General features: G+C 71.2%; 47 protein-coding genes (2 of these 47 running past the window's edge). 13 read left to right on the top strand and 34 right to left on the bottom strand.

Going from position 1 to position 57,270, the window contains the following annotated elements:
• Both KUM49_RS00250 and KUM49_RS00255 read left to right on the top strand, forming a co-directional pair.
• A protein-coding gene (locus KUM49_RS00250) for a ferritin-like domain-containing protein (RefSeq protein WP_217234573.1) crosses the window boundary here: on the top strand, window positions 1-202 show its final stretch. 266 nt of this gene lie to the left of the window's left edge; only the last 202 of its 468 coding nucleotides appear in the window; its start codon lies off the left edge, out of view; it ends in the stop codon at window positions 200-202.
• A 27-nt stretch (window positions 203-229) separates the two neighbouring features.
• Complete coding sequence (locus KUM49_RS00255; RefSeq protein ID WP_217234574.1) at window positions 230-1,138, top strand: aminoglycoside phosphotransferase family protein; 909 nt, start codon at window positions 230-232, stop codon at window positions 1,136-1,138.
• A 232-nt stretch (window positions 1,139-1,370) separates the two neighbouring features.
• On the opposite strand, the gene KUM49_RS00260 is transcribed toward KUM49_RS00255, so the two are convergent.
• From KUM49_RS00260 to KUM49_RS49690, 8 genes are all read right to left on the bottom strand, one after another.
• Window positions 1,371-3,080 carry a proline--tRNA ligase gene (locus KUM49_RS00260; protein ID WP_217234575.1) on the bottom strand — a complete coding sequence of 570 codons (1,710 nt, stop codon included), beginning with the start codon at window positions 3,078-3,080 and terminating at the stop codon, window positions 1,371-1,373.
• A gap of 89 nt (window positions 3,081-3,169) precedes the next feature.
• Window positions 3,170-3,700, bottom strand: coding sequence for a GNAT family N-acetyltransferase (locus KUM49_RS00265; protein ID WP_217234576.1), 531 nt, complete (start codon window positions 3,698-3,700; stop codon window positions 3,170-3,172).
• Between the two features lie 40 nt (window positions 3,701-3,740).
• Entirely contained in the window at window positions 3,741-4,589 is an 849-nt protein-coding gene (locus tag KUM49_RS00270) for a GNAT family N-acetyltransferase (RefSeq protein WP_217234577.1), read from the bottom strand.
• A 193-nt stretch (window positions 4,590-4,782) separates the two neighbouring features.
• Complete coding sequence (gene ispG / locus KUM49_RS00275; protein WP_217234578.1) at window positions 4,783-5,940, bottom strand: flavodoxin-dependent (E)-4-hydroxy-3-methylbut-2-enyl-diphosphate synthase; 1,158 nt, start codon at window positions 5,938-5,940, stop codon at window positions 4,783-4,785.
• 169 nt (window positions 5,941-6,109) lie between these two features.
• On the bottom strand, window positions 6,110-7,402 hold the full coding sequence (locus tag KUM49_RS00280) for an RIP metalloprotease (protein WP_217234811.1): 1,293 nt from the start codon (window positions 7,400-7,402) through the stop codon (window positions 6,110-6,112).
• Between the two features lie 8 nt (window positions 7,403-7,410).
• Window positions 7,411-8,646: a 1-deoxy-D-xylulose-5-phosphate reductoisomerase gene (gene dxr / locus KUM49_RS00285; protein ID WP_217234812.1), complete on the bottom strand. Its 1,236-nt coding sequence runs from the start codon at window positions 8,644-8,646 to the stop codon at window positions 7,411-7,413.
• A gap of 295 nt (window positions 8,647-8,941) precedes the next feature.
• Entirely contained in the window at window positions 8,942-10,873 is a 1,932-nt protein-coding gene (locus KUM49_RS00290; RefSeq protein ID WP_217234579.1) for an acyl-CoA dehydrogenase family protein, read from the bottom strand.
• 112 nt (window positions 10,874-10,985) lie between these two features.
• Window positions 10,986-11,111, bottom strand: coding sequence for a hypothetical protein (locus KUM49_RS49690; protein WP_302185380.1), 126 nt, complete (start codon window positions 11,109-11,111; stop codon window positions 10,986-10,988).
• Window positions 11,112-11,391: 280 nt separating this feature from the next.
• On the opposite strand from KUM49_RS49690, the gene KUM49_RS00295 reads away from it, so the two are divergent.
• Together KUM49_RS00295 and KUM49_RS00300 are read left to right on the top strand one after the other, a co-directional pair.
• Window positions 11,392-12,411 carry a LacI family DNA-binding transcriptional regulator gene (locus KUM49_RS00295; protein WP_217234580.1) on the top strand — a complete coding sequence of 340 codons (1,020 nt, stop codon included), beginning with the start codon at window positions 11,392-11,394 and terminating at the stop codon, window positions 12,409-12,411.
• Between the two features lie 71 nt (window positions 12,412-12,482).
• Window positions 12,483-14,543, top strand: a complete 2,061-nt coding sequence (locus KUM49_RS00300; protein WP_217234581.1) for a TIM-barrel domain-containing protein — start codon at window positions 12,483-12,485, stop codon at window positions 14,541-14,543.
• Window positions 14,544-14,616: 73 nt separating this feature from the next.
• Here KUM49_RS00300 and KUM49_RS00305 read toward each other — a convergent pair whose 3' ends face one another.
• From KUM49_RS00305 to KUM49_RS00335, 7 genes are all read right to left on the bottom strand, one after another.
• Complete coding sequence (locus KUM49_RS00305; protein ID WP_217234582.1) at window positions 14,617-15,342, bottom strand: hypothetical protein; 726 nt, start codon at window positions 15,340-15,342, stop codon at window positions 14,617-14,619.
• Between the two features lie 50 nt (window positions 15,343-15,392).
• Window positions 15,393-17,603: a glycoside hydrolase N-terminal domain-containing protein gene (locus tag KUM49_RS00310; protein WP_217234583.1), complete on the bottom strand. Its 2,211-nt coding sequence runs from the start codon at window positions 17,601-17,603 to the stop codon at window positions 15,393-15,395.
• Window positions 17,600-19,567 (bottom strand): beta-galactosidase, encoded by a 1,968-nt coding sequence (locus KUM49_RS00315; RefSeq protein WP_217234584.1) that lies wholly within the window; start codon window positions 19,565-19,567, stop codon window positions 17,600-17,602. Before KUM49_RS00315 ends, KUM49_RS00310 begins: the two co-directional genes overlap by 4 nt.
• Entirely contained in the window at window positions 19,567-21,777 is a 2,211-nt protein-coding gene (locus KUM49_RS00320) for a sialidase family protein (protein ID WP_217234585.1), read from the bottom strand. The genes KUM49_RS00315 and KUM49_RS00320 overlap by 1 nt, the downstream gene beginning before the upstream one ends.
• Before the next feature lie 130 nt (window positions 21,778-21,907).
• Window positions 21,908-22,834: a carbohydrate ABC transporter permease gene (locus KUM49_RS00325; RefSeq protein ID WP_217234586.1), complete on the bottom strand. Its 927-nt coding sequence runs from the start codon at window positions 22,832-22,834 to the stop codon at window positions 21,908-21,910.
• Entirely contained in the window at window positions 22,831-23,883 is a 1,053-nt protein-coding gene (locus KUM49_RS00330) for a sugar ABC transporter permease (RefSeq protein WP_217234587.1), read from the bottom strand. Before KUM49_RS00330 ends, KUM49_RS00325 begins: the two co-directional genes overlap by 4 nt.
• The gene (locus KUM49_RS00335) at window positions 23,883-25,562 is read right to left on the bottom strand and encodes an extracellular solute-binding protein (RefSeq protein ID WP_217234588.1); all 1,680 of its coding nucleotides are present in this window, start codon (window positions 25,560-25,562) and stop codon (window positions 23,883-23,885) included. The genes KUM49_RS00330 and KUM49_RS00335 overlap by 1 nt, the downstream gene beginning before the upstream one ends.
• Window positions 25,563-25,904: 342 nt before the next feature.
• On the opposite strand from KUM49_RS00335, the gene KUM49_RS00340 reads away from it, so the two are divergent.
• Window positions 25,905-28,742: a glycoside hydrolase family 3 C-terminal domain-containing protein gene (locus tag KUM49_RS00340; protein WP_217234589.1), complete on the top strand. Its 2,838-nt coding sequence runs from the start codon at window positions 25,905-25,907 to the stop codon at window positions 28,740-28,742.
• Between the two features lie 97 nt (window positions 28,743-28,839).
• On the opposite strand, the gene KUM49_RS00345 is transcribed toward KUM49_RS00340, so the two are convergent.
• From KUM49_RS00345 to KUM49_RS00355, 3 genes are all read right to left on the bottom strand, one after another.
• Window positions 28,840-30,285 (bottom strand): aldehyde dehydrogenase family protein, encoded by a 1,446-nt coding sequence (locus KUM49_RS00345; RefSeq protein WP_217234590.1) that lies wholly within the window; start codon window positions 30,283-30,285, stop codon window positions 28,840-28,842.
• 177 nt (window positions 30,286-30,462) lie between these two features.
• Window positions 30,463-32,145, bottom strand: a complete 1,683-nt coding sequence (locus KUM49_RS00350; protein ID WP_217234591.1) for a PucR family transcriptional regulator — start codon at window positions 32,143-32,145, stop codon at window positions 30,463-30,465.
• A 118-nt stretch (window positions 32,146-32,263) separates the two neighbouring features.
• Window positions 32,264-34,393, bottom strand: a complete 2,130-nt coding sequence (locus tag KUM49_RS00355) for an ATP-binding protein (RefSeq protein ID WP_217234592.1) — start codon at window positions 34,391-34,393, stop codon at window positions 32,264-32,266.
• 246 nt (window positions 34,394-34,639) lie between these two features.
• On the opposite strand from KUM49_RS00355, the gene gabT reads away from it, so the two are divergent.
• Both gabT and KUM49_RS00365 read left to right on the top strand, forming a co-directional pair.
• Complete coding sequence (gabT, locus tag KUM49_RS00360; RefSeq protein WP_217234593.1) at window positions 34,640-35,974, top strand: 4-aminobutyrate--2-oxoglutarate transaminase; 1,335 nt, start codon at window positions 34,640-34,642, stop codon at window positions 35,972-35,974.
• A gap of 157 nt (window positions 35,975-36,131) precedes the next feature.
• On the top strand, window positions 36,132-36,968 hold the full coding sequence (locus KUM49_RS00365) for a phosphatase PAP2 family protein (protein ID WP_217234594.1): 837 nt from the start codon (window positions 36,132-36,134) through the stop codon (window positions 36,966-36,968).
• A 113-nt stretch (window positions 36,969-37,081) separates the two neighbouring features.
• Here the strand turns inward: KUM49_RS00365 and KUM49_RS00370 are convergent, their stop codons facing one another.
• The 7 genes from KUM49_RS00370 to KUM49_RS00400 form a co-directional block, all read right to left on the bottom strand.
• Window positions 37,082-37,534: a hypothetical protein gene (locus tag KUM49_RS00370; RefSeq protein WP_217234595.1), complete on the bottom strand. Its 453-nt coding sequence runs from the start codon at window positions 37,532-37,534 to the stop codon at window positions 37,082-37,084.
• Between the two features lie 121 nt (window positions 37,535-37,655).
• On the bottom strand, window positions 37,656-39,074 hold the full coding sequence (locus tag KUM49_RS00375; RefSeq protein WP_217234596.1) for an FAD-binding oxidoreductase: 1,419 nt from the start codon (window positions 39,072-39,074) through the stop codon (window positions 37,656-37,658).
• A gap of 28 nt (window positions 39,075-39,102) precedes the next feature.
• A complete protein-coding gene (locus KUM49_RS00380) occupies window positions 39,103-39,903 on the bottom strand; it encodes an ABC transporter permease (RefSeq protein WP_217234597.1) in 801 nt (266 codons plus the stop codon).
• Complete coding sequence (locus tag KUM49_RS00385; RefSeq protein ID WP_217234598.1) at window positions 39,904-40,833, bottom strand: ABC transporter permease; 930 nt, start codon at window positions 40,831-40,833, stop codon at window positions 39,904-39,906. It abuts the gene before it with no gap.
• On the bottom strand, window positions 40,833-41,996 hold the full coding sequence (locus KUM49_RS00390) for an ABC transporter ATP-binding protein (protein WP_374200114.1): 1,164 nt from the start codon (window positions 41,994-41,996) through the stop codon (window positions 40,833-40,835). Before KUM49_RS00390 ends, KUM49_RS00385 begins: the two co-directional genes overlap by 1 nt.
• A complete protein-coding gene (locus tag KUM49_RS00395; RefSeq protein ID WP_217234599.1) occupies window positions 41,993-43,240 on the bottom strand; it encodes a spermidine/putrescine ABC transporter substrate-binding protein in 1,248 nt (415 codons plus the stop codon). The genes KUM49_RS00390 and KUM49_RS00395 overlap by 4 nt, the downstream gene beginning before the upstream one ends.
• Before the next feature lie 60 nt (window positions 43,241-43,300).
• Window positions 43,301-44,836, bottom strand: a complete 1,536-nt coding sequence (locus KUM49_RS00400; RefSeq protein WP_217234600.1) for a gamma-aminobutyraldehyde dehydrogenase — start codon at window positions 44,834-44,836, stop codon at window positions 43,301-43,303.
• Between the two features lie 217 nt (window positions 44,837-45,053).
• Here KUM49_RS00400 and KUM49_RS00405 point away from each other — a divergent pair, with 217 nt between their 5' ends.
• Window positions 45,054-45,620, top strand: a complete 567-nt coding sequence (locus KUM49_RS00405; protein WP_217234601.1) for an NADAR family protein — start codon at window positions 45,054-45,056, stop codon at window positions 45,618-45,620.
• A gap of 149 nt (window positions 45,621-45,769) precedes the next feature.
• Here KUM49_RS00405 and KUM49_RS47940 read toward each other — a convergent pair whose 3' ends face one another.
• Window positions 45,770-46,597: a DUF4190 domain-containing protein gene (locus tag KUM49_RS47940; RefSeq protein ID WP_254400522.1), complete on the bottom strand. Its 828-nt coding sequence runs from the start codon at window positions 46,595-46,597 to the stop codon at window positions 45,770-45,772.
• Window positions 46,598-46,687: 90 nt separating this feature from the next.
• Here KUM49_RS47940 and KUM49_RS00415 point away from each other — a divergent pair, with 90 nt between their 5' ends.
• Both KUM49_RS00415 and KUM49_RS00420 read left to right on the top strand, forming a co-directional pair.
• On the top strand, window positions 46,688-47,812 hold the full coding sequence (locus KUM49_RS00415; protein WP_217234815.1) for an adenosine deaminase: 1,125 nt from the start codon (window positions 46,688-46,690) through the stop codon (window positions 47,810-47,812).
• A gap of 18 nt (window positions 47,813-47,830) precedes the next feature.
• Window positions 47,831-48,517 (top strand): glycerophosphodiester phosphodiesterase, encoded by a 687-nt coding sequence (locus tag KUM49_RS00420; RefSeq protein WP_217234602.1) that lies wholly within the window; start codon window positions 47,831-47,833, stop codon window positions 48,515-48,517.
• Here the strand turns inward: KUM49_RS00420 and KUM49_RS00425 are convergent.
• Window positions 48,514-49,119: an NADPH-dependent F420 reductase gene (locus tag KUM49_RS00425; RefSeq protein WP_217234603.1), complete on the bottom strand. Its 606-nt coding sequence runs from the start codon at window positions 49,117-49,119 to the stop codon at window positions 48,514-48,516. The two genes, KUM49_RS00420 and KUM49_RS00425, sit on opposite strands and share 4 nt — an antisense overlap.
• On the opposite strand from KUM49_RS00425, the gene KUM49_RS00430 reads away from it, so the two are divergent.
• Window positions 49,118-49,531, top strand: coding sequence for a helix-turn-helix domain-containing protein (locus KUM49_RS00430; protein ID WP_217234604.1), 414 nt, complete (start codon window positions 49,118-49,120; stop codon window positions 49,529-49,531). The genes KUM49_RS00425 and KUM49_RS00430 overlap by 2 nt on opposite strands.
• Here KUM49_RS00430 and KUM49_RS00435 read toward each other — a convergent pair.
• Window positions 49,513-51,171: an RNA polymerase sigma factor gene (locus tag KUM49_RS00435; RefSeq protein ID WP_217234605.1), complete on the bottom strand. Its 1,659-nt coding sequence runs from the start codon at window positions 51,169-51,171 to the stop codon at window positions 49,513-49,515. The genes KUM49_RS00430 and KUM49_RS00435 overlap by 19 nt on opposite strands.
• A gap of 294 nt (window positions 51,172-51,465) precedes the next feature.
• Here KUM49_RS00435 and KUM49_RS00440 point away from each other — a divergent pair, with 294 nt between their 5' ends.
• Entirely contained in the window at window positions 51,466-52,620 is a 1,155-nt protein-coding gene (locus KUM49_RS00440) for a serine hydrolase (protein WP_217234606.1), read from the top strand.
• Here KUM49_RS00440 and KUM49_RS00445 read toward each other — a convergent pair.
• The 6 genes from KUM49_RS00445 to KUM49_RS00470 form a co-directional block, all read right to left on the bottom strand.
• Window positions 52,610-53,146, bottom strand: coding sequence for a hypothetical protein (locus tag KUM49_RS00445; RefSeq protein WP_217234607.1), 537 nt, complete (start codon window positions 53,144-53,146; stop codon window positions 52,610-52,612). The two genes, KUM49_RS00440 and KUM49_RS00445, sit on opposite strands and share 11 nt — an antisense overlap.
• A gap of 84 nt (window positions 53,147-53,230) precedes the next feature.
• Window positions 53,231-53,716 (bottom strand): hypothetical protein, encoded by a 486-nt coding sequence (locus tag KUM49_RS00450; protein WP_217234608.1) that lies wholly within the window; start codon window positions 53,714-53,716, stop codon window positions 53,231-53,233.
• Window positions 53,700-54,191, bottom strand: coding sequence for an RNA polymerase sigma factor (locus KUM49_RS00455; RefSeq protein WP_217234609.1), 492 nt, complete (start codon window positions 54,189-54,191; stop codon window positions 53,700-53,702). The genes KUM49_RS00450 and KUM49_RS00455 overlap by 17 nt, the downstream gene beginning before the upstream one ends.
• Window positions 54,192-54,245: 54 nt before the next feature.
• Window positions 54,246-54,857 (bottom strand): class F sortase, encoded by a 612-nt coding sequence (locus KUM49_RS00460; RefSeq protein ID WP_217234610.1) that lies wholly within the window; start codon window positions 54,855-54,857, stop codon window positions 54,246-54,248.
• The gene (locus tag KUM49_RS00465) at window positions 54,854-55,234 is read right to left on the bottom strand and encodes a Tat pathway signal sequence domain protein (protein ID WP_217234611.1); all 381 of its coding nucleotides are present in this window, start codon (window positions 55,232-55,234) and stop codon (window positions 54,854-54,856) included. Before KUM49_RS00465 ends, KUM49_RS00460 begins: the two co-directional genes overlap by 4 nt.
• Before the next feature lie 226 nt (window positions 55,235-55,460).
• Window positions 55,461-56,909 (bottom strand): gamma-aminobutyraldehyde dehydrogenase, encoded by a 1,449-nt coding sequence (locus KUM49_RS00470; protein ID WP_217234612.1) that lies wholly within the window; start codon window positions 56,907-56,909, stop codon window positions 55,461-55,463.
• A 170-nt stretch (window positions 56,910-57,079) separates the two neighbouring features.
• On the opposite strand from KUM49_RS00470, the gene KUM49_RS00475 reads away from it, so the two are divergent.
• On the top strand, window positions 57,080-57,270 hold the 5' end (the start) of the coding sequence (locus tag KUM49_RS00475; RefSeq protein WP_217234613.1) for an Lrp/AsnC family transcriptional regulator. The gene runs 328 nt beyond the window's last position; the window shows 191 of its 519 coding nt (coding positions 1-191); the start codon lies at window positions 57,080-57,082; its stop codon lies beyond the right edge, outside the window.

The raw sequence follows: 57,270 nt of genomic DNA on the forward strand, positions 1-57,270 counted from the left end.
GGAGGAGCGGGTGGCCGGGGTGTACTCCGATCTGGTGCGGGCGGCCGGGGACGAGCGGCGGGGCACGGCGGCCGGGGCGCTGCGGGAGGCGGCGGTGCGGGCGGTGCGCTGGCGCGGCGGGAGCGTAGCCTTCCCTGGGCTCGCCGAGCGGGCGGCGACAAGTTCGGCAGCGGGCCCGCCGTCGGCGACGCCGACCGCTTAACGCGTACTGGAAGGAAACAACTCGCGCATGGCTTTCGAACCGCCGCACCGTCTGGTGAGGGCCCTCGGCGAGACGGCACCGGACGGTGACGACTGGTTGGAGAGGCTGCCCGAGGCGGCCCGGCGGGCCGTCGCGGTGCGCGAGTTGACCGTCGAGCGGGTGCAGCTGCCCGGTGGGCGCAGCAGCCTGGTGGTGCTGGTGCGGCGGCCGGACGGGACACCCGCCGTGCTCAAGCTGGCCCCGCCCCGGGCCCGCCCGGAGAGCGAACGCGCCGCGCTCGCGCACTGGGGCGGCCTGGGCGCCGTACAGCTCCTCGAACCTTTCGCGGCAAAGGGCGTCCTGCTTCTCGAGCGGTTGCATCCGGACGTGTCGGTGCGGTCGCTGCCGGAGGCGAAGGCGCTGCTGGAGGCCGCCGGGACGCTGCGGCGGCTGTGGGTGGAGCCCCCCGCCGACGAGGGCGCGCACGTCTTCGAGACGGTGGCCGAGCGGACCGGGCGGCAGGCCGAGGTGATGCGGGCGAGTGCCGGTGCCGACGCGGAGGTGACCGCCCTGGTGGACGCGGCGCTCGCGGCCCGTGAGGAGCTGCTGGCCGCGCCGCCCGAGGACCGGCTGCTGCACGGGACGTTCCGGCAGAGCAAGGTGCTCGCCGGTGAGCGGACGCCGTGGCTGGCCGTGGGGCCGGACCCGCTGGTCGGCGAGTGCGCCTTCGATCTGGCGCGGCTCGTCCGGGACCGGGTGGAGGACCTGATCGCCTCGCCGTCCGGGGCGGCGACGACCCGGCGCCGGGTGAAGCGGCTCGCGGAGTCCCTGGACGTCGACCAGGAACGGCTGCGGGGGTGGACACTGTTCCGGGCCGTGGAGTCGGGGGTGCGGGCGCGACGGGTCGGGCGGCCGCAGGACGCGGAGCTGCTGCTGGAGTTCGCGGGCTGGCTCTGACTCCCCTGCGGCGACATCAGGCAGGGGCCGCCGCGGCGGTCGGCGGGGAGCGCGGCGGGCACGTCGGCGCCCAGGGAACCCCGTCCGGGCAGCGGCCGCCGCCCGGCGGTATGCCGAACAGCGCTTCCACGACCCGGACTTCACGTCCCGGCACGGCCGTACGCCTCCCGCAGCCCGCTGACGCCGCGTCAGGTTCTGCGGTCGGGTACGGCCCTGACGGATGTCCCTTACCTCACGCGGTCGTCGCGGTCAGGCGGGCGATCGCCTCCTCGACCGTCAGCTCCTCGCGCTCACCGGTCCTGCGGTCCTTCAGCTCCAGCACACCCTCGGCGGACCGCCGGCCGGCCACCAGGATCTGCGGTACGCCCATCAGCTCCGAGTCCGTGAACTTCACGCCCGGGGAGACCCCGGCCCGGTCGTCCACCAGGACGCGGAGGCCGGCCGCGGCCAGCTTGTCGGAGACGTCGAGGGCGAGTTCGGTCTGCAGGGCCTTACCCGCGGCGACGACGTGCACGTCGGCCGGGGCGACCTCCGCCGGCCAGCACAGGCCCTTGTCGTCGGCGGTCTGCTCGGCGAGGGCGGCGACCGCGCGGGAGACGCCGATGCCGTAGGAGCCCATCGTCAGGCGGACCGGCTTGCCGTTCTGGCCGAGGACGTCGAGCTTGAGGGCGTCGGCGTACTTGCGGCCCAGCTGGAAGATGTGGCCGATCTCGATGGCACGGTCCAGCTTGAGGCCGGTGCCGCACGCGGGGCAGGGGTCGCCCTCCTGCACCACCACGACGTCGACGTACTCGCCGACCTCGAAGTCGCGGCCCGCGACGACGTTCTTCGCGTGCGTGTGCTCCTTGTTGGCGCCCGTGATCCACGCGGTGCCCGGGGCCACGCGCGGGTCGGCGATGTACCTGACCTTCTCCAGGCCCTGCGGGCCGACGTAGCCGCGGACCAGGTCCGGGCGGCCCACGAAGTCCGCCTCGGTGACCATCTCGACGGCGGCCGGGGCGAAGTGGGCCTCGACCTTGCCCAGGTCGACCTCGCGGTCGCCGGGGACACCGACGGCGACGATCTCGCCGTCGACCTTCACCAGGAGGTTCTTGAGCGTGGCGGAGGCCGGGACGCCGAGGGAGGCGGCGAGGGTCTCGATGGTCGGGGTGTCGGGGGTGGGGATCTCCTCGGCGGCCGGGACGCCGGAGCCGTCCACCGTCTTCAGCTCGTACGAGATCGCCTCGGTGTTCGCCGCGAAGTCGCAGTTCGGGCAGTCCGCGAAGGTGTCCTCACCGGCGCCGGCCGGGGCCAGGAACTCCTCCGACTTCGAGCCGCCCATCGCGCCCGCGGTCGCGGCACAGATGCGGTAGTCGAGGCCCAGACGCTCGAAGACCTTCTGGTAGGCCTGGCGGTGCAGGGCGTAGGACTGGGCGAGGCCCTCGTCCTCGGTGTCGAAGGAGTAGGAGTCCTTCATCAGGAACTCGCGGCCGCGCAGGATGCCGGCGCGGGGGCGGGCCTCGTCGCGGTACTTGTGCTGGATCTGGTAGAGGATGACCGGCAGGTCCTTGTAGGAGGACGCCTGGTCCTTCACGATCAGCGTGAAGATCTCCTCGTGGGTCGGGCCGAGGAGGTAGTCGCCGCCCTTGCGGTCCTGCAGTCGGAACAGTTCCGGGCCGTACTCGTCCCAGCGGCCGGTCGCGTCGTACGGCTCACGCGGCAGCAGCGCGGGGAGCAGTACCTCCTGGGCGCCGATCGCGTCCATCTCCTCGCGCACGATCCGCTCCACGTTGGCGAGGACCTTCTTGCCGAGCGGCAGCCAGCTCCAGATGCCGGCCGCCGTGCGGCGGACGTAACCGGCGCGGACGAGGAGCTTGTGGCTGAGGACCTCGGCGTCCGCCGGGTCGTCGCGCAGCGTCTTCGCCATCAACTGGGACATGCGCTGGACCGGTGCCTTGGCCATGGTTCTCGTACTCCTGCTGCTGGGGTGCCCCCTCTGGGGGAGGGTGATGGCAGGAGGTTATCCGGGCGGCCGATCCCGGTGGAAATCGGTTAACGGCGGCGCAGCGGCAGCGGGGCGCCCATCACGGCGTACGGCTTGGGGGCGCTGGGGAACAGGACCTGGCGGGCGAGGTCCTGGTAGCCGAGGGAGTGGTAGAGGCCGCGGGCCGGGCTGTCCTGGTCGATCGCGGAGAGGATCGAGCGGGGTTCGGCGGCGGTGTCGGTGATCGTGGTGATCAGGGTGCGGCCGATACCGCGGTTCTGGTGGTGCGGGTGGACGTGCAACTCGGTGATCACGAAGGAGTCGTCGAGCCAGTCGTCACAGTGCCGTGCGCGCAGGTACGGCTCCACGACCGTAGACCACCAGTGGGCGCGGTCGTTGGGCATGCCGTAGACGAACCCGACGAGGCTGCCGCCGGCGGTCGCGCCGAAGGCCCTCGCGCCCGGATAGATCATGTGGCGCAGCACGATCTGGCGGCGTACGGCGACCTCGTCGGGGCCGAGTCCGAAGGCGAGGGCCTGGACGGCCAGGGCCTCGTCTACGTGGGCTGAGAGGTCCAAGGGGCCGATGACGAGGTCCATGCGGGGAGCCTACAGGGGGGCTTCGGTTGAGGTGGGGCCGCTAGAACAGGACACTCATGAAGGCGCCGACCTCCTGGAAGCCGACCCTCCTGTACGTCCTTCGCGCCGCCGTGTTGAAGTCGTTCACGTACAGACTGACCACCGGGGCCACGTCCGCCAGCGCGTAACGCAGGACCGCCGCCATGCCCGGAGCGGCCAGGCCCCTCCCCCGGTACTCGGGGGCCACCCACACGCCCTGGATCTGGCAGGCGCGGTCGGTCGCGGCGCCGATCTCGGCCTTGAAGACAACCTTGCCGTCGGCGTCGAGACGGGCGAAGGAGCGGCCGGCGCCGACGAGTTCGGCGACTCTGGCCTGGTAGAGGAGGCCCCCGTCGCCGGCCATTGGCGAGACGCCGACCTCCTCGGTGAACATCGCCACACACGCCGGCATGATCGTGTCCACCTCGTCCTTGCGGATGCGACGGACATGGGGATCCGGGGCGACGGTGGTGGACACGCGGTCGGTGACCATGAGGGGCTGCTGGGAGCGGACCTCGCGGGCCGGCCCCCAGCTCGGCTCCAGCAACCGCCAGAGCTGGGCGGTGGGTTCGGCGGGGCCGACGACGGAGGAGCAGCGGCGGCCGGCCCTGCGGGCACGGTCGGCGAAGGCGCGGACGGCCCTCGGGGTCGCGCAGATCGGGACCAGGTTGGCGCCGGCGTAGCACAGGGACGTCAGCATGCCGTCCTCGTACCAGCCCCACATCTCGCCACCGAGCCGCCACGGGTCGAGTCCGGCGACCTGCACCCGGGAGGTCACGAAGGCGTTCGCGACCGGCTCGCGGTGGAGGACGGCGAGCGCGGCGTCCAGGTCGCTCGGTTCGAGGACCCGGGAGGTGGTCTGGGTCAACACGGGCGGGGCCTCACACTGGGGTCTGCTGGTCTCCGCACTGTACCTGCGGAAGCTGAGCGGCGCCGCCCTGCCCGAGTTGCCGCTCGCTTCGAGGTGACCGGCGGCTGCAGTCACGTACCTGGGGGCTGCCGCCCCCGGACACCCTCTTCGGCCCTGAACGGGCCTCGGCCTCGATCGCCGGACGGGCTGAAGGTCAGCCCGCGACCGAGATCGACGGCTCGCCCGACGCCACCCCGTCCGCCTCCATCTGCTCGGCCAGCTTCATGGCCTCCTCGATGAGGGTCTCGACGATCTTGGACTCGGGGACGGTCTTGATGACCTCGCCCTTGACGAAGATCTGGCCCTTGCCGTTGCCGGAGGCCACACCGAGGTCGGCCTCGCGGGCCTCGCCGGGGCCGTTGACCACGCAGCCCATGACGGCGACGCGGAGCGGGACCTCCATGCCGGTCAGGCCGGCGGTGACTTCCTCGGCCAGCTTGTAGACGTCGACCTGGGCACGACCGCAGGACGGGCAGGAGACGATCTCCAGGCCGCGCTGCCGGAGGTTCAGCGACTCCAGGATCTGGTTGCCGACCTTGACCTCTTCGACAGGGGGCGCGGAGAGGGACACGCGGATCGTGTCGCCGATGCCCTGCGAGAGCAGCGCCCCGAAGGCGACAGCCGACTTGATCGTGCCCTGGAAGGCGGGACCCGCCTCCGTCACACCCAGGTGCAGCGGGTAGTCGCACTGGGCGGCGAGCTGGCGGTACGCCTCGACCATCACGACGGGGTCGTTGTGCTTCACGGAGATCTTGATGTCCCGGAAGTCGTGCTCCTCGAAGAGGGACGCCTCCCACAGGGCGGACTCCGCCAGCGCCTCGGGGGTCGCCTTGCCGTATTTCTGGAGCAGGCGCCGGTCCAGCGAGCCCGCGTTCACCCCGATGCGGATCGGCGTGCCGTGGTCCTTCGCGGCCCGCGCGATCTCCTTCACCTTGTCGTCGAACTGCTTGATGTTGCCGGGGTTCACCCGGACCGCGGCGCAGCCGGCCTCGATGGCGGCGAAGACGTACTTCGGCTGGAAGTGGATGTCGGCGATGACCGGGATCTGCGACTTGCGGGCGATGGTCGCGAGCGCGTCGGCGTCGTCCTGGGTGGGGCAGGCCACACGGACGATCTGGCAGCCGGACGCGGTGAGCTCGGCGATCTGCTGGAGGGTGGCGCCGATGTCGGACGTGCGGGTCGTGGTCATCGACTGCACGGACACCGGGGCGTCGCCGCCGACCGCCACGGTTCCGACCTGGATCTGCCGGCTCTTGCGGCGCTCGGCGAGCCTGGTCGGAACGGACGGCATGCCGAGAGAAATCGCAGTCATCTGCTGTGCAACCCCAAGTCGTGGATCAAGGTCCAGGTCCCGTCAGCGCCGGGCTCCAGGCTTCGAGATTACGGCACATCACCAGGCGCGAGCACATCACGACCGTAAAGCCACTCGATGGAGGGCGGCCCGGCATCGAGGATGCCGGGCCGCCGGGAACTCCTCGTGACTAGGAGATTCTCACCGGGTTAACGACGTCCGCGATGAGGACCAGGATCGTGAAGCAGATGAAGATCCCCGCCACCACATAGGCGACCGGCATCAGCTTCGCCACGTCGAACGGTCCGGGGTCGGGACGTCGCAGCACCTTCGCCAGGTTGCGGCGCAGGGACTCCCACAGGGCGCCCGCGATGTGGCCGCCGTCGAGGGGCAGCAGCGGGAGCATGTTGAAGAGGAACAGGGAGAGGTTGAAGCCGGCGACCAGCATCAGGGCCATGGCCAGTTGCTGGGTCGGGGGGATGTCCAGGGTGAAGATCTCGCCGCCCACGCGGGCCGCGCCGACCACGCCCATCGGGGAGTCCGGCTCACGTACGCCGTCGCCGAAGGCCGCGTCCCACAGGGCGGGGATCTTGCTGGGAATGGCGGCGAGGGAGTCGACGGCGTCGGCGACGCGGTCGCCCATCCAGGTCACGGAGTCGCCGAAGTCCTGTTTCACGATGCCGGTGGCGGCGCTGAAGCCGAGGAAGCCGGCGGTGACGTACTCGCCCTGGACGTACTGGCCGCTGGAGTCCTTCTTGGCGACCTGGTTGGAGGCGATCTTCGCGTGCAGGGTGAGTTGCTCGCCCTTGCGGTCGACGACGATCGCCACCTCCTTGTCGGGGTTGGCGCGGATGAGGTCGGAGAGCCGGTTCCAGTCGTCGGTCTGCACGCCGGCGAAGGAGACGATCTCGTCGCCCGCCTTGAGGCCGGCGGCCGCGGCCGGGGAGGGCGGGTCGGACTTCCTGCACTCGTCGCGGCTCTGGCTCTGGGCGATGACGCACTGGGAGACCGAGCTGACCGTGTTGGTCTGCTGCGAGATGCCGAAGCCCATGAGGACGGTGAGGAACAGCGCCACCGCGAGGATCAGGTTCATGAAGGGGCCCGCGAACATCACGATGACCCGTTTCCAGGGCTTGCGCGTGTAGAAGAGGCGCTTCTCGTCACCCGGCCTGAGCTCCTCGAAGGCGGCCGAGCGGGCGTCCTCGATCATGCCGCGCCAGGGTGAGGTGGAGCGGGCCTCCAGACGGCCGTCCGCGCCGGGCGGGAACATGCCGATCATGCGGATGTAGCCGCCGAACGGGATGGCCTTGATGCCGTACTCGGTGTCGCCCTTCTTGCGCGAGAAGAGCGTCGGGCCGAAGCCGACCATGTACTGCGGCACGCGGATGCCGAAGAGCTTGGCGGTGGACAGGTGCCCCAGCTCGTGCCACGCGATCGAGATCAGCAGGCCGGCCGCGAAGATCACTATGCCGAGGATGAACATCAGTGTCGTCATGCACGGGCCTCCGCCGTCTGTGCCGCCAGTTGCCGGGCCCGGGTCCGCGCCCAGGTCTCCGCTTCGAGGACGTCCGCGAGAGTGAGCGAGGTTCCCTTACGCGGGGTGCCGTGCTCGTCCACCACCCGGATCACCGTCTCCATGATCCCGTTGAACGGCAGCGCGCCGGCCCGGAAGGCCTCGACGCACTCCTCGTTGGCGGCATTGAACACCGCCGGGGCCGTGCCCGCGAGCCGCCCCACGTGGCACGCGAGGCCGACGGACGGGAACGCGTCGTGGTCGAGCGGGAAGAACTCCCAGGTCGACGCCTTGCTCCAGTCGAAGGCGGGGGCCGCGTCGGGGACGCGTTCGGGCCAGCCGAGACCGATGGCGATCGGCCCCCGCATGTCGGGGGGCGTCGCCTGCGCGATCGTGGATCCGTCCGTGAACTCAACCATCGAGTGGACATACGACTGCGGATGCACGACCACCTCAATGCGTTCGAAGGGAATGTCGTACAGCAGGTGTGCCTCGATGACCTCCAGGCCCTTGTTGACGAGGGTCGCGGAGTTGATCGTGATCACCGGGCCCATGGCCCAGGTGGGGTGCGCGAGGGCCTCCTCGACGGACACCTGAGCCAGCTCGGCCTTGGTGCGGCCGCGGAAGGGGCCGCCGGACGCCGTCACGACGAGCCTGCGTACGTCCGCTCTCGTACCGGACGCGAGGGCCTGGAACAGCGCCGCGTGCTCGGAGTCGACCGGGATGATCTGTCCGGGCTTGGCGAGGGCCTTGACCAGCGGGCCGCCCACGATGAGCGACTCCTTGTTGGCGAGCGCGAGCGTGCGGCCCGCCTCCAGGGCGGCGAGGGTCGGGGCGAGGCCGATGGAGCCGGTGATGCCGTTCAGGACGGTGTGGCAGTCGGAGGCGGCGAGCTGCGTGGCCGCGTCGGGGCCGGCGAGGATCTCGGGGAGCGCTTCGCCGGTGCCGTAGTGGGAGCTCAGGGCCTCGCGCAGGGCCGGTACGACGTCCTCGCGGGCCACGGCGACGGTCCTCGCGCGGAGCCGGTGCGCCTGTTCGGCGAGGAGGGCGATCCGGCCGCCGTTGGCCGAGAGCCCGGTGACCCGGAACCGGTCGGGATTGCGCAGCACGAGGTCGATGGCCTGGGTGCCGATCGAGCCGGTGGAGCCGAGGATCACCACGTCCTTCGGCCCGTCGCCCGCGACCGGGTCGTAGACGAGGTGCGGGTCGGCCAGGGCGCGGGGCGGAAGGCCCGTCGTCCGCCCAAAGGGCGGGCCCTGCGGCGTCACGTGCGTGCTCTCGGCGTGCCGGGCCCTGGCCCTCGTACTGGACGTACTTGGGTCAGGGCCCGGTGCGGCGAGAGTGCGTGCATGGCGTCGCGGGGCAGACGGGGCTTCCGCCCCGCGCCCTGAAGGGGCTGGACTGTCGGTCATCCCTCCATTGTGGCCGTAAGGACGGTGTGTGAGGACAGGGAGTCCCCCTCGTCCCCCGCACGGGGGGGCGGAGGGGGACTCCCTGCCCGTGGGCCGGTCAGCGGATCGGGCGGTGCACGTTCTCCTTCTGGCTCGGCCCCGGCGTCGCGTCGGCGATCCACGGCCCGTCGCCCGACGGGTCGACGACGCCCTCCTCCAGCCACTCGTACGTGCCCGAGAGCACGCCCTTGACGACCGTGCGGTCGAGGTCGTCGGTGTTGGTCCACAGGCGGCCGAAGAGTTCCTCGACGCGGATGCGGGACTGGCGGCAGAAGACGTCGGCGAGTTGGTAGGCCTCGCGGCCGTGGTCCTCGGTGGTGCGCAGGAGTTCGGCGCGTACGCAGGCCGCGCTCATCGCGAACAGTTCGGCACCGATGTCGACGATCCGGCCGAGGAAGCCCTGTTTGGTCTCCATCCGGCCCTGCCAGCGGGACATGGCGTAGAAGGTGGAGCGGGCGAGTTTGCGGGCGGTGCGTTCGACGTAGCGCAGGTGCGGGGAGAGGTCGACCTCGTGCTTGAACTCGTTGTAGGAGTTGGGTAGTTGGCCCGGCCCCGCAACCAGTTTGGGCAGCCACTTGGCGTAGAAGGCGCCGGCCTGGGCGCCCGCCTTCGCCTTGTCCGAGAGGGACTTCTCCGGGTCGATCAGGTCGCCCGCGACCGAGAGGTGGGCGTCGACGGCCTCGCGGGCGATCAGCAGGTGCATGATCTCGGTGGAGCCCTCGAAGATGCGGTTGATGCGCAGGTCGCGCAGGATCTGCTCGGCGGGCACCGCGCGCTCGCCGCGGGCCGCCAGCGACTCGGCTGTCTCGAAGCCCCGGCCGCCCCTGATCTGGACCAGTTCGTCGGCCATCAGACAGGCCATCTCGGAGCCGTAGAGCTTGGCGAGGGCGGCCTCGATACGGATGTCGTTACGGTCCTCGTCCGCCATCTGGGACGCCAGGTCCAGTACGGCCTCCAGGGCGAAGGTCGTCGCCGCGATGAAGCTGATCTTCGAGCCGACCGCCTCGTGGAAGGCGACCGGCTTGCCCCACTGCTCCCGGGCCGCCGACCACTCGCGGGCGATCTTCAGGCACCACTTGCCTGCGCCGACGCACATGGCGGGCAGCGAGAGGCGGCCGGTGTTGAGGGTGGTGAGGGCGATCTTGAGGCCGGCACCCTCGGGGCCGATGCGGTTGGCGGCGGGGACGCGGACCCGGTGGAAGCGGGTGACGCCGTTCTCCAGGCCGCGCAGGCCCATGAAGGCGTTGCGGTTCTCGACCGTGACGCCCTCGGAGGCGGACTCGACGACGAACGCCGTGATGCCGCCCTTGTGCCCCTCGGACTTGGGCACGCGCGCCATGACCACGAGGAGGTCGGCGACGACGCCGTTGGTCGTCCAGAGCTTGACCCCGTCGAGGACGTAGTCGTCTCCGTCGGGGACGGCCGAGGCGGCCAGGCGCGCGGGGTCCGAGCCGACGTCGGGCTCGGTGAGCAGGAACGCCGAGATGTCCGTGCGGGCGCAGCGCGGCAGGAACGTCTCCTTCTGCTCCTGGGTGCCGAACATCTTCAGCGGCTGCGGTACGCCGATCGACTGGTGGGCGGACAGCAGGGCGCCGATCGCCGGGTTCGCGGAGCCGACCAAGGCGAGGGCCTTGTTGTAGTAGACCTGCGTGAGGCCGAGGCCGCCGTACTTGGTGTCGATCTTCATGCCGAGGGCGCCGAGCTCCTTGAGCCCGTTGATCGTCTCGTCGGGGATCTGCGCGTCCCGCTCGATGCGCGCCGAGTCGATCTTCGTCTCGCAGAAGTCGCGGAGTTTGGCGAGGAATTCCTCGCCGCGCTGGGCGTCCTCGTCGGGCGGCATCGGGTGGGGGTGGATGAGGTCGAGCCGGAAGCGGCCGAGGAACAGTTCCTTGGCGAAGCTGGGCTTGCGCCAGTCCTGTTCCCGGGCGGCCTCCGCCACCTGGCGCGCTTCACGCTCGGTGACGGTGGGTTGGGTGGGTGCTGCGGACATTGAGGCTCACCTCGCCGCGAATCGGGATCTTGGGGCCGTTTGGTTACCGACGGGTGCTACCCGATCGTATGTACCCGATCCGGGCCGCCCCCACCACCCCTCGCGCGTCCGTTCAGCCGATGTCGGCCGCGCGGGACTTCGTGTCCGGGCGTCCCGTGCCCTTGAAGGCCCCGGTGCCGGGGTCGATGCCGCGGGCGTAGGTGTCGCCCGTCGGGAGCTTGCGCCGGACGAGTGCCATCAGAGGACAGGAGGCACTGCCCGGCCTCGCAGCACGGTCCTCCCCGTTCCGTAGCCCGCCACCCCCGGTCGTGGTAGGCAGGAACCTCCACCTCCGGACGGCCGGACGGCAGCGGGTCGGTCAACCGGCACCCCTACGGCCCGTCGTCCGCAAGTCGTAGTCGAAGCGCTTCGACAACCTATGGACACCCACCCCCGGTGGAGCTACTGTCGAACCACCCTCACCCGCCCTTATTCGCAACGCGCACTGTCGAAGCGCTTCACAAAGCTTGGAGAGCTGGATGGTCACCCTCGCCGAGGTCGCCCAGCACGCCGGAGTCTCGGCGAGCACGGTGAGCTATGTCCTCAGCGGCAAGCGGTCCATCTCCGGAGCCACCCGGCAGCGGGTGGAGCAGAGCATCCGCGAGCTCGGCTACCACCCGAACGCGGGCGCCCGCGCCCTGGCCAGCAGCAAGTCGAACATCATCGCGCTGATGATCCCGCTGCGCACCGACATCTACGTGCCGGTGATGATGGAGATCGCCATCGCGGTGGCCACCACGGCCCGCACGTACGGTTACGACGTGCTGCTGCTCACCGGCGAGGAGGGCCCCGACGCCGTGCGCCGCGTCACCGGCAGCGGGCTGGCCGACGCGATGATCCTGATGGACGTGGAACTCGACGACGAGCGGCTGCCGTTGCTGCGTGGCACCGACCAGCCGTCCGTGCTGATCGGACTGCCCGCCGACACCTCCGGACTGACCTGTGTCGACCTCGACTTCAGGGCGACGGGCGCGCTGTGCGTCGAGCACCTGGCGAAGCTGGGCCACCGCGACATCGCTGTCATCGGCGAGGCCCCGGCAGTCTACGAACGGCACACCGGCTTCGCCGAGCGCACTCTCGACGGACTGCGCTCCCGCGCCCAGGAGCTGGGCGTACGACTGCTGCACCGGCCCTGCGAGGGCGGGTACGACGCGATGGCCGTGACCCTCGCCCGGGTCCTCGACGAGCGCCCGGGCACCACCGGGTTCGTGGTGCAGAACGAGTCGGCTGTCGAGCCGCTGCTCGCCCTGCTGCGCCAGCAGGGGCGGGCCGTCCCCGAGGACGTGTCGGTGGTCGCGATCTGCCCGGACCAGGTGGCCGTCCAGGCCTCGGTGCGGCTGACGTCGGTCGCCATCCCCGCGCAGGACATGGGCCGGCACGCCGTGGAGCGGCTGGTCGCGAAGCTCGACGGCCACGGAGCCGACGAAGTCGTGCTGATCGCCCCCGAGCTGACGGTACGGACGAGCACGGGGCCCGCCCCGGCCCTGTCCGGATCCTGAGCCGGAACCCGCCCCCGCCACGCCCTGCCGGGGCACCGCCATGCCCGAAACTCCTTCAAGGAGCACTCCACGTGAATCAGCCTGCCGAAACCCAGCCCCCGGCCGGGGGCCAGCCCCAGGTCAGCCTCGCGCAGTCGTCTCCCACCGTCGGCACCTTCCGCGAGCGGGACGGCGCGCTGGAGTGGAGCGGCCGCCAGGAGACCGTGCGCATCGAACCGTGGGGTCCGGACGCGGTCCGGGTCCGCGCCCGGCTCGGCGGTCCGGTCCTCGAAGGGCTGCCGGGCGCGCTGCTCGACGAGCCGCCCGCCACCGAGTCCACCGTCAAGATCGAGGACGGGCAGGGTCTGCTGACCGTCGGCTCGCTGACCGTGGAGGTCAGCGCCGAGGGCCTGATCCGCTTCCTGCGCACCGCGGACGGCTCCGAGGTGCTGGCCGAGGACCGCGCGCACTTCTGGTGGCCGGGCTCGCGCCTCTACACCGCCGTCGGCAACGGCCACCACCGTCTGGAGCAGCGCTTCGCCGCCTACGACGACGAGAAGCTGTACGGCCTGGGCCAGCACCAGCACGGCCGGCTGGACCAGAAGGGCCTGGTCCTGGACCTGGTCCAGCGCAACGCCGAGGTCGGCATCCCGGTGCTCACCTCCAGCCGCGGCTACACGCTGCTGTGGAACAACCCGGCGATCGGCCGCGTCGAGCTGGCCGGCAACGGCACCCGCTGGGTGGCGGACTCGGCCCGCCAGCTCGACTACTGGATCACCGCGGGCGCCCCGGCCGACGCCCAGCGGCACTACAGCGCGGTCACCGGCCGCACCCCGATGCTCCCCGAGTGGGCGGCGGGCTTCTGGCAGTGCAAGCTGCGCTACCGCACGCAGGACGAACTCCTCGGTGTGGCCCGGGAGTACAAGCGGCGCGGACTGCCCCTCGACGTGATCGTCTGCGACTTCTTCCACTGGACGCACCTGGGCGACTGGAAGTTCGACCTGTCGGAGTGGCCCGACCCGGCGGCGATGGTGCGCGAGCTGGAGGAGCTCGGCGTCAAGCTGGTGGTGAGCGTGTGGCCGTCGGTGTCCCCGCTGAGCGAGAACCACCAGCTCATGGAGCAGCGCGGCTACTTCATCGGCACCCAGTACGGCCCGATGGCGCACGCCGACTGGCCGGACAAGGAGGTCGCCTCCACCGTCCAGGTCGCCTTCTACGACGCCACCAACCCCGAGGCCCGCGACTTCGTGTGGTCGCGGGTGAAGCGGAACTACCTGGAGCCGTACGGCATCACGGCCTTCTGGCTGGACGCCTGCGAGCCGGAGCTGAAGCCGGGCTTTCCGGAGAACCTGCGCTACTGGGCGGGTCCGGGCCTGGAGGTCGGCAACATGTACCCGGCCGAGAACGCCCGCACCTTCTACGAGGGCCTGCTGGCGACCGGCGAGGACGAGATCATCTCCCTCAACCGCTCGGCGTGGGCGGGCAGCCAGCGCTACGGCGCCGCCCTGTGGTCCGGTGACATCGGCACCGACTTCCCGACCCTGCGCCGCCAGATCGCGGCCGGCCTCAACACCGCCCTGTCGGGCATCCCGTGGTGGAACACCGACATCGGCGGCTTCCACGGCGGCGACCCGGACGACCCGGCGTACCGCGAGGTGATGATCCGCTGGTTCCAGTTCGGGGCGCTGTCCCCGCTGATGCGCCTGCACGGCTTCCGCGACCCCGGCATGCCGCTGGGCCCGGAGATGACCGGCGGTCCCAACGAGGTGTGGTCGTACGGCGAGGAGGCCGGGACGATCATGGAGCGGTACCTGCGGCTGCGCGAGCGCCTCAAGCCGTACGTCCTGAAGGTCATGCGCGAGGCCCACGAGGAGGGCCTGCCGGTGATGCGCCCGCTGTTCCTGGAGTTCCCCGAGGACCAGGCGGCCTGGTCGGTCGACGACGCCTATCTCTTCGGCGGGGACCTGCTGGTCGCCCCCGTGCTCACCGCGGGTGCCACGGCCCGCACGACGTATCTCCCGGCGGGCGCGACCTGGACGGACGCGTGGACCGGTGAGACGTACGAGGGCGGTACGGCCGTGACGGTCGACGCCCCGCTGGACCGCATCCCGCTGTTCCTGCGGGACGGGGCACGGCTGCCCGTGGCGGAGTAGTCGCGCGGGACGCGGAAGTGCGGCCGGTCCCGTGGGGGAGGACCGGCCGCACCGTCCTGCGGGGAGGCGGGGGTCAGCTGCTGCTGACCGTCAGGTTGTTGGTGGTGAAGTCCAGGCCGCCCTGCGACGAGGTGATCTCGTAGCCGAACTGGACGTCACCGATGGTCTCGTTGCCCATCCAGCCCTTGGTGTCCTTGATCCACTTCAGGATCGGCAGGATGTTCACGGTGCCGGAGCTGGAGTTGGAGGTGCGGATGAACGAGAAGACCTCGTTGGCGCCGTTGTTGCCCTTGTAGACGGTCCAGGAGTGGCCGCCGAGGGTCACGTTGCCCTGCGACGTGCCGAGCGGGCCGACGGCTCCGGTCTTGTTGACCCAGAGCATGATCTCGTAGTCGTAGTCCGTGTCCCAGATGTCGTACGAGGTGTTGTACGCGCCGGACGACGGGACGCTGACGTTGTAGCTGCTGGAGAGCGAACCCAGCGAGGTGATCGACTTGTTGATCACCTTCTTGGCGTTGGGGTAGGACTTGATGCCGCCGGTGTTGGGGTGGTTGGCCCAGGTGCCCCAGTTGGTGCCGGAGTTGGCCCAGGTGCACTGGGGGCCGGCCGGCGCGGACGGGGTGCCGCCCCAGATGTTGTTGTAGAGCGTGTAGCCGTTCAGGTTCGTGTTGCCGTACTGGTCGCAGGTGCTCCAGACGGCGGCGGAGGCGGGGGCGGAGGCGACGCCGACGGTGACGCCGAGCGCGAGGGCGGGGGCCAGCAGTACCTTGCTGATCCTGCCGATGGTGCGTGATGCCATGGTGTCCCTTCCATGGGTGGGGGGAAATGCGGGGGATTTTTTTTGGGGGGTTACCACGCCCCGAGAGTGAGGACGTGGTCTTCTCCGGCGACGAGGTGGAGCGGTTCGGCGCCGGAGGAAGTCCGGAGTTCGACGCGGTGGGTCCGGTTGGGGCGGATCACCGCGGTCGCTTCGTGCTGGTTCCAGGTGAGGTCGATCTCGGCCCCGAACCGCGTGCGGATGCCGAGCAGTTCGCCCTTCGGGTACGCCGGCGGCAGCGCGGGCAGCAGGACCAGCCGGTCCGGGGTCGACTGCACGAGCATCTCGACGAGCACGGCGGGCAGGGTGTGCGCGGCGTCCGCGTTGTAGACGTCACGGTTCGGGTAGTGCGCGCTCATCAGCGAGGCGTGGAAGAAGTCGCCCTTGAGGACCTGGCCGAGGGCGTGCGCGACCCGTTCGCCGTCACGCAGGCGGGCCGCGATCAGGGCGTGGTGCAGGTGGCCGTGCGCGGAGTCGTTCTCGGCGCCGCGCAGTTCGAGGGCCCGGTACGCGGCTGCCGCGAGGTCCGGGGTGTCGTAGGGGTTGATCTCGTCGAGCGGCCAGACGCCGTAGAGATGGCTGAGGTGGCGGTGGTCGTAGGTGTCGTCGAGGCCGGGCCAGGCCCACTCGGCGAGCGCGCCGTCGGCGTTGATCCGGTGGGGCGGGAGCCGGTCGGCGAGGGCACGCCAGCCGTCCGCCCGTTCCGGGTGGTAGTCGGCGGCGGTGTGCAGGGCGTGACGGGCGGCCGAGAGGTCCATGGCCGCGTTGATCGCGCCCCAGCTCGCGTTCGCCGGGCGGTTCTCCGGCGAGTAGGAGGGGACGACGACCAGGTGGCCGTCGGCGTCCGTCCGCGTGAGGAAGTCCTCGTAGAACAGGGCTGTTCGGGCGAGGGCGTGGGCGGTGCGCGGGTCGCGTTCGCCGCGGGTCTCGTCGTGGTCGACGAGCGGCTTGAGCAGCCAGTCGGCGCCGGCGGTCCACAGGTGGAGCGGGAATTCGCGGCTGAAGTGGTAGGTCAGCCCGGTCTCGCCGTCGCTGTGGGGCGGGGCGACCACACCGCGGGCACCGAAGATCGCGCGGGCGTTGTCGGCCCAGTCGTCGAGCTGTCGGTCGATCAGGGTGGCGTGGGCTTCCGTGACTTCGGGGAGGGCCGCGGCCGCGGCGGACGAGGTCTGGAGGTTGAGGTTGGCGTCGTTGGTGAACGCGCCCGCCCACGCCGTGTCCCAGTCGCCGGTCCACAGGCCGACGAGGCGGGGCGGGAGCAGTCCACTGGCGGAGAGCAGGTGGTAGCGGCCGGCGGCGAAGAGGCGTTCCAGGAGGGCGGGGCTGTCGGGGCGGGTCAGCAACTCCGCGCCGGGCAGGGCGCGTTCGGCTAGGTCCGCGCCGAGATCGAGGGTGACGCGCTCGTAGGCCGTGCGGTGCCGCTCGGTGTGGCGGTCCAGGAGGCGGGCGTACGGGTCGCCGTCGTCCGGGATCAGGTCGCCGAGGGCGCGGGCGTGGGCCAGGGCGTCCGGGTCGGGCGTGTCGGGTGCGTCCGTGTGCCGTAGGACGCGGGTGAGCAGGAGCACGGACTCGGCGCCGGTGATCCGCAGACCGGGTGGGGTGAGCGTCGTACGGCCGCCGGTGACCGCGACCAGCGTCACGCCGGTGTACGCGCGGTCGCTGCCGGGGTAGCGGGCGCGCAGGGTGAGCAGGGCGCCCTCGGGGGTGAGGACGGCACCGTGGCCGACGGCGAGGTCGTGAGGTGCGCCCGGGAGCCGGTGGTCGAGGGAGATGTCCAGGTCGGTGGCGGTGACCTGCTGGACGATGACGTCGTCGGCGCGTGAGACGAAGACCCGGCTGCTCCAGTCGGCGCACTCGGCGGTGGTGACGCCGGTCGTGAATTCGACGCAGCGGCGGTACGCGCGCGGTTCGCCCTCGGTCGTCCTGCGCAGCCGTACCTGGAAGGCCGGGTGGAACGGCTGGACCCACTGGAGGGCGCGGCCGTCCGTGAACGTCTCGGCGGCGCTCCGCTCTCCGGCGAGCAACCGGTCCTGGAGCGCGGGGAGTTCGGCGGCGAGCTCCGGCGGGCGGGCGTGTTCGGCGCCGTTCGGGCGGACGAGGGTGTGGTGCGTGACGATGACCCGCTCGTCGTTCGGGTCGCCGAACGCCATGGCGCCGTGCCGGCCGTTGCCGCTCAGGAAGGCGTCCTCCCAGCGGGCGGCGGGCCGCGGCTCCCAGGTGCCGTGGACGGGACCGGCGCTCATGGCTTCAGCACCGCCACTCCGTAGCGGCCGAGGGTGAGCTCGTCCGTGACGTCCGCGTCCGTGAGGAGGTCCCGGTGGGTGCCCGGCACCTCGACCGTCACGGACTCGCGGCCGTGGTTGAGGAGGAAGAGCAGATCACCGCGGCGGACCGCCTCGACCTGGGCGGGCAGCGCGTCGAGCGCGGGGCGGGCGCCCGCGTCGGCGGCGAGCCGGGCGAGCAGGTCGCGCATCGCGTCCGGCTCGGGGAGCGTCGAGAGGTACCAGGCGCGTCCCTTGCGGAGCACGGCCGGCAGCCCGTCGAGTTCCCCGCCCTTGTACACGGCCTCGACCTCGCCGTCCTCGGTCTTCTCGATCTCCTCCGACCACAGGGTGCCGCGGAAGCCGTCGCACTCGGCGCTCTCGCCCGCGTCCAGGGGCCACCACTCGTGCAGGGTGCGGATGCCGAACAGGTCGCGCAGGCGGGCGTCCATGCCGCCGGCCCGGACCCGGTCGTCCTCGTCGGCGACGCCGGTGAGGAAGCCGGAGACGAGGGTGCCGCCGCCGCGGACGTACCCGAGCAGGTTCTCGATCGCCGCGTCGGTGAGGGCGTACAGCTGGGGGACGACGACGAGCCGGTAGGCGCTCAGGTCGTGCTCGGGGTGGGCGAAGTCGGTCGTGAGGTGGGCTTCCCAGAGGGCTCGGTGCCAGGCCCGCAGGACGTCGGGGTAGTCGACTCGCGTGGACAGGCGGCCGTCCTGGGCGCCGGCCCACCAGGCGTGCCAGTCGTGCAGGACGGCAATGCCGTTGGGTGAGTGGCTGTCCGTCACCTCTGCGCCGATCTTCGCGAGGTCCGCGCCGAGCTGCTTGACCTCCTGGTAGGTACGGCCCTCCTCCCCCGCGTGACTGACCATCCCGGAGTGGAACTTCTCCGAGCCCTGCCGGGACTGCCGCCACTGGAAGTAGCAGACGGCGTCGGCTCCTCGGGCGACGGCCTGGAGGGACCAGAGGCGGTTGAGGCCTCGCGGCTTGGGGTGGTTGACGCCCCGCCAGTTGACCGGGCCGGCGGCCTGCTCCATCAGCATCCAGGGACCGCGCGCCTGGGAGCGGGTCATGTCCTGGACCAGGGCGCCGTTCTGGGCGCCGAAGGGGTCGCGCGGGTCGGGGTAGAGGTCGACCGAGACGACGTCCTCCTCCTCGGCCCAGCGCCAGGCGTCCTGGCCCACCCACAGCGGCATGAAGTTGGTGGTGACGGGGAGGTGCGGGGTGGCCCGGCGGACGACGTCTCGCTCGGCGGTGTAGCACTCCAGAAGCATGTCGGACGTGAACCGCTTGAAGTCCAGTACCTGGGTGGGGTTCTTCAGGTAGTGGGCGTGCCGGGGCGTGTGGATCTCCGCCCAGTCGCCGTAGCCCTGGCTCCAGAAGGCGGTGCCCCAGGCCTCGTTGAGGGCGTCGAGCGTGCCGTACCTCTGCTGGAGCCAGTTACGGAAGCGGGCCGCGGCCTCGTCGCTCCAGTCGTAGGTGCAGTACTCGTTGTTGATGTGCCACATGGTGAGGGCCGGGTGGCCGCCGTAGCGGGCGGCCAGGTCCTCGGTGATGGCGGCGGCGTAGCGGCGGTAGACGGCACTGGAGTGCGAGAAGTGCTGGCGGCCGCCCCACCACTCGGTACGGCCGTCCTGGTCGACGGGCAGGGTCTCGGGGTGGAGGTGCCCCATCCAGGGCGGGGGCGAGGCGGTGGGCGTGGCCAGGACGACCCCGATGCCGTGGTCGTGCATCAGGTCCATCAGCCGGTCCAGCCAGCCGAAGTCCCGCTCCCCCGGGCGGGGTTCGAGCTTCGCCCAGGAGAAGACGCCGAGGGTGACGGAGTTGACGCCGGCGTCCTTCATCAGGCGGACGTCGTCGAGCCAGGTCTCCTCGGGCCACTGTTCGGGGTTGTAGTCGCCGCCGTAGAGGATGCGGCCGCGGGTGGCGTCGGCGAGCCCTGGCATCAGACGGGCTCCCCGTACTGGACGCCGCGCCCGTTGGTGGCGAGGTAGACACGGCCGTACACGCGCGGGTCACCGGTGATCGCCTCGCCGATCCAGCCCCACTGGTGCTGGTCGTCGTTGATCCGCACCCAGGTCCTGGCCTCGTCGTCGGAGCGGTAGACGGCGGTGATGGCCTCGGTGGACCCGACCAGGTAGACCGCCGGGTAGTCGGCACCGTCGGCGGCCTTGCCGAAGCCGAGGGCGTGCGAGGCCCAGCAGCTGTCGGACCTGGCGAAGGTGACCCCGCCGTCGGTGGACCGGTGGAGGCCGTTGGTCTTGGTGGAGAGCCACAGGTCGCCCGACCTGCCGGGGGCGGCGACCAGCTCGAACTGACCGTCGCCGGAGGGGAGTCCGGTCGCACGCGCCGTGAACGACAGGCCACCGTCAGTGCTGGCGAACAGCGTTCCCGTGTCGGTGTCGTACGCGTAGAAGCGCGTCGGGTCGGCCGGGTCGGCGACCGGCGTGGCGCCCTTCGGGAAGGAGGGGACCTCGGTCCAGGTGGCACCGTTGTCCGCCGAGCGGTGGGCCGCGTACCTCGTGCCGTCCCAGTGCACGAAGGACCACAGCAGCACGCTGCCGTCGGCGTTGGCGGCGATCGGTCCCGGTGCGTCCTTGGCGATCGCGGGCTGGGCCTTGAAGGGTGCCCAGGTCTGGCCGCCGTCGTTCGAGTGGGCGCCGTTGCCGTTGTCGCCCCAGCCCGCGCGGACCACGTACGCCGGTCTGGCCGCGGCCTGCGCGAGTCCCGTCGCCGACCCGAAGACGGGGTTCGACGCCATGCCGCGCGAGGGCGACGCCGTGAGCGACTCGTGGTACATCACGCCGATGTCCCCGTTGCCGCTGATCAGGTGCGCCGTTCCGGCCGGGGGCGAGATCAGCTGGCGGGCGGACGCCTCCTCCAGGCCGCGGATCCGAGGGGCCCAGTTCTTCAGGTCCCGGGTGCCGTAGATGGTCGCGCCGGTGCCGTAGAGGACGTGCCGGGAGTCGTACGGGTCGAGGGCGAGGGCCTGGATCCACCAGCCGAACTTCGGCTTGTCCGCTCCCCACTTGAGGTAGGGGGTTTCGGAGACGTCGAGGACGGCCGTGTCCTCCAGGGACGTCCAGGTGCGTCCGCCGTCGGTGCTGCGGAACACCGTGTCGACCGCCGCCCACCGGTTGTTGGTGGAGACGACGAGCGTGCCGGACCGACGGGCGTCGACGGCGACACCGCCGTAGCCGAAGGTGTCGGCCGAGCCGTCGGCGGTGGTGCCGCCCGGCTTGACGGGCGTGACCTCGGTCCACTTGCCGTTGAGGGTGCACAGCTTGTGCACGCTGCCGTCGGACTGGCCGTTGGGGCCGGGCGCGTTGGCGTACGTCACGTAAAGGTGGCTGGTGCCCCGGTCGTAGGCGGCGCGGATCGGCACCTTGGCGGCGGCGCCGGACGGCTGACCGGAGACGGCTTCCCAGGTGCTGCCGTCGGCGGTGCGGAACAGGTTGGCGGTGGTGCCGTCGCTGTCACCCCAGCCGGCGTAGAGCGTGCGCCCGGCGGCGACGAGGAGGGTGACGCCCTGGCCGGTGCCGCTGGGGGTGGCGGGGAAGCTCACCGCTTTCCAGGTGGCGCCCCGGTCGGTGGACTTGAGCAGCCCGTCGTGCCGGGTGCCCAGCCACAGGACGTCACTGTCGCGCGGATCGACGAGCAGCCGTTCGCCGGCGCCGCGCCCGTCCTCGTTGGCGCCGAGCTTCACATCGAGGTCGGTACGGGCCCAGGTGGCACCGCGGTCCTCGGACCGCAGGACGGCACCGTTGCCGGCCCAGGACTGGGCGTAGGTGCCGAGGGAGAGGTAGAGGCGGTTCGGGTGGGCGGGGTCGACGGCCATGGCCTCGACGCCGAGCAGGTTCCAGTCGTCCCAGCCGAGGTGGTCGGTCAGCGGGACCCAGCTCGCGGTGCGGTCGTCCCACCGGTAGGCGCCGCCGATGTCGGTACGGGCGTAGGCGAGGCCGCGGACGGAGGGGTGGAAGAGGATGCCGGTGACGAAGCCGGTGCCGCCCTGGACGACGTTGCGCCAGCGGTAGGCGGGGGCCACTTGGGCCTCGGCGCCGTACGCATACCCCTGGCCTACGGGAATCGCGGTGAGCGCGGCGGCGGCCGCGGTTCCGGCGAGAACGGCACGTCTACTCAGGCTGGACGCGTGCATGACACTTACCTCGATCTACGAAAGGGGAGTGGGATACCTGCCCGGGGGCGCGGGGAACTGCGCGACCAGCCACGACGGACCCGCAGCCGGAAGACCACAGAGACTCCCACTCACGCCCACCGCTCGGGCGTCAGCCCTTCACGGCACCCGTCAGCATGCCCTTCTTGAAGTGCCGCTGGACGAGGGGGGAGGCGACCGCGACGGGGATCAGCGCGAGGACCATGACGGCCATCTGCAGCCCCAGGGCGGAGAGTTGACCGGTGCGAACAGCCTGCTGGAGGCCGGTCGGCGCTTCGGTGTTCTTCTGGACCAGCTGGATCAGCACGTTCTGCAGCGGCATCATCTGCTGGTCGGTGAGGTAGATGGAGGCGTTGAACCAGGCGCTCCAGTACCCGACCGCGTAGAACAGGGAGATGACGGCCAGCACCGCCCGCGACAGCGGCATGATGATGGTCAGCAGGATGCGCAGGTCACTGGCCCCGTCGATGCGGGCGGACTCGGTGAGTTCGGGTGAGATCCCCATGAAGAAGGCCCGCAGCACGAGGATATTGAAGACGCTGACCGCGCTCGGCAGGATCAGGGACAGGTAGGTGTCGGTAAGGCCCAGCGACTGCACCAGGAGGTAGGTCGGAATGAGGCCGGCCCCGAAGAACATGGTCGCCATCATGGTGATCAGAAAGAATCGGTGACCCATACTGCCCGGCCGGGACAGGCCGTAGGCCGCGAGCACCGACACCGTCATCGAGAACAGCGTGCCGAAGAGCGTGACGCCGAGCGAGACCATGATCGCCCGGCTGACCTGGCCGCCGCTGAGCAGTTCCGTGTAGTTGACGAAGGTGATGCCCTGGGGGATCACGACGAGGCCGCCCACGCGGTCGATCACCGGCTTCGGGGAGAGGCTGGTGACGATCACGATCCACAGCGGGGCGAGTACCCCCAGGCAGCACAGGATCAGGAAGCCGCCCTTCGCCGTGAGTCCGGCCTTGCTGGGCGGCTCCTCCCACACGGGGCGGGCGGGAGCCTTGAGGCTGCGGACGAGCTGCGTGTTGAGGCTCACTTCTTGTACACCCCCTGCTCGCCGAGCAGGTGCGCGAACTTGTTCGCGCCCAGGACGAGACAGACTCCGATGGCGCCTTTGACGAGGCCGACCGCGGCCGCGTAGCTGAAGTCGCCGTTCTGGATACCCATGTTCCACACATACGTGTCGAGGACCTCGCTGGCCCCCACACCGACCGCGTACCGCTGGAGCAGGAACTGTTCGAATCCGACGCTCAGCGCGTCACCCACCCGCAGGACCAGCAGCAGCGCGATCACCGGGCGCAGCGCGGGCAGCGTCACATGCCACATGCGCCGCCAGCGTCCGGCACCGTCCATGGCGGCGGCCTCGTACAGATCGGTGCTGACCGCGGCCAGCGCGGCGAGGAAGACGATGATCCCCCAGCCGGCGTCCTTCCACACGGACTGCGCGGTGACCAGGTACTTGAACAGGTCCGCGTTGGTCATCAGGTCGAAGCCGCTCCAGCCGTGGTCCTCCAGGGTCTGGGCGATGATGCCCGCGCCGCCGAACATCTGCTGGAAGACGGTGACCACGAGGACCCACGAGAAGAAGTGCGGCAGATACATGATCGCCTGTGCCACCGCCCGCACCCGGGGCCGGACCACGCTGTTGATGAGCAGCGCGAGCGCGATGGGGATCGGGAAGAACAGCACCAGTTGGAGCGAGAACAGGACGAGGGTGTTCTGCGTGGCGTCCCAGAACAGCGGGTCGTCGACCATCCGCGAGAACTGCTCGACGCCGACCCAGGGGCTGTGGAAGATCGCCGTGACGCCGTTGCTGGAGACGTACGGGTCGTAGTCCTGGAAGGCGACGACGTTGCCGAGCAGCGGGACGTAGTTGAAGATCAGGAGCAGCACGATGACGGGCAGCGTCATCAGGATGAGCGCGCGGTCCCGGCGCAGCCGGACCCGCCAGGGAATCTTGCCCGCCTTGCCCGCCCTGCGCGGCACCCGCTCCTTCGCCGCGGCGGCGGCGACCGCGGCCGTCGGTTCCTCGACGGCCGCGGGGGGACGGGTCCCGTCGGGCCTGCTCCCCGCCGTGATGGACATCAGTTGGCGCTGCCGTTCTTGTCGATGAGCTGCTTGTACCAGTCGCGCAGCTTGTCGCCCCCGGAGGACTTCCACGTGGAGATGGCCTGCTGGACGTCGGACAGCTTCTTGTTGCCGCGCACGTAGTCGATCTCGTACTGCTCGAACTGGCTGGAGAGGTTCGCGTAGCGGCTCGGCTCGACGATGTTCATGCCGAAGGTGGACGTCTTCGTCATGAAGGCGCCCATCCGCTGCTGCCACTCGACCTGCTTGCGGGCGATCTCAGGGAGGTCGGGGTGAGCGTAGTAGGCGGCCGGAGCGGCCAGCATCACCCAGGCGTTGAGCACCTCGGAGTTGCCCAGGTCGTTCTTGACCGGGACGCCGTCCTTGACCGTGTAGTGGGTGCCCTCGACGCCGTAGTCGACGAGCATCCGCTCCTTGGTGCCGTAGGGCGCGGCCGCGAAGTTGGCGGCGGCCAGCGCGTTCTCGATCGTCGCCTTCGAGGCGCCCTTCCGGATCAGCGACCAGATGGTGGCGGGCTGGGACGCGTACAGCGTCGGGTCGCCGCCGTCCGCGCCGAAGAGGTCGATGGCCTCGATCCGGAGGTCCGGGTTGGACTGGGCCTGTTCGGCGCTCTTCCCGTACCAGTCGGCGATGTTGGTGTTGTAGACCAGGATCTGTCCGGCGGTGAACCGCTGGCCCTGGTCGCCCGAGCGCGCCTTGTCGTCGGGATGGACCACGCCCGCGTCGAACAGCTTGCGGACCCACTCCAGAGCCTCGAGGTATTCGGGCTGCTCGATGCGGTACGTCAGCTTGCCGTCGGACCCGATGTTCCAGCCGATCGGCCCGGAGCCGCGGACGCCGAAGATGTGGAAGGCGCTCCAGGACATGTCGCCGCAGGCCCACACCTTGGCCTTGGAGCTGGTGGCCTCCTTGGCCCAGCTCATGAACTCGTCGGGCGACGTGGGTACCGAGTAGCCCTTCTTGTCGAAGAGGTCCTTGCGGTACAAGGGCGTGATGAAGTTCGCGGTGGCGGCCGGCATCGGAATGCCGCGCAGCGCGCCGCCGAAGATGCCCATGCGCCAGGCGTCGGAGGGGATCGCGGCCAGGTTCGGGTACTTCTTGACCTTGTCGCCCGCCAGGTGGGGGCTGAGGTCCATGAACTTCGCGGTGACCGCGTTCGAGATCTTGCCGACCAGTTCCCAGCTGGGCACGACCACCATGTCGGGTATGGAGCTGGAGGCGAGGACGGCGCCGAGCTTCTGCCCGTAGGTGTTGCCGTCCTGGTTCTGCCAGGTGACCTTGGTGCCGGCGGCGGCGTCGAGGGCCGTGTAGTAGGCGCAGCCGGCCTTCGGCGGGGAGCCCCAGAACGGGGACATGATCTTGAAGGGGGCGTCGGTGCCGAGCTTGTCCGGAACCGAGGTGGACAGGGCCGCGAGGTCGACCTTGCCGGTGTATCCGGAAGCCGAGCCGTTCTTCGAGGGAAGGTCCGGCTTGGCGACCGCGCTGGCGACGAACGCCGGGAGCAGCTTGTCCGCGGCCTTGCCCGACGTGGTCCCGTCACCCGACCCGCTGTCGGAGCCGCCGCAGGCGGCAAGCAACGGCATCCCGCCCGCCACCGCTGCGGTGGCGACCGCAGTGGAGGCGAGGAAGCTTCTCCGGCTGGGCCCGGAGGAGGCGGAAGCGGCGTTCGGCGTCATTGCGTCAACCCTTCATGGCGCACCAGGACACCCGGCGGTGGAGCCGTCGGCTGCGGTGTCTTGAGTGGAACTGGCTGAGCTGAAGCGGTCGTAGCGACTAGTCGAAGTAGTCGAAGCGCTTCGATGTTGCTGCGAGGTTAAGTGAACACCCCATGGTGCACAAGGGTCGTTCCCAAGATTCCTCCGAGGTGTAGAGGATCGGACCGGCCTCTTATGCGACTTGAAATGTCGGTCGGGAGTCGGAGTTGTTGCCTTGGGGTGTCTTGACACCCGCCCCCGGATCGAATGAGCATCGAAGCGCTTCGAAAGCGCTTCGCCGCTCCATCGCAAGGGGATCCCCACGTGACCGCACAAACGCCGCCTACGACGCCTTTCCGCGATCCGCGCCTGCCGTTCGCGAAGCGCATCGACGACCTGCTGTCGCGGCTGACCCTCGACGAAAAGGTCGGTTTCCTGCACCAGTTCGCACCCGCCGTCGAACGGCTGGGCGTCGCCGGGTTCCGCACCGGCCAGGAGGCCCTGCACGGCGTGGCCTGGATGGGCCCGGCCACCGTGTTCCCGCAGGCCGTGGGCCTCGGCGCGACCTGGAACACCGATCTGGTACGCCGGGTCGGCGAGGCGGTGTCCAAGGAGGTCCGGGCGATGCGCGCCCGCGACGAACGCGTGGGCCTCAACATCTGGGCGCCGACGGTGAACCTGCTCCGGCACCCGCTGTGGGGCCGTAACGAGGAGGGCTACTCCGAGGACCCGAAGCTCACCTCGGCCATCGCCACCGCCTACACGCACGGCCTGCGCGGCGACCATCCGACGTACTGGCGCACGGCGCCGGTCCTCAAGCACTGGCTGGCGCACAACAACGAGACGGACCGGGCCACCGCGTCGAGTTCGGTCCGCCCGCGGGTGCTGCACGAGTACGACCTGCGCGCCTTCCGCGAGACGGTCGAGGCGGGCGCCACGGCCGGGGTGATGCCGGCGTACAACCTGGTCAACGGCCGTCCGAACCACGTCTCGCCCTATCTGCGCGAGCACCTGCGCGCCTGGACCGACGAGGAGCTGCTGGTCTGCTCGGACGCGGGGGCGCCCTCCAACCTGGTCGACTCCGAGCACTACTTCGACACCCACGAGGAGGCCACCGCGGCCGCGATCCTCGCCGGCGTCGACAGCTTCACCGACCACGGCACGGACAGCTCCCAGATCGTCGCGCGCATCAAGGGAGCCCTGGAGCAGGGCCTGCTGACCGAGACCGACATCGACGCCGCCGTACGCCGCCAGCTCTCGGTCCGCCTCCGCCTCGGCGAGTTCGACCCGCACTACGACCCGCACGCGGACACCAAGGACTTCGACACGCCGGCGCACCGCGCGCTCGCCCAGGAGGCCGCCGAGCAGGCCGTCGTCCTGCTCAAGAACGACGGCGTGCTGCCACTGGCCCCGGACACCCGGATCGCCGTGGTCGGCCTGCTCGCCGACGAGTGCAAGCTCGACTGGTACAGCGGCACCCTCATCCACCGCTCGACCCCGCTGGAGGGCCTGTACGAGCGGTTCGGCGCGGAGCGCGTCGAGTTCGCGGAGGGAGTGGACCGGGTCCTGCTGAAGACCTCGGCGGGTACGTTCCTCCAGGTGCCCTCCGCCGAAGGCGCGGCCGACGAGGCGCGTGGCGCCGAGGGCGCGCTGGACCCGGCCCTCCTCGCGGGCCGCACCGACCTCCCCCCGCTCACCGCGGCAGCCGTCGGCACCGAACTCGCGCTCGTCGACTGGGGCGAGGGCGTCCTGACCCTGCGCGCGCCCGACGGCCGGTACCTCTCGGTCGCCGAGGACGGCTACGTACGCGCCTCCGCCGACCAGCCGGGCGGCTGGGTCGTCCAGGAGACCTTCCGGCTGGAACCGCACGGTTACGGGCACCTCCTCAAGCACGTCGGCACGGGTCGCCACGTCGCTGTCGCCGCCGACGGGGTGAAGGTTGCCGACGAGAACCCGGAAACGTTCGAGCTCATCGTCGTCGAACGCGGCGAGGACGCAGTGACCAGGGTTACCGCCGAGGCGGATGTGGTGCTTGTGGTCGCGGGCAACGACCCGCACATCAACGGCCGCGAGACCGAGGACCGCACGACCCTGCGCCTGCCCGCCCAGCAGGAGCGTCTGCTGCGCGCCGCTCGCGCCGCCCATCCGAACACCGTCCTGGCGCTGACCTCCGCCTACCCCTACGCGGTCGACACCGCCGATCTCCGGGCGGCGCTGTGGACCGCCCACGGCGGCCAGGCGGCCGGCACCGCCCTCGCCCGCGTCCTGGCCGGTGACGTCTCCCCCGCCGGCCGCCTCCCGCAGACCTGGTACGCCGACGACGCCGACCTGCCCGGCCTCCTCGACTACGACGTGATCGGCAGCCGCCAGACGTACCTCTACTTCGAGGGCACGCCCCTCTTCCCGTTCGGCCACGGCCTGTCCTACACGACGTTCTCGTACGGCGATCTCGCCTCCCGCACCGAGGGCGAGACGCTGCACGTCTCCTTCACGGTCACGAACACCGGGGACGTCACGGCCGACGAGGTCGCCCAGCTCTACACCCGTGCCGTGGACCCGGTGATCCCGCGCCCGCGCCGCGAGCTGCTGGCGCACGAGCGCGTGACCCTGGCGCCGGGCGCCCGGGCGGAGCTGGCCTTCGACGTCCCGCTGCGCGCCTTCGCGTTCTGGGACGTGGCCCAGGGCCGCCTGCGCCGGGAGCCGGGCCCCTACGAGCTGCTGGCCGGCGCCTCCAGCGAGGACGTCCGCCTCCGTACGACCGTCGTGCTGGACGGCGAGCCCTCGGCCCCCCGTCCCGTGGGTGAACGCGGCCTGGACGCGGCCGGCTTCGACGACCAGAGCGGCGTCGAGATCGTCGACCGTACGAAGACCTCGGGCGACGCGGTGACGGCGGCGGAGGACCGAACCGGTGAACTGGTGTACCGCGGCTGCGACTTCGGCTCCGGGGTCACGGAGGTGCGGGTGACCGTGTGCGGCGAGGGCGTGGTCGAGTTCTCGCTCGACGGCGGTCCGGTGCTCGCCACCCTGACGTCGGGCGCGTCCGGCTCCGGGCCGTACGCCTACACCACGCTCGGCGCCGACGTCGTCGCCGAAGGCGTGCACGACGTCCACCTCAGGCTGCGCGGCCCGTTGCGGCTCGCGCATGTCGGCTTCTCCGGTTGAGGGTCCGGGGAAGTCCGGCACAGAGAAGGGGCCCGGCACCGGAAGGCATCGGTGCCGGACCCCTTCGGGGAGCCTATATGAAAATGGTTCCCATGAGCTAGAGGGCCAGTCCGGTTAGGACCAGGACCCGCTCGTACGTGTAGTCGTCCATCGCGAACTTCACGCCCTCGCGGCCCACACCGGACTGCTTGACCCCGCCGTACGGCATCTGGTCGGCGCGGTAGGAGGGCACGTCACCGATGACGACACCGCCGACCTCCAGTGCGCGGTGGGCACGGAAGGCGGCCTGGAGGTCGTGGGTGAACACGCCCGCCTGCAGGCCGTACTTGGAGTCGTTGACGGCGGCGAAGGCCGCGGCCTCGCCGTCCACCTTCTGCAGGGTGAGGACCGGCCCGAAGACCTCCTCGCAGGAGATGGTGGTGCTCGCCGGCACCTCGGTCAGGACGGTCGGCGCGTAGGAGGCGCCGTCGCGCTCGCCGCCGGTGTGGAGCCGCGCTCCCGCCTCGACGGCCTCCCGCACCCACGCCTCGACCCGCTTGGCGGCGTCCTCGCTGACCAGCGGCCCGACGTCGGTCTTGTCGTCGGACGGGTCACCGGTGACCTGGGCCTCGACGGCGGCGACCACGCGGGGCAGCAGCCGGTCGTAGACGGAGGCGTCCGCGAGGACCCGCTGGACGGAGATGCAGGACTGGCCGCCCTGGTAGTTGGAGAAGGCGGCGATGCGGGTGGCGGCCCAGTCGAGGTCGGCGTCGGAGGCGTAGTCCCCGAGGACGACCGCGGCGCCGTTGCCCCCCAGCTCCAGGGTGCAGTGCTTGCGCGGCACCGAGTCCATGATCGCGTAGCCGACCTTCTCGGAACCGGTGAAGGAGATGACCGGCAGGCGCTCGTCCTGGACGAGGGCGGGCATCCGGTCGTTGGGCACCGGGAGGATGCTCCAGGAGCCGGCGGGCAGTTCGGTCTCGGCGAGCAGCTCGCCGATGACCAGCCCGGAGAGCGGGGTGGCGGGGGCCGGCTTCAGGATGATGGGCGCGCCGGCCGCGATCGCCGGGGCGATCTTGTGGGCGCACAGGTTCAGCGGGAAGTTGAACGGCGCGATGCCGAGGACCACGCCCTTCGGGAAGCGGCGGGTGAGGGCGAGACGGCCCTGCCCGCCGGCGTCCGTGTCGAGGCGCTGCGCCTCACCGCCGTTGAACCGGCGGGCCTCCTCGGCGGCGAACCGGAACACGGAGACGGCCCGGCCGACCTCGCCGCGGGCCCACTTGATCGGCTTGCCGTTCTCCTCGGAGATGAGCTGGGCGATCTCCTCGGTGCGCTCGGCCAACCGCCTGCTGACGTGGTCGAGGGCGGCGGCGCGGACGTGGGCGGGGGTGGCGGCGAACTCGTCCCGTACGGCGTGCGCGGCGGCCACGGCCTCCTCGGTCTGCGCGTCGCTCGGCACAGCGACCTTGCCGACGAGGCGACCGTCCCAGGGCGAGGTGACGTCGAAGCTGTCCTCGCCGGTGGCCTGGCGGCCGGCGAGCCAGAAGGCGTGGGTGGAAGTCATGTGTCCGACGGTAGGGGTGGGGAGGGCGGAGGGTGTTTGGCCGGGGTGGAGTGGTGGGGATGGGTGGGTGCGCCGGATTGGCAGGTTGGGTCGCCGTTCATCCGGGCGAGTCGGGTGGTGGGTGGGCGCGGGCCGGGGGTCTCGAGGCGGAGCCTGCGGCACCACCACCCCGGCGTCCTACTCCGCCGACGTCGCCTTCAACGCCAGCCACAGCTCCATCCGCACATCCGGATCGTCCAGCGACCGCCCCAGGATCTCCTCGACGCGCCGCATCCGATACCGCAGCGTATGCCGGTGCACCCCAAGATCCGCGGCCGCCGCATCCCACTGGCCGTGCCGCGACAACCACGCCCGCAACGAGGCCACCAGATCCCCCCGCCCGGTCGCGTCATGCTCGTACAGCGGCCGGAGCAACCCGTCCGCGAACGCCTTCACCGCGTCGTCCGCGAGCAACGGCAGCACGGACCCCGCCGCCAGCTGCTCGTGCTCGACCAGCACCCGCCCCCGCCGCCGAGCCACCGACAACGCCTGCTCGGCCTGCTTGTACGCGGCCGCCGCGGCGATCGGCCCGACCGGCGTCGACAGCCCCACGACCAGCTCGTCCTCGTCACCGCCGGCCGTCTGCTCCCGCACCCCCGCGCGCGCGGCCTCCAGCGCGGCCGCGTACTCCGAGCACGCGGCCACCGCGGCACCGCCGTCCGTGGCCAGCACCACCAGCCGCTGCCCCTCGCCTCCCCCGTTCTCCGGCACGACGAGTACGGCCTCGCCGGAGCGGGCCGCGGCCGACTCCACGACCTCGGTGAGGGCACCCAGCGGATCACCGTTCGTGTCGGCCGCGGCGAGCGTCGCGGCGGTCGGCTTGCCGAGGGGCACGCGCGCGGGGCCGTCGGTCTGCACTCGCGCGGCCGACGCCGCGGAGGCCGACTCGGCGACGATCACCCGGAAGGGGGCGTCCAGCAGAGCGCCGTACAGATCCCCGGCGACCGTCCGCGCGTGGTCCGGTTCCCCGGCGAGCAGCATGCGCAGCACCGCCGTGCCGATCCGCTGCTCGGCCGCGTGCAGGGAGCGCGAACGTTCCGTCGTGAGGGTCAGCAGGGCGATGGCCGAGTGGACGGCGTACCGCTCGGCCGTGCCGAGGGTCGCGGCCGTCCCCACGGCAAGCGCCGCCCGCGGCCGTCGCCCGGCGCCCAGCGAGTGCAGCTCGACCCGGTCCTCGTGCTCGGGGCCGCCCACGACCGAGGAGGCGGGCGCGGGCCGCTCCCGCAGCCGCTCGACGTCCGCGGTGAGCCGGGCGGCCCGCCGCCCCGCCCACTCCGGCGCCGTGGCGACGACGGCGCCCGAGGCGTCGTAGAGCGCCGCCCACCCGTCGACCTGCGAGGCGAGTGAACTCAGCAACCCCTCCGGGCCGTCCGTCAGTGCCTGCTTGGTCAGTTCCCTCTGCGCCGCGAAGCCCGCGGTCACCGCCCGGTACTGGTCGGCGGCGATCGCCGCGGACACGGCCTTGCTGATGGCGAGGAAGGGGGTGCGGCGCGGCACCTCGAGCAGCGGCAGGCCCTCGTGCTCGGCGGCGTCGACGAGCGCCTGGGGGACCTCGTCGTAGGCGACCCCCACGGCGAAGCCGAGCCCGACCACCCCCGCCTCCACCAGCCGCCTCACATAGCGTGCCATCGCCTCCGCGTCCCCCACGTCCAGCTTCAGCGCGGTGATCAGCAGCAGTTCCCCGCCCTCCATGTAGGGCACGGGGTCGGCGAGCTCGCTGACGTGTGCCCAGCGGACCGGCACGTCCAGGCGGTCCCCGCCCGCCCGCACGGTCAGCTTCAGTGCGGAGTGATGGACGAGCGAGGCGAGCGTGGGGGGCATGAGGCCTTCAGGTATGTGTGACCGTCGTGATCTTTGTGATCTTTTGGCCGTAACGTATGAACGGCCTGTGCCGATTCTGCCTCACCGTACGGTCACCCCGTGACGTCATCCCCGTACGTCAGCGCCGCAGGTCCACCAGCAGCGGCGGCGCGTGCTCCCCCCGCACACTCGTCAGCGACAGCACCGCGTGCCCCGGCGGCACGTGAGCGAGCTCGGACGCCGACCAGCGCTCCCGCTCGACCTGCCGCACGGTCACCGCCCGCGCGGTCGGCGCCTTGCCGGTGATCACCCGCCGCACCGCGTGCAGCACCTTGCCGGCCGGCGTCTCGGCGATGATCTGCCGGTCGGTGACGTCCCGCGCCTCGATCCACTCCTTGCCCCACACCTCGGCGAAATCCTGCCCGTCCCACGGGGTGAGCCCGGACAGCGCCATCCGGCACCCGGTGGCCCCGAGCAGCGGCCCCCGCAACGGCCTCGGTACGTCGTCCAGGGTGCGCAGCGTCAGCACGACCCCGGCGTTGCCCGACCGCAACCGCTGGATGCCCCGTACGGCCTCGGGCGTCACCACGCCGGTGGCGTCGTCCAGCACCAGGCAGGCGAACAGCGACCGGTCCTCCCGTACCGCCACGCTCGCCGTGAACTGGGCCAGCACCAGCCGGGCCAGCATCCGCGAGGCGTCGGCGTGCCCGCGCTGCGGCAGGTCGATCCGCACCCGCACCGGGTGGTCCAGGGCCTTCAGCGAGAAGGGCCGCGACTGTCCGGACGTGTCGAAGAAGCCCGCGAAGGCCGGCCGGTCGAGCAGCGCCACCCGGTCCGCGAGCACTCCGCCCACGTCCCCCGGGTGCCCCATCTGCCGCTCCCGCGCGTCCAGTTCGCGCAGCAGTGCCTCCTGCCGGGAGTCCTCGAGGCCCTTGCGCAGCGCGGCCAGCGGCGCGGGCGCGCCGTCGAGCAGTTGCCGCAGCTCCGGTACGGAGGGGAAGCGTCCGTGGACCGCGTGGAACGGTCCGAGGAGCTGGGCGAGGACGGTCGTGGAACGCCGGGTGTCCCCGCCCTGGTGCGGCTCGGCGAGGTCGCCGACGAGCGCCTCGGCGAGCACCGCGGCGGCCTCGTCCGGGTCCGTCGTCCCGCCGTACAGGTCGAGGTCGTACACCGATTCCGGATTCCCGATCCGTACGACGACGTCGTAGGCGTCGGCTGGGCCGAGCCCGGCGCCCGCCGCGCCGACCACCACGACGGCGGCGCGCCCGGCGAGCGCGTGCAGGCACAGCGACTCGGCGATCGGGTTCACGACGGTGCCGGTCTTGCCGGAGCCGGGCGGTCCGACGGCGAGGAGCGAGGTGCCGAGCAGCTCGGGGCCGAGACCGAGGCCGGTGCCGCGGTAGGCGTACGGGTTACGGGCGTCGTCGGCCGTGGTGCCCAGGCGCACCTGGCCGGTGACCAGGTCGTGCCGGGCGAGCCTGGTCGACAGGTCGCGCTCGCCGGAGGGGTGCGCACAGGCGGCGGCGCCTTCGCCGAGCACCGCACCGGTGAAGGTGGCGAGGCTGTGCCGGCCGCTGCGCACGCCCTGCCAGGCGCGGTCGATCCGGGCGTGGTCGACGTCCCGCATCAGTCCGGCGCGGGCCTCGGCGGCGAGCCGCTCGGCGGCGTCGACGGCTCCGGCGGCCCGCAGGTGGGGCCACATGGCGGGGTCCTGCTCCGGGGTGGGCGGCCGTTCGGTCACCGGCGCGGTGCGTCGCCAGGCGGGCGGGCCGTAGCGGCGCCAGATCTCGCCCCATCGGCCGAGACGGCCGACGGCGAGCATGATCACGAGGGCGATCAGCGTGTAGTAGCTGTACCAGAGGACGGCGTTGCCGACGCGGTCGTTGGTCTGGCGCCAGGAGTCCGGCGTGAAGAGTTCGAGGGGCAGCACCCACCAGCCGCCGAGGTAGCCGTTCCACAGGAGCGACCAGATCAGCCAGCCGACGAGGAGCGCGATCACCGCCCCGCTCAGCAGCTGCCGCGTGGGAATCTGCTCAGGCTCCTCCTCCGGCCGCGGCTTGTGCCCGAACCGCCACACGCCCGGTGCCGCCTCCGGCCGGGGCGCCCGCAGCCACGCGAGGAAGGCCGACCCGTCCGGCATCGGCGGCACACCCGGGACCGGGGCCGCGGGCGGCCGCGGCGGCATCGCCGGGACCTCGGGTGACCCTGCCGGACGTGGCACAGGATTCGCATGCGTACCCCGCGCGTCCCGCGTCCCGTCGCTGTCCATCGCCCTCGCCCCTTGACCAGCCGTTCCGTCCACCGTCAGCGAGTCAATCTAACGCCCTCGCATGGGGAGTTCACCGCTTACGCGGCCGGACGGACAGTGACCCGTGACCGTGCCGCCATGTCCACCGCGGACAACCGGGGCGGCCGACAACGCCCACATGGAGCATGCCCGCCCCCCGGTCCCCGCCTTAGCCTGCGAGAAAAGAGAAGGCAACAGTCGGCACGAGCAACACCTCAGGAGCCCCCCATGACCGCACTTCCGCAGGAGCGCCGCGTCGTCACCGCCATCCCCGGCCCGAAGTCGCGGGAGCTGCAGGCCCGCCGCCTGGCCGCGGTCGCGCAGGGTGTGGGCTCCGTGCTGCCCGTGTTCACCGCGCGCGCGGGCGGCGGAATCATCGAGGACGTCGACGGCAACCGTCTCATCGACTTCGGATCGGGCATCGCGGTCACGTCCGTCGGCGCCTCCGCCGAGGCCGTCGTACGCCGGGCCGCAGCCCAGCTCGCCGACTTCACCCACACCTGTTTCATGGTCACGCCGTACGAGGGGTACGTGGAGGTCGCCGAGGCCCTCGCCGAGCTGACCCCGGGCGACCACGCCAAGAAGTCCGCGCTGTTCAACTCGGGCGCCGAGGCCGTGGAGAACGCGGTCAAGATCGCCCGCTCGTACACCAAGCGCCAGGCCGTGGTCGTGTTCGACCACGGCTACCACGGGCGCACCAACCTCACGATGGCGCTGACCGCGAAGAACATGCCGTACAAGCACGGCTTCGGCCCGTTCGCGCCCGAGGTCTACCGCGTTCCGGTGGCGTACGGCTACCGCTGGCCGACCGGGCCGGAGAACGCCGGCCCCGAGGCCGCCGCGCAGGCCATCGACCAGATCACCAAGCAGGTCGGTGCGGAGAACGTGGCGGCGATCATCATCGAGCCGGTGCTCGGCGAGGGCGGCTTCATCGAGCCGGCGAAGGGCTTCCTTCCGGCCATCAGCGAGTTCGCCGCCGACAACGGCATCGTCTTCGTCGCCGACGAGATCCAGTCCGGCTTCTGCCGCACCGGCCAGTGGTTCGCCTGCGAGGACGAGGGCATCGTCCCCGACCTGATCACCACCGCCAAGGGCATCGCGGGCGGCCTCCCGCTCGCCGCCGTCACCGGCCGCGCCGAGATCATGGACGCCGCGCACGCGGGCGGTCTCGGCGGCACCTACGGCGGCAACCCGGTCGCCTGCGCCGGTGCGCTCGGCTCGATCGAGACGATGAAGGAGCTGGACCTCAACGCCAGGGCGAAGAACATCGAGGCCGTCATGAAGGCCCGCCTCACCGCCATGGCCGAGAAGTTCGACATCGTCGGTGACGTCCGCGGCCGGGGCGCCATGATCGCCATCGAGCTGGTCAAGGACCGCGCCACCAAGGAGCCGAACCCGGAGGCGACCGCCGCGCTCGCCAAGGCCTGCCACCAGGAGGGCCTGCTGGTCCTGACCTGTGGCACCTACGGCAACGTGCTGCGCTTCCTGCCCCCGCTGGTGATCGGCGACGACCTCCTCAACGAAGGCCTCGACATCATCGAGCAGGCCTTCGCGCGCATCTGACGTCACAGGAGCCACACCTGTCCCACCACCGGAGTTCACCGCGGATTCCGGTGCTGCGGTGGGGAGCGGCAGAGCGTGTGAAGAAGGTGTGCGAGGTGGCTGTCAGGACGCGATTCCGCCTGTCTTAGGCCCGTCGCCTGTCGTAGGTTCTACCCAGATGAGAGATACACCCCGCCCACAGGGGACTGTGGGCGACATCAGGCCGGGGCCTCCCCAGCTTCGACCTGGTCGTGCCCTCGCGCACACAACCGGAGCCTCCGGCTCTGGATCTCCTCACCGATCGGACAGTCGCCCGCCCCAAACCCCCCGGGGCGCGCGACCATCCGATCTGATCGGCCGCCCCGGAACCACCCCCCCTGTTCCGGGGCGGCCGACCTCCTTCTTCTTCCTCCTCGGGCTTCCGGCCCTCCTCTTCGCGCTGATCACCTGGCAGGTCGTCGACGACGGCCTGCTGTTGCGCGTGGACGAACGCGTCAGCCATGCCCTGGTCCACCCGGACCGCGCCTCCGGACTCCTCGCCGATCTGGGAAACGTCCAGGTCGCGGTCCCGGTCCTCGCCGTCGTCCTCGGGTATGCCGCCCTGCGGGCCCGCCGCATTGGTACAGACCGCTGGTGGCTTCCGGCCACCGCCGCGGTCGTGCTCATGGCTCTGGTCCCGGCGCTGATCATTCCGCTCAAGGAACTCACGGCCCGCCCGGGCACCCCGGTCATGCCGCCGGGCACCGGCTACTACCCTTCCGGCCACACCGCCACGGCCGCCATCGCCTACGGCGCCGCGACCCTGCTGCTCTTCCCGTGGCTGCGCACGGCCCGCGCCCGCCGTGCGCTCTTCGCCGCCTGCGCGGCCGTCAACCTCGGCGTGGGTTTCGGCCTGGTCCGCCGCGGCTACCACTGGCCCCTGGATGTCGTGGCCAGTTGGTGTCTGTGTGCGGTGCTGCTCTCCTCGCTGTGGCTGTTCCTCGGGCGGGGGACGCCCGACGACGAGCCCGGATAACGGGTGCGGAGAGGCCTTCCGCGTCGGCCGCACGGGCGGCCGAAGAGTCGGCGGATGCCGAGTTGCCGGACGGAGAGTAACCGGATGCGGCGTACGACCGCGTAGCTGTTGCCCTAGTCGCGCTCGTCCCTCACCAGGCCCGCCGCCGCCTCGTGCATCGCCAGTTCGAGGAGCGCCGGGTCGGTGAGGGTGCCGGAGCCGTCCGGAGGGAACAGCCAGCGCACTCCGCCGGTGGAGCGGCCCGGGTACGGCACCACGATCCAGGTGCCCGCCCCCGCCGTACGGATACCGGTGCCGAGCCAGCGGGCCGCGGTGCCCGGCGGCACGAAGAAGCCGATCCGGGCGTCACCGAAGTCGACCAGCACCGGACCCGGCTGGTCGATGATGCGGGTGAGGACGTCGAGCGTGGGGTAGCCGAGTTCACCCGGCAGGATCAGCACGTCCCAGGCCTTTCCGGCGGGCAGGAGTGCGCCCCGGTGGGTGTTGCGTTCCCATTCCCAGCGGCAGGCCTCGGGATCCGGCGCCACGGATGCGAGCCAGTCGACCGCCGTTTTCGCCCCGGTCATGAAGGGACCTCCCTGCTTCGTCGTGGACGCGGGTTCGCGTCACGAGAGAGAGGGAGGTTCCCCGGCCGGCATTACGCGGGTTCCGGCACGCCGTTGGAGTGAACCGGATCGCGGGCGCAGGTCAGCTGTCGAAGCCCAGCCCGAGCCGGTCCATCGTCCGCAGCCACAGGTTGCGCCGCCCGCCGTGCGCGTCCGCCCGCGCCAGCGACCACTTGGTGAGGGCGATGCCCGTCCACGCGAAGGGCTCCGGCGGGAAGGGCAGCGGCTTCCTGCGGACCATGTCGAGCGAGGTGCGCTCCGTGGTCTGCCCCGCCAGCAGGTCGAGCATCACCTCGGCGCCGAAGCGAGTGGCTCCGACCCCGAGGCCCGTGTAGCCCGCCGCGTAGGCCACCTTCCCGTGGTGGGCCGTGCCGTAGAACGCCGAGAAGCGCGAGCAGGTGTCGATCGCGCCGCCCCACGCGTGCGTGAAGCGGACGCCCTCCAGTTGCGGGAAGCAGGTGAAGAAGTGCTCGGCGAGTTTGGCGTAGGTCTCCGGGCGGTCGTCGTACTCGGCGCGCACCCGGCCGCCGTACGGGTAGATCGCGTCGTAGCCGCCCCAGAGGATGCGGTTGTCCGCGGAGAGGCGGAAGTAGTGGAACCGGTTGGCGCTGTCCCCCAGTCCCTGTCGGTTCTTCCAGCCGATCGACGCCAGCCGGTCGGCGGTCAGCGGCTCGGTCATCAGCGCGTAGTCGTAGACCGGGACGGTGTAGGCCCGGACCCGTCGGACCAGGTTCGGGAAGATGTTGGTGCCGAGCGCGACCTTGCGGGCGCGGACCGAGCCGTACGGGGTGCGTACAGCCATCCCGGCGCCGTACGGCTTCAGGGTGAGGGCGGGAGTGTGCTCGTAGACGCGGACGCCGAGCCTCAGGCACGCCCGCTTCAGGTTCCAGGCGAGCTTCGCCGGGTTGAGCAGGGCGACGCCCCGGCGGTCGTGGAGGCCGGCCCGGAAGGTGGGTGAGGCCACCTGCTCGCGTACGGCTTCCGTGTCCAGGAACTCCACGCCGTCGGCGAGGCCCGCGCGCTTCATCTCCTCGTGCCAGTTCCGCAGTTCCCGTGCCTGGTACGGCTCGGTCGCCACGTCGATCTCGCCGGTGCGTTCGAAGTCGCAGTCGAGGTCGTGCCGGGCGACCGCCCGCTCGATCTCGTCGAGGTTGCGGGCGCCCAGCTCCTGGAGCCTTCGGATCTCGTCCGGCCAGCGGGTCAGGCCGTTGGACAGACCGTGGGTGAGGGAGGCGGCGCAGAAGCCGCCGTTGCGGCCCGAGGCGGCCCAGCCCGCCTCGCGGCCTTCCAGCAGGACGACCTCCCGCTGCGGGTCGCGTTCCTTGGCGATGAGCGCGGTCCACAGTCCGCTGTATCCGCCGCCCACGACCAGCAGGTCGCAGGTCTCGGCGCCGGTGAGGGCGGGTTCGGGGTGGGGCTTGCCGGGGTCGTCCAGCCAGTACGGGACCGGCTGGACGTCGGAAAGGGACTTCGTCCAACGGCTCATGGCGCTCGGGGCCATGATGTCAACTCCCTACAGGGTGTGTCCGCTACGCCTTTTGCTTGGTGCGGCGGTTTCCGGCGACCATCGAGGTCAGGACGAGCAGTACGGCGACCAGGAACATGGCCGTACCGATGACGTTGATCTGGACGGGTGTTCCGCGCTGTGCCGAACCCCAGACGAACATGGGGAAGGTGACGGTCGAGCCCGCGTTGAAATTCGTGATGATGAAATCGTCGAAGGACAGCGCGAAGGCGAGCAGTGCGCCCGCCGCGATTCCCGGTGCCGCGATCGGCAGGGTGACCCGGACGAAGGTCTGGAACGGGCCGGCGTACAGGTCCTGCGCGGCCTGCTCCAGCTTCGGGTCCATCGACATCACGCGTGCCTTGACCGCCGTCACGACGAAGCTGAGGCAGAACATGATGTGGGCGATGAGAATCGTCCAGAAGCCCAGCTGCGCGCCCATGTTGAGGAACAGGGTGAGCAGGGAGGCGGCCATGACGACTTCGGGCATCGCCATCGGCAGGAAGATCAGCGAGTTCACGGCCCCCCGCGCCCGGAAGCGGTAGCGGACCAGGGCGAAGGCGATCGCCGTGCCGAGGGCGGTGGCGCCGAGCGTGGCCCAGAAGGCGATCTGGAGGCTGAGTGACAGCGAGCCGCACAGGTCGGAGACACCGCACGGGTCCTTCCAGGCGTCCGTGGAGAACTGCTGCCATTCGTAGTTGAAGCGCCCCTTCGGTTTGTTGAAGGAGAACACCGTGACGACGATGTTCGGCAGCAGGAGATATCCGAGCGTCAGCAGTCCCGCGATGACGACGAGACGGCGCTTGAGCCAGGTGACGAAGGCCATTTAGACCAGGTCCTCCGTTCCGGACCGGCGGATGTAGACCGTGACCATCACGAGGATCGCGGCCATGAGGATGAAGGACAGTGCCGCGGCCGTCGGGTAGTCGAGGATCCGCAGGAACTGGCTCTGGATGACGTTCCCGACCATGCGGGTGTCGGTCGAGCCGAGCAGGTCCGCGTTGACGTAGTCGCCGGCCGCCGGGATGAAGGTCAGCAGCGTGCCGGAGACCACGCCGGGCATGGACAGCGGGAAGGTGACCTTGCGGAAGACCGTGACCGGCCGCGCGTACAGGTCGCCCGCGGCCTCGTGCAGGCGTCCGTCGATGCGCTCCAGCGAGGAGTAGAGCGGCAGGATCATGAACGGCAGGAAGTTGTACGTCAGGCCGCAGACGACGGCGAGGGGCGTGGCCAGCACGCGGTCGCCGGAGGTCCAGCCGAGCCAGCTGGTGACGTCCAGGACGTGCAGGGTGTTGAGGGCGCCGACGACCGGGCCGCCGTCCGCGAGGATCGTCTTCCAGGCGAGCGTGCGGATCAGGAAACTGGTGAAGAACGGCGCGATCACCAGGATCATGATCAGGTTCCGCCAGCGGCCCGCGCGGAAGGCGATGAGGTAGGCCAGCGGATAGCCGAGCAGCAGGCACAGCACGGTGGCGGAGGCGGCGTAGGCGACCGAGCGAAGGAACTGCGGCCAGTACTCGGACAGGGCGTCCCAGTAGGTGGCGAAGTGCCAGGTGACCTTGTAGCCCTCCTCCAGGGAGCCCGTCTGCACGGACGTGGAGGCCTGGTAGATCATCGGCAGCGCGAAGAAGACCAGCAGCCAGAGGATGCCGGGCAGCAGAAGCCAGTACGGCGTGAGGCGGCCCCGCTTGCGCGGGGGCTTCTTCTCCGGGGCCGTCGGGGAGAGAGGCGGGGGCGCCTCCGTGAGGGTCGACATCAGGCGGCCACCACTTCGTCGGTGCCCGCGTCGATGTCCTGTGCCGCGTCCAGGCCGAAGGTGTGGGCCGGGCTCCAGTGCAGGACGACGTCGGCGCCGGGCACGAGGCGGGCGTCGCGGTCGATGTTCTGGGCGTAGACCTCGAACTCGGGGCAGACCGGGCTGTCGATGACGTACTGCGTGGAGACGCCGATGAAGCTGCTGCTCGCGATCGTGCCGGTGATGCGGTTGCGGCCGGCCGGGATCTCGCCCGCGTCGTCGGCGTGGGTGAGGGAGATCTTCTCCGGGCGGACGCCGACCAGCACCTTGCCGCCGGCCTGGGTGGGCGCCGAGCACCGCGCCTCGGGCAGGACCAGCTTGCCGCCTCCCGCCTTCAGCACGATCTCGTCGCCGCTCTTGGAGTCGACCTCGGCCTCGATGAGGTTGGAGGTGCCCAGGAAGTTGGCGACGAAGGTGGTGTGCGGGTTCTCGTAGAGGTCGGCGGGCGAGCCGAGCTGTTCGACGCGGCCCGCGTTCATCACGGCGACCGTGTCGGCCATGGTCATGGCCTCCTCCTGGTCGTGCGTGACGTGCACGAAGGTGATGCCGACCTCGGTCTGGATGCGCTTGAGCTCCAGCTGCATCTGCCGGCGCAGCTTGAGGTCGAGGGCGCCGAGGGGCTCGTCGAGGAGGAGCACCTTGGGGGTGTTGATCAGGGCGCGGGCGACCGCGACGCGCTGCTGCTGGCCGCCGGAGAGCTGGTGCGGCTTCTTGCGGGCCTGCTCGCCGAGCTGGACGAGGTCGAGCATCTCCTCGACCTGCTTCTTCACCGACCTGATGCCGCGCCGGCGCAGGCCGAAGGCGACGTTCTCGAAGATGTCGAGGTGCGGAAAGAGGGCGTAGGACTGGAAGACCGTGTTCACCGGCCGCTTGTACGGCGGCAGGTGGGTGACTTCCTGGTCGCCGAGGAAGACGGTGCCGGAGGAAGGTTCCTCCAGGCCCGCGATCATGCGCAGGGTGGTGGTCTTGCCGCAGCCGGAGGCGCCGAGCAGGGCGAAGAAGGAGCCCTGCGGAACGGTCAGGTCGAGCGGGTGCACGGCGGTGAAGGAGCCGTAGGTCTTGCTGATTCCCGAGAGGCGGACGTCGCCTCCGTGGTCCGTCTTGTTCGTCGTCACGGTGATCACGCCCCAGTCAGCTTCGCGAACTTCTCTTCAAAGGCCGTCTCTTCCTTCGAGCTCAGTGAGCGGAAGGCGTGGGACTTCTCGGCCATGTCCTTGTCGGGGATGATCAGCGGGTTGTTCGCCGCATCCGCGTCGATCTTCTCCAGCTCGGCCTTCACTCCGTCGACGGGACACACGTAGTTGATGTACGCGGCGAGCTCGGCGGCCGGCTTCGGCTCGTAGTAGAAGTCGATGAGCCGTTCGGCGTTCGTCTTGTGACGCGCCTTGTTGGGGACCAGCAGGTTGTCGGTCGACGTCATGTAACCGCTGTCCGGGATGATGAAGTCGATGTCGGGGCTGTCCGCCTTCAGCTGGACGACGTCACCGGCCCAGGCGATGCAGGCGGCGAAGTCACCGCTGGTCAGGTCGGAGGTGTAGTCGTTGCCGGTGAAGCGGCGGATCTGGCCCTTGTCGACGGCCTTCTGGAGGCGGGCGATCACCGCGTCGTAGTCGTCCGCGGTGAAGTTCGCCGGGTCCTTGCCCATGTCGAGCAGGGTCATCCCGATGCTGTCGCGCATCTCCGACAGGAAGCCGACGCGTCCCTTGAGTTTGGGGTTGTCGAGCAGGTCGGAGACCGACTTCACCTCGACGCCGTCCAGCGCCTTCTTGTTGTAGGCGATGACCGTGGAGATGCCCTGCCAGACGTACGAGTAGGCGCGGCCGGGGTCCCAGTCGGGGTCGCGGAACTGCGCCGACAGGTTGGCGTAGGCGTGCGGGAGGTTCGACGGGTCGAGTTTCTGGACCCAGCCCAGGCGGATGAGGCGGGCGGCCAGCCAGTCGGTGAGGACGATGATGTCGCGGCCGGTGTCCTGGCCCGCGGCGAGCTGCGGCTTGATCTTGCCGAAGAACTCGTTGTTGTCGTTGATGTCCTCGGTGTACTTGACCCTGATGCCGGTCCGCTCCGTGAACTGCTCCAGCGTCGGGTGGTGCTTGCCGCTGTCGTCGACGTCCATGTACTCGGTCCAGTTGGAGAAGTTGACGGTCTTCTCCTTCGCCGAGTGGTCGTCCGCGGCGACGCCGCCCTGGGTCTTGCCCGCCGCGGGGATGCCGCAGGCGCTCAGCGCCCCGAGACCGCCGGCCGCGAGCGCGCCGCCCGCGGAGGCGCGCAGCAGCGAACGGCGGGTGAGGGCGGCCCTGCCGTTCCTGAAGCTGCGCCGCATGGCGGCCACCTGGGCCGGGGACAGGCGGTCGGGCTCGTACTGCTCCATGCGCGTGGTGCCCTTTCGGGAGGATGGTGGGCGGCCGCGGGTCAGGCGGCCCGAATGCGGCTATCGGTCCCCGAAGATCGTGCGGTGCCAGTCCTTGCTCGGCACCGCGGTGTTGTCGAACATGACGTGCTTGACCTGGGTGTACTCCTCGAACGAGTACGCGGACATGTCCTTGCCGAAGCCGGACGCCTTGTACCCGCCGTGCGGCATCTCGCTGATGATCGGGATGTGGTCGTTGATCCATACGCAGCCCGCCTTGATCTCCCGGGTGGCGCGGTTCGCCCGGTAGACGTCCCGGCTCCAGGCGGAGGCGGCGAGACCGTACGGCGTGTCGTTGGCCAGCCGGATGCCCTCGTCGTCACTGTCGAAAGGCAGGACGACCAGGACCGGGCCGAAGAGCTCGGACTGGACGATCTCGCTGTCCTGGGCGGCGTCCGCCACCAGGGTGGGGCGATAGTACGCACCGTTCTCGAGATCTCCCTGAGGAGCCTCGCCTCCGCTCACCACGCGCGCGTAGCCGCGCGCCCGGTCGACGAACCCGGCGACCCGGTCGCGCTGGGCGTGCGAGATCAGCGGGCCGAGGTCGGTGCCCGGCGCGAACGGGTCGCCCAGCCGGACGGTCTCCATGAGGGCGGCCGTCTGCTCGACGAACGCCTCGTAGAGGGGCCGCTGTACGTACGCGCGCGTGGCGGCCGTGCAGTCCTGTCCCGTGTTGATGAGCGCGCCCGCGACCGCACCGTGGACGGCGGCCTCCAGGTCGGCGTCGTCGAAGACCACGAAGGGCGCCTTGCCACCGAGCTCCAGGTGGAGGCGCTTGACGGTCGCGGTGGCTACCTCGGCGACCCGCTTGCCTACGGCGGTGGAGCCGGTGAAGGAGGTCATCGCCACGTCCGGGTGGCCGACGAGGTGTTCGCCGGCCTCCTTGCCGGTGCCGGAGACGATGTTGATCACGCCGTCCGGGATCCCGGCGTCGGTGGCGGCCCGGGCGAAGAGCAGGGAGGTGAGCGGGGTGAGCTCGGCGGGCTTCAGGACGATCGTGTTGCCCGCGGCGATCGCCGGGAGGATCTTCCAGGCGGCCATCTGGAGGGGGTAGTTCCAGGGCGCGATGGAGCCGACGACGCCGATGGGTTCACGGCGTACGTACGAGGTGTGGTCGCCGGAGTACTCGCCGGCCGACTGCCCCTGGAGGTGGCGGGCGGCCCCGGCGAAGAAGGCGGTGTTGTCGATCGTCCCCGGGACGTCGAACTCGCGGGTCAGCTTGAGCGGTTTGCCGCACTGGAGGGATTCGGCGCGGGCGAAGTCCTCCGCGCGGTCGGCGAGCACGGCGGCGAAGCGGTGCAGGGCGTCGGAGCGCTCGCCCGGGGTGGCCGAGGACCAGCCCGGGAAGGCCGCGCGGGCGGCGGCGACGGCCGCGTCCACGTCCGAGGCGCTCGCCTGCTCGTACGTGTACACCTCCGCGCCGGTCGAGGGGTCGACGACCGCGTACGTGAGGCCGGAGGTGCCTTTGGTCAGGCGCCCCGCGATGAACTGCGCGCCGTCCGCGAAGCGGTCCTGGGCCGGAAAGCGTTCCGGGGTGGCATTGACCGGGTTGTGCATGTCGCTCTCGCTCTCCTCCGCCGTCGCCCCGCGTACGTCGCAGGCGGGTGGCGTAGCTCCAGCTCGATTTGAGTGCCGATCCTGACAGAGCAGAGGGCACTCAACAAGTGATTCCGTTGTTGCCTTTTGGTTACGCGACGGAATCTGTCGACTAGGTGTCGAGTCGGCACGGAAAAGGAGGGATGGATTGTCAGTGGTGGCTGCCAGACTCGCGTGCATGGAAGGAACCACGGGGAAGATCGACTCACGGGAAGCGCTGGTCAGAGAGGTCCGGGCGGGCGCGAAGATCAAATATCTGCATTTCTGGGGCCACCGGCCGCGGCCCGACGGGCGTGTCGGGGCGAGCTGTCTGAGCCAGTGGTGGCCGTCACCGTTCGTGGTGGACGGCGTGGCCTACGCGACCGCCGAGCACTGGATGATGGCCGGCAAGGCGCGGCTTTTCGACGACGCGGAGGCGGAGCGGCGAGTGCTGGCGGCCGGGCATCCCGCCGAGGCGAAGAAGGCGGGGCGGCTGGTCCGCGGCTTCGACGAGGCGATATGGCAGCGGGAGCGCTTCGGGATCGTGGTCGAGGGCAGCGTGCACAAGTTCGCCTCGGCCCCCGAACTGCGCGGCTTCCTGCTGGGCACGGGCGAGCGCGTGCTGGTCGAGGCGAGCCCCGTGGACCGGGTGTGGGGCATCGGCCTCGCCGCGGACGACGAGGCGGCGAGGGATCCGGAGCGGTGGAGAGGGCCGAACCTGCTGGGGTTCGCGCTGATGGAGGCACGGGAGCGGCTGCGGGGGTAGGGCGTATCGAGGGTGAGCGGGTCCCGGGTTCGGCGGGGGGCTGGTGGCGGGTGCGCGTTCGAACGGCCCGCCGCCCTCTCGGCCGACGCTCGACCCTCGCCCGGCCGGCGCTCGGCCCTCGCTCGGACTCGCTCCCGCTCAGCCGTCGGTCAGGCCGCGAAGGCCAGCACCGCGATCATCCCGACGGCCAGAGCGAGACCCACGGAGCCGCAGATGATCCCTGCCAGGGCCTGGCCGGCGTTCGTGGACTCGCCCCGCCGCACCTTCTGCCGGGCGATCACCCCGAGTACCACCGCCACGATGCCGCCGATGATGGCGATCGGCCACATGCAGAAGCCGACGGCGGAAACGATGCCGACGACCATTGAGGCGGTACCCATCCCGTTGTTCGGGGCGGGCGCCATGCCGGGCCAGCCGTAGTAGGCGCCGGGGCCCTGGGACTGCGGGCCGTGGCCGCCGTAACCGGGCGGAGCGGGGTAGCCGTAGCCGCTGGGGCCCGGGTAGCCGTACGGGACGTGGCCGGGGCCGTCGGGGGCCATGGGCGGCGGGGGCACCGCGTCCTGGACGTGGGGCGGGACCGGGGCGGAGCCGGGCGGCGGGTAGGGGCTCGCCTGGCCGGGGTGCACGGGTGCGGCCGGGCTCGGCGGGGCGAAGGGGTTGTCCGAGCCGTTCGTCCGGGCCGACGACGGGTCGGACGGGGTGAAGGGCGAGGACCAGGACCTGGACGCCTCGGGGCCGCCCACGCCCGGCATCGACGTGACCGTCTGCTGGTCGTGCACGGAGGAGGACGGTGTGGAGGTCGGCGGGATCAGTGACCCCGTGTCGGCGACGGTGGCACCCGGGCCGGCAGAACCGTCCCGCACCGGCGCGGCCCACGGGTCGCGGGGAGCGTCGGCGGCCTCACCGGCCCCACCTGTCGGCGTCGGCCGGTCCGCGCCGCCTTCCTGCGTTCCCGGCGTCTGCGCGTCGTCGGACATGCGCGGGCCCCCCTCCGTCGAACCTGCCGTCATGCTACGGCCAGGGCCCGTCCGGCGTGACCCCCGGCCTACGATGATCCCGAGTCACCGATCAGCCGATCACCCGCGTCCCGCCCTACACCGGCCAGGGGACGCCGTTCCCGGGGAGGAACCTTGACCGACCGTCTCGTCGACGCACAGATCCCGCGCGACCTGCACGCCTTCATCGCATCGCTGCCCAAGGCCGAACTGCACGTGCACCACGTCGGCTCCGCCTCCCCGCGGATCGTCTCGGAACTGGCCGCCCGCCACCCCGACTCCATGGTGCCCACCGACCCCGAGGCCCTGGTCGACTACTTCACGTTCACGGACTTCGCCCACTTCATCCAGGTGTACCTGTCGGTCGTCGACCTGATCCGCACCCCGGAGGACGTCCGGCTGCTGACGTACGAGGTGGCCCGCGACCTGGCCCGGCAGCAGGTGCGGTACGCCGAGCTGACCATCACGCCGTTCTCCTCGACCAGCCGCGGTATCGACGAGGGCTCCTTCATGGACGCGATCGAGGACGCCCGCAAGGCGGCCGAGGCGGACTTCGGGACCGTCCTGCGCTGGTGCTTCGACATTCCCGGCGAGGCCGGTCTCGAGGCCGCCGAGGAGACGACGCGGCTGGCCACCGACGACCGGGTGCGCCCGGAGGGACTGGTGTCCTTCGGTCTCGGCGGGCCCGAGATCGGCGTGCCGCGGCCGCAGTTCAAGCCGTACTTCGACCGGGCGATCGCCGCGGGCCTGCGGTCGGTGCCGCACGCCGGCGAGACCACCGGACCCGGGACGGTGTGGGACGCGCTGACCCATCTGCGCGCCGAGCGGATCGGGCACGGCACCAGTTCCGCGCAGGACGAGAAGCTCCTCGCCCATCTCGCCGAGCACCGGATCGCGTTGGAGGTGTGCCCGACCTCCAACATCGCCACGCGCGCTGTCCGCACCCTCGACGAGCACCCGATCAAGGAGTTCGTGAAGGCCGGCGTCCTGGTCACGATCAACTCCGACGACCCGCCGATGTTCGGCACCGACCTGAACAACGAGTACGCCGTCGCCGCCCGGCTGCTGGAGCTCGACGAGCGGGGCCTGGCCGACCTCGCCAAGAACGCGGTGGAGGCGTCCTTCCTCGACACGTCCGGCAAGGCCCGCATCAAGGACGAGATCGACAGCTACACCGCAGCGTGGCTCGCTCCCTGACCCCCGCACAATGGGCGCATGCAGAAGCTGACCGCCGTGGCCCACCGCGGCGACCCCTACCGCGTCCGTGAGAACACGATCGACTCGCTGCGTTCCGCGCTCCGACTGGGCGCGGACGCGGTCGAGATAGACGTACGGCTCACCCGGGACGGCGTGCCCGTGCTGTTGCACGACCAGACGCTGAAGCGGCTGTGGGAGCACGACCGTCCGCTGCTGTCGCTGTCGTCGGACGAGGTGCGCGGGCTCACTGACGACAAGGTGCCGACGCTGGCCGGGGCGCTGGCGGCGACCGGTGACAGCCGGGTGATGCTCGACCTGCCGGGCACCTCCGACGTGCGGGTGGTGCGCCGGGTCGTGGACGTCGTGCGCGAGTGCGGAGCCGCGGAGCGCGTGTACTACTGCGCGGACGCGAGGGCCATGCTCGCCGTGCGCGCCGCCGACCCGGCCGCCGAGATCGCGCTGACCTGGACGACCCTGGCGCCGCCGCGGCCCGCGCTGCTGGACGTGATCCGGCCGCGCTGGCTCAACTACCGCTTCGGACTGGTCGACCGTGCCCTCGCCGAACGCGTCCACACCGACGGCTATCTGCTCTCCGTCTGGACCCCCGACACCCGCCGCTCGATGCGCCGCCTCATCGACTTCGGCGTCGACTCGATCACCAGCAACCGCGTCGACCTCCTGTGCACCCTGCGGGACGGCGGCTAGCCGCGCGGTCCGGCGAACGCCATCGGCGGCGCGATCGCCTGTGCGTCCGCCCCCTCCCCCACCCACAGCCCGATCAGCAGCGCGGCCGTCGCCTCCACCAGGCCGGCCCGGTCCAGTCCCCCGGCGTTCAGCGGCTCGCAGCCGAGGTCGCGTGCGAGTCGTCGTACGACGCACAGCGCGAAGTAGTCGTCCCCGCACAGCGGCACCGCGAGCGGGCGGCCGTCGAAGACCGGCGGGGTCAGGCGCCACACGTCGACGTGGCACAGGTTGAAGGCCTTCACGACGTGGGCGGTGGGGGCGGCGGCGATGCGCTCGGCCGCCGAGGGGCCGCCCGCGGTGCGCAGGGTGAAGTCCGGGCCGCCCACCGGGTTGGTGCAGTCGATCAACACCCGTCCGCGCAAGACGTCTTCGAGTTCCGTGACGACCCCGACCGCGGCCTCGTACGGCAGCGCCAGCAGCACCGCGTCCGTTCCGGACCGTGCCGCCTCCCGCAGGCCCACGTCGCCCGACCGGCTTCCGGCGACCACCTCGTGTCCGGCGCGCGCCCACCCGGTGCCCAGCGCGTCGGCCATTTCCCCGTTGCCCAGGATTCCTATTCGCATGAGCAGGACTGTAGGGAGCCGTTCGGGCACCATTCGGTACGTGGACCAGACGTTTCTCGCCGACTGCCGTGCCCGGCTCGCCTTCGACCTGCTCGCCAACACCTGGAACGCGGTGGTGCTGTGGGCGCTGCGCCAAGGCCCCCTGCGCCACGGCGAGTTGCGGGACCGCATCGGCGGCATCAGCCAGAAGGTGCTGACCGAGACCCTGCGGCGACTGGAGTTCAACGGCCTGGTCACGCGGCGGGGATACGGCGGTTCGTCGCCGCGCGTCGCGTACGAACTCACCGAGCTGGGGCGGACCTTGCTCGCCCCCATCGACGCCTTCGGCGCCTGGGCGTTCGAGCACGGCGACGAGGTGATGGAGGCCCAGGAGCGCCACCGGCTCGCGGGGCGCTACACGCGCGACTCCTGAGGGACGGTCGCCGGGTCGGCCGGGGTCTCGCGGGTGACGTACTGCGGTACGGGGGTGTCGTCCTCGCCGGTGTCGCGGACCAGGCCGTAGCGGATGGCTCCCTCGGGAGGGCCGGCCGTGATGTCCTGCGTCGCCTTGTCCCAGGTGGTCGGGAAGACGGTCAGGCCGTAGTCGGCGCCCCGTTCGTTCACGGTGAGGGTGACGCTGCCGTCGACGTAGAAGTACTCGTTCTGCCACATCTGCTGGGTGCCGTCCGGCGGGACCGCGTAGCCGATGTCCGGGCCGCCCATGCCGGTGGCGAAGCCGCCCGGGCTGCCCGTCAGGGGGTCGTCCATGCGGCGGCCGCCGCCCGAGGCGACGTGGAAGAGCCTGCCCTGCAGGCCGGTCCAGGTCGGCATGACCAGCGCGCCGGGCCGTGAGTGCGGGGATATCTGCCAGCGGACCAGGACGTATCCCTGGCCGCTGAGCGTCACGTGGTCGCCGCGGTGCTGCATCACGGCCTGCCGGCCGCCGGTGCTGGTGATCCCGGGCTCGGGCCGGTGCGGCAGCGTCCCGGGCCGGGCGTTCGGATCCGGTGCCCGGTCGACGGCGTCGACGACGGTGCCGTACAGGTCGGCCTTCTTCGTCGCCGAGGGCGAGGGGGTCGGCGTCGGGATCGTGACGGGCGGTGGGGCCGACGTGGGCGCCGGGGCGGAGCTGGTGACGGCCGCGCGCGGTGGCGGGGCGGTGTCCGGGGGCTGCGTGACGACGTACGCGCCGCCCGCGACGATGGTCGCGCCCGCCGTCACGGCGACGGCCGGCTTGGTGAGCGCGCCCAGCACCTTGGCGGACCAGCCCACGGACGTGCTCGCGACGGTGGCGGCGGCCGCGGTCTTGCCGCCGAAGGCCAGCGAGAGGGTGAAGCCGACGGGGACCGGGACGAGCGCGATCCCGACGAGCAGGCGCTCCGCCGGTACGACCGGCTCGCGGGCGTCGCCGCAGTAGCCGCAGCCCCTGAGGTGCCGGGCCAGGCGTTTGCGCCAGACCGAGTCGGGACGGCCGTTCCAGCGGGCGGTCACTTCTCGCAGGCCCGGGCAGGCGCCGTCGAGGGCGCGCACGATGCCGCGGGAGGTCTCCAGGCGTTCCTTCATCCGCTGGACGCGTACGGCGGCGTGCTGCCGGCTGATGCCGACGGCGGCGGCGAGTTCGCGCCGGCTCAGCTCGCCGGCCACCTCCAGCCACCACAGCGACAGCAGCTGGCGGTCCTCGTCGTCGAGCCAGCGCACCGCTTCCGCGACCTCGCGCCGCTGTCCTTCCAACTGGAGCCTCAGGACGGTCAGTTCGGCGAAGTCGGCGGCTTCCCGCGGTGCCGACTCGTCCAGCCGGTCGGTGGTCCTGCGGCGGCCCCGGTCGCGGATCTGCCGCATGGCGATCGCCACCAGCCAGGACCGGAAGCTGTCCGGGTCGCGCAGCGAGCCGAGGTTGTCGACGGCTCGCAGCATCGTCTCCTGGACGACGTCGTCGACATCGGCGTGGCCGTTGAGGGCACGGCCGACGATGTTGTACACCAACGGCAGCCAGCCCGCGACGAGCTCGTCCAGCGCCCGTCGGTCGCCGTGCTGCGCGGCGGCGATGGTGGAGCGCCAGTGCTGCGTGTCCACGGGACCCTTTCGGTGGCTGGTGTGACGACTGAGGTCAGTGGTCTTCTGCACGCACCCTCTCAGGCAGGCCGGGGCTGTCGTATGTCCGGGATCACAGTGCGGAGACGGTGTGAAGGCCACCGGGATAACAGTTTTTGCGCGCCCCTAAGGGCTGTCCCTGACAACTCCCAGCCCCTGCACGGCACTTGCTCGGGGTTCGACTCGGGGTGGGTGCCCTCCTCGGCGACGATCCGGAGGTCGGCGCGGGCCCGGAGGATGATCACCACCACATTCGTCGATCTCTGGAGCAGACGCATGCGCACCCGCCGCCGTACGACCGTCCTCGCCGCCTCCCTCGTCCTCGCGCTGGCCACCGCCCCGCTGGCCGCCCCCGCGTTCGCGGCGCCCGGACCAACCCCCTTACCGGCCTCCGCGCACACCACGCCGACCGGCCCGGACACCAGGGCCCTGGAGGCCGCGCTCAAGGGCCTCCCCGACCAGGACGCCACCGCGGCCCTCGTGCGGGTGGGCGGCAAGGGTAGCTGGCAGGGCGTCGCGGGCGTGCGCGACCTGAGGACCGGGGCGCCCGCGCTGGAGAACGCGCGGTTCCGGGCCGGATCGACGACGAAGATCGTGACGGCGGCGCTGGTGCTGCAACTCGCCGCCGAGGGGCGGATCTCCCTGGACGGCACGGTGCAGCAGTACCTGCCCGGCCTGCTCACCGAGGACTTCTCGCCCATCACCGTGCGACAGCTGCTGAACTTCACCAGCGGTCTGCAGCCGGGCGCGTCCCTCGGCGACAACGTCGACGTCGGTCATGAGCACCGCTTCGAGACACTGACGCCCGAGGAGGTCGTGGCGGCGTCGGTCGCCAAGGGCCCCGACCCCGCGTACGCGCCCGGCGCCCGGCAGCGCTACGGCAACATCCACTACACCGTGCTCGGCATGCTGATCGAAAAGGTCACCGGCGACTCGTACGCCCACCAGGCGGCCGTACGGATCTTCCGCCCGCTCGGTATGCGGCACACCTCGTTCCCCGACGGCCCCGACCCCCGTATCCACGGCCCACACCACCGCGGGTACGACTGGATCGACGGCAAGCTGGTGGACGTGACCGACTGGAACATGTCGGACCGGTGGGCGGCCGGGGACATGATCTCGACGACCACCGACCTGGAACGGCTCCTGGTGGGCCTGTTCCGGGGGCGCGTCGTACCCGAGCCGCAGCTGACGGAGATGTTCACCGTCCCGGCCGTCGAGGGGGCCACGATGGGCGCCGCGCTGCAGAGGTTCGAGCTGAACGGCAAGGAGATCTGGGGCAAGACGGGCTCCCGCCCCGGCTACCACACGGTCGTCGCGGCCACCCGCAACCTGTCCCGGACGGTGGTCTACTCCGTGAACTCGACCGACGCTAAGGGCGAGGGCCTTCCCATCGTCCAGCGTTTCGCGTTCCCCGCGTTCAACCGCTGACGGCGGCACCGGCGGGCACTGACGGCCCCGGAGCCGTCAGCTCCTCCAGCCGCTTGATCTTCTTGCGGACGACGTACAGCGGGATCACCCCGAAGACCCCGAACGCCATGTCGATCAGGCTCCACCAGAGGGGGATCCCCCGGATCGGCCCGCAGATCAGGGCGAGCGGCACGATCCCGGCGCAGGCGATCATCCCGAACTCGACGACCCAGATGTTGCGGACGGGGTCGCGGTAGGGGCCGTAGAAGGCGACCGCGATGACGAGGTGCGCGAAGGCGAGCCAGTCCGTGCCGTAGAGCACGAAGGGGTACTCGGCGTCGACGACGTCGAGCCCCTGCCGGACCCGTTCGATCCACTCCATGAGGGCGGGCAGGTGTTCCGGCACGGACAGCGCCCGCAACAGGTCCTCGGTCCAGCGAAGTTCGTGGACCAGGGGGAAGGCGGTGGCGCCGCTGAGCACCAGGCAGACGACGAAGAGGACCAACCACGCGCGGATGCCCCTGAGGAGGGCGGCTCTGTCGCTCATGGCAGCAGAGTAACCCTTAATTGAACATGTTCAAAAACGAGGTGTTCCGGTGTGCATCACCAGATGCCCCGGTGCAGGAGTGGCCTACGGTCCGTCGCTGCTCGACGGTGGCACGGTCGCCTCGCTGGAGGCCACCGTCGGCCGCTCGGTGACCTGCGAGGCCGCAGTGGGCGACGGCGAGCCGGCGGGGACGGAGGTACCGGCCGGACCGGAGGGAGTGGGCGCTTGACTGGGAGCCCCCGTCGTGGGGGCGGAGCCGCCGGGGACGGGGGTCGCCGACGGATCGGGCGGGACCGACGGGCTGCTCGCGGGCGGCGGGGCGAGCGGGACCGACGGGGTCGCGGGCCCCTCGTGCGTGGCGAGGCGGAAGGGCAGCGCGGCGAGGGCGGCGACCGCGCACGTCACGCCCACCCCGGCCGCGGCGCGCACCAGACGGCGGCGGGCGGCACGGCGGCGGATCGCGGCGTAACGGCCGGCGGGCGGCCCCAGGTAGTCGGAGGCGGGTCGCAGGATGACGGCGAGGGGGTCGTCGGGCTCGAACTCCGGACCCTCGTCAGAGTGTGTGATCAAGACTTCTCCCCAGATGGGCGCGGAGCAGTTCGCGGGCCGCGTGGAGGTCGGCCTTGACGGTTCCTTCCTTGCGCCCGGTCAGCGCGGACACCTCCCGGATCGGCATGTCAGCGTAGTAGTGCAGCAGGATCGGGACGCGCAGCCGTTCCGGCAGCGACTGCACGAGCAGGCGTACCGAGGGGTCGGCCTGCTCGGTCGGCGGGCGTACGGCGGCTTCGGCAGTGGCGCGGCGCACGGCCCTGCGTTCGCGTTCGAGCCTGCGCCAGTGGTCGCGGACGAGGTTGGCCGCGGTGACGTAGAGGAAGCCCCGGGGCTCCGCCACCAAGGTCCAGCGGCCCCAGAGCCGGGTGAAGGCCTCCGAGGCGATCTCGTGGGCCGTCTCGTCGTCGTCGACGAGCCGGCGGCACCAGCCGGCGAGGCGCGGGTAGAGGGCGGCGAACAGCTCGGACGCTGCCTTCTCGCGGGACCGTTTCAACGCTCTGCGTGCTCTCCATGGTCGTGACGGCGCTCGGGGGTGACGGTGTGCGGGTCAGGTGCCGGCCGCGCTCATCGTGGCGAAGGCGATCACGTTGTCGGGGTAGCCGTCACCGGTGAGGGCGCCACCGCACGTGATGAGCCGCAACTCCGGGCGGTCCACGTCGCCGTAGACCTCCTTCGCGGGGAACTCCGCCTTGGCGACCGTGCGTACCTCGTCCACGGAGAACACCGCCGTCCTGCCGTTCTCCAGGCGCGCCTCGATCAGGTCGCCCCGGTGCATCTCCGGGAGGCGGTGGAAGACCCCGTCCCCGTGACTGCCGACCGTGACGTGCCCGAGGATCACCGACGGGCCGACCTGCCCCGGCGTCGGCGAGTGCCGGTACCAGCCGGCGCGGTCGTCCGCCGTGACCGGGGGCACCTGCACGGTGCCGTCCGCGGCCAGCCCCAGCTGCATCACCGGGGTGTCGACCCCGATGGCCGGGATCCGCAGCCCGACCGGGACCGAACGCCCGAGAGCCTGCCCCGCCGCCGCGGAGGACCGCGCGGGCGGTGGCGTGCCCGTGGAGCGCGCGGTCGCGTCCCGGCCGGCCTGGGGGCCGCCACAGCTCACGAGCAGCGAGGCCGCCCCCGCCGTGACGAAAGCGCGCCTGGAGAGCGAGGTCATGCCCCGGTCGCCCGCCGGCGCCGTACGACGATGAAGGCCGCGCCGCCCACGGCGCACACCGCGGCGGCACCCCCGCCGATCAGTCCGGTGGCTCCGGACTGCGCCGACTCCTCGCCGACACCGGTGTCGGGCGCTCCGCTCGGCACGACGGACACCTGCCCCGGTGTGGGCGCCAGGGTCGGTTCCGCGCTCGGAGCGACGGTCGGCGCCTCGCTCGCATCGGTGGTCGCGGACGGGACCGGGCTCGCTTCGGCACCGGCGGACGGCACGCTGGTGGGGGCCGGGCTCGGGGTCCCACCGTCGGCGAACGCCGGCACGGCACCCGCCAGTACGGCGGTGCAGGCGAGTGCCATGGCGCTCAGGACAGTTCGGCGCATGAATCGCTCTCTCTCGTCGGTCCGCCCGCCAGGTGGCTCGGCGGGCTGGGTTGCAGATCGACGGGAGAGACGAGGCAGCGGGGGAACAGGTTGCAAAGAGATGGCAAAGTCGTTCCGGGCGACGACCACGGCGCCGAGCGGAGGGCCGCCAAGGGGGAACAGCGCGGCCCCGGACGGTCAACTCCCGTCCGGGGCCGCGCTGAACGCCGCACCGACGTCGTACCGACTAGCCGTCGAGCGACGTCATCACGTGCTTGATCCGCGTGTAGTCGTCGAAGCCGTACGACGAGAGGTCCTTGCCGTAGCCGGACTTCTTGAAGCCGCCGTGGGGCATCTCGGCGACCAGCGGGATGTGGGTGTTGATCCACACGCAGCCGAAGTCGAGCTTCTTGGACATCCGCATCGCGCGGCCGTGGTCCTTGGTCCACACGGAGGAGGCGAGGGCGTACTCGACGCCGTTGGCCCACTGAACGGCCTGGTCCTCGTCGGAGAAGGACTGGACGGTGATGACCGGGCCGAAGACCTCATTCTGGATGATCTCGTCGTCCTGCTTGAGGCCGGAGACGACGGTCGGCGCGTAGAAGTAGCCCTTCTCGCCGACCTGGTGGCCACCGGTCTCGACCTTGGCGTGCGCGGGCAGCCGCTCGATGAAGCCGGAGACCTGCTTGAGCTGGTTCGGGTTGTTGAGCGGGCCGTACAGGACGTCCTCGTCGTCGGGCTGGCCCGTCTTCGTCTCGGCGGCGGCCTTCGCCAGCGCGGCCACGAACTCGTCGTGGATGGCCTCCTGGACGAGGACGCGGGTGGCGGCCGTACAGTCCTGCCCGGCGTTGAAGAAGCCCGCGACGGAGATGTCCTCGACGGCCTTGGGGATGTCGGTGTCGTCGAAGACCACGACCGGCGCCTTGCCGCCCAGCTCCAGGTGGACCCGCTTGACGTCCCTGGCCGCGGACTCGGCGACCGACATGCCCGCCCGGACGGAACCGGTGATGGAGGCCATCGCCGGGGTCGGGTGCTCGACCATCAGGCGGCCGGTGTCACGGTCGCCGGTGATGACGTTGAAGACGCCCTTGGGCAGGATCGAGCCGATGATGTCGGCGATCAGGACCGTCGACGCCGGGGTGGTGTCCGACGGCTTCAGCACGACCGTGTTGCCCGCCGCGAGCGCCGGGGCGAACTTCCACACGGCCATCATCATCGGGTAGTTCCACGGCGCGACCTGCGCGCAGACGCCGACCGGCTCGCGGCGGACGATCGAGGTCAGACCCTCCATGTACTCGCCGGCCGAGCGCCCCTCCAGCATCCGGGCCGCGCCCGCGAAGAAGCGGATCTGGTCGACCATCGGCGGGATCTCCTCGGAGCGGGTCAGCCCGATCGGCTTGCCCGTGTTCTCCACCTCGGCCGCGATGAGTTCCTCGGCACGCTCCTCGAACGCGTCAGCGATCTTCAGGAGGGCCTTCTGACGCTCGGCGGGGGTCGTGTCGCGCCAGGCCGGGAAGGCGGCGGCCGCCGCCGCCATGGCGGCGTCCACGTCGGCCTGCCCGGACAGCGGCGCGGTCGCGTACGCCTCGCCCGTCGCGGGGTTGACCACGTCGGTGGTCCGTCCGTCGGCGGCGTCCCGGAACTCCCCGGCGATGTAGTTCCGTAGGGTGCGCAGCCCACGCAGCTCGGTGCTCACTGCCGGCCTCCTGTGTCGGGTCGAACTGTCCATTGACTGAGACACCCACCCTAATCCGCACGCCGACGTTTTCAACACCCCCGGTCGCGCCATCGCTGCGAAATCCGCAGGTCTCAGTCGCGTAAACAACGAATTTCATCGCCTCGACCTTGCGGAAGTGTCGAGACGTCGTGCACAGTGACGTCGTGGCCAGTCGAAGCGCAGACCCCAAGGACTCCCGCGAGTCCAGGAACGGCACCACCCCGCATCTGGATGCCGTCTCCCTCGGCATCATCGAACAGCTCCAGGAGGACGGCCGCCGGCCGTACGCCGCCATCGGCAAGGCCGTCGGCCTCTCCGAGGCCGCCGTGCGCCAGCGCGT

It is taken from the genome of Streptomyces sp. AC555_RSS877 (assembly GCF_019049245.1).
In the GTDB taxonomy this organism is placed as follows: domain Bacteria; phylum Actinomycetota; class Actinomycetes; order Streptomycetales; family Streptomycetaceae; genus Streptomyces.

Excerpts from the sequence above, each read along its gene's own strand:
- KUM49_RS00255 (WP_217234574.1), top strand. The coding sequence starts at position 230 with ATGGCTTTCGAACCGCCGCACCGTCTGGTGAGGGCCCTCGGCGAGACG.
- KUM49_RS00260 (WP_217234575.1), bottom strand. The coding sequence starts at position 3,080 with ATGGCCAAGGCACCGGTCCAGCGCATGTCCCAGTTGATGGCGAAGACG.
- KUM49_RS00265 (WP_217234576.1), bottom strand. The coding sequence starts at position 3,700 with ATGGACCTCGTCATCGGCCCCTTGGACCTCTCAGCCCACGTAGACGAG.
- ispG (WP_217234578.1), bottom strand. The coding sequence starts at position 5,940 with ATGACTGCGATTTCTCTCGGCATGCCGTCCGTTCCGACCAGGCTCGCC.
- KUM49_RS00280 (WP_217234811.1), bottom strand. The coding sequence starts at position 7,402 with ATGTTCATCCTCGGCATAGTGATCTTCGCGGCCGGCCTGCTGATCTCG.
- KUM49_RS00290 (WP_217234579.1), bottom strand. The coding sequence starts at position 10,873 with ATGTCCGCAGCACCCACCCAACCCACCGTCACCGAGCGTGAAGCGCGC.
- KUM49_RS49690 (WP_302185380.1), bottom strand. The coding sequence starts at position 11,111 with ATGGCACTCGTCCGGCGCAAGCTCCCGACGGGCGACACCTACGCCCGC.
- KUM49_RS00295 (WP_217234580.1), top strand. The coding sequence starts at position 11,392 with ATGGTCACCCTCGCCGAGGTCGCCCAGCACGCCGGAGTCTCGGCGAGC.
- KUM49_RS00305 (WP_217234582.1), bottom strand. The coding sequence starts at position 15,342 with ATGGCATCACGCACCATCGGCAGGATCAGCAAGGTACTGCTGGCCCCC.
- KUM49_RS00310 (WP_217234583.1), bottom strand. The coding sequence starts at position 17,603 with ATGAGCGCCGGTCCCGTCCACGGCACCTGGGAGCCGCGGCCCGCCGCC.
- KUM49_RS00315 (WP_217234584.1), bottom strand. The coding sequence starts at position 19,567 with ATGCCAGGGCTCGCCGACGCCACCCGCGGCCGCATCCTCTACGGCGGC.
- KUM49_RS00320 (WP_217234585.1), bottom strand. The coding sequence starts at position 21,777 with ATGCACGCGTCCAGCCTGAGTAGACGTGCCGTTCTCGCCGGAACCGCG.
- KUM49_RS00330 (WP_217234587.1), bottom strand. The coding sequence starts at position 23,883 with ATGTCCATCACGGCGGGGAGCAGGCCCGACGGGACCCGTCCCCCCGCG.
- KUM49_RS00335 (WP_217234588.1), bottom strand. The coding sequence starts at position 25,562 with ATGACGCCGAACGCCGCTTCCGCCTCCTCCGGGCCCAGCCGGAGAAGC.
- KUM49_RS00345 (WP_217234590.1), bottom strand. The coding sequence starts at position 30,285 with ATGACTTCCACCCACGCCTTCTGGCTCGCCGGCCGCCAGGCCACCGGC.
- KUM49_RS00350 (WP_217234591.1), bottom strand. The coding sequence starts at position 32,145 with ATGCCCCCCACGCTCGCCTCGCTCGTCCATCACTCCGCACTGAAGCTG.
- KUM49_RS00355 (WP_217234592.1), bottom strand. The coding sequence starts at position 34,393 with ATGGACAGCGACGGGACGCGGGACGCGCGGGGTACGCATGCGAATCCT.
- gabT (WP_217234593.1), top strand. The coding sequence starts at position 34,640 with ATGACCGCACTTCCGCAGGAGCGCCGCGTCGTCACCGCCATCCCCGGC.
- KUM49_RS00365 (WP_217234594.1), top strand. The coding sequence starts at position 36,132 with ATGAGAGATACACCCCGCCCACAGGGGACTGTGGGCGACATCAGGCCG.
- KUM49_RS00370 (WP_217234595.1), bottom strand. The coding sequence starts at position 37,534 with ATGACCGGGGCGAAAACGGCGGTCGACTGGCTCGCATCCGTGGCGCCG.
- KUM49_RS00375 (WP_217234596.1), bottom strand. The coding sequence starts at position 39,074 with ATGGCCCCGAGCGCCATGAGCCGTTGGACGAAGTCCCTTTCCGACGTC.
- KUM49_RS00380 (WP_217234597.1), bottom strand. The coding sequence starts at position 39,903 with ATGGCCTTCGTCACCTGGCTCAAGCGCCGTCTCGTCGTCATCGCGGGA.
- KUM49_RS00385 (WP_217234598.1), bottom strand. The coding sequence starts at position 40,833 with ATGTCGACCCTCACGGAGGCGCCCCCGCCTCTCTCCCCGACGGCCCCG.
- KUM49_RS00395 (WP_217234599.1), bottom strand. The coding sequence starts at position 43,240 with ATGGAGCAGTACGAGCCCGACCGCCTGTCCCCGGCCCAGGTGGCCGCC.
- KUM49_RS00400 (WP_217234600.1), bottom strand. The coding sequence starts at position 44,836 with ATGCACAACCCGGTCAATGCCACCCCGGAACGCTTTCCGGCCCAGGAC.
- KUM49_RS00405 (WP_217234601.1), top strand. The coding sequence starts at position 45,054 with ATGGAAGGAACCACGGGGAAGATCGACTCACGGGAAGCGCTGGTCAGA.
- KUM49_RS47940 (WP_254400522.1), bottom strand. The coding sequence starts at position 46,597 with ATGTCCGACGACGCGCAGACGCCGGGAACGCAGGAAGGCGGCGCGGAC.
- KUM49_RS00420 (WP_217234602.1), top strand. The coding sequence starts at position 47,831 with ATGCAGAAGCTGACCGCCGTGGCCCACCGCGGCGACCCCTACCGCGTC.
- KUM49_RS00430 (WP_217234604.1), top strand. The coding sequence starts at position 49,118 with ATGAGCAGGACTGTAGGGAGCCGTTCGGGCACCATTCGGTACGTGGAC.
- KUM49_RS00425 (WP_217234603.1), bottom strand. The coding sequence starts at position 49,119 with ATGCGAATAGGAATCCTGGGCAACGGGGAAATGGCCGACGCGCTGGGC.
- KUM49_RS00440 (WP_217234606.1), top strand. The coding sequence starts at position 51,466 with ATGCGCACCCGCCGCCGTACGACCGTCCTCGCCGCCTCCCTCGTCCTC.
- KUM49_RS00445 (WP_217234607.1), bottom strand. The coding sequence starts at position 53,146 with ATGAGCGACAGAGCCGCCCTCCTCAGGGGCATCCGCGCGTGGTTGGTC.
- KUM49_RS00460 (WP_217234610.1), bottom strand. The coding sequence starts at position 54,857 with ATGACCTCGCTCTCCAGGCGCGCTTTCGTCACGGCGGGGGCGGCCTCG.
- KUM49_RS00465 (WP_217234611.1), bottom strand. The coding sequence starts at position 55,234 with ATGCGCCGAACTGTCCTGAGCGCCATGGCACTCGCCTGCACCGCCGTA.